48 protein-coding genes (2 of these 48 cut by a window edge) are annotated in these 57,671 nt (G+C 42.6%); 25 read left to right on the top strand and 23 right to left on the bottom strand.

Features of this window, described 5'->3' with window-relative positions; translation table 11 throughout:
• The 12 genes from NXR94_RS16350 to NXR94_RS16295 form a co-directional block, all read left to right on the top strand.
• Positions 1 to 3,313, top strand: the 3' portion of a protein-coding gene (locus NXR94_RS16350; RefSeq protein WP_258105753.1) for an Ig-like domain-containing protein. It extends 1,994 nt beyond the left edge of the window; the window shows 3,313 of its 5,307 coding nt (coding positions 1,995–5,307); its start codon lies beyond the left edge, outside the window; the stop codon is at positions 3,311 to 3,313.
• 98 nt (positions 3,314 to 3,411) lie between these two features.
• Positions 3,412 to 5,088, top strand: coding sequence for a T9SS type A sorting domain-containing protein (locus NXR94_RS16345; RefSeq protein WP_258105752.1), 1,677 nt, complete (start codon positions 3,412 to 3,414; stop codon positions 5,086 to 5,088).
• Positions 5,085 to 6,551, top strand: coding sequence for a pectinesterase family protein (locus tag NXR94_RS16340; RefSeq protein ID WP_258105751.1), 1,467 nt, complete (start codon positions 5,085 to 5,087; stop codon positions 6,549 to 6,551). Before NXR94_RS16345 ends, NXR94_RS16340 begins: the two co-directional genes overlap by 4 nt.
• Before the next feature lie 63 nt (positions 6,552 to 6,614).
• Entirely contained in the window at positions 6,615 to 8,306 is a 1,692-nt protein-coding gene (locus NXR94_RS16335; protein WP_258105750.1) for a polysaccharide lyase family 1 protein, read from the top strand.
• A gap of 21 nt (positions 8,307 to 8,327) precedes the next feature.
• The gene (locus NXR94_RS16330; protein WP_258105749.1) at positions 8,328 to 11,480 is read left to right on the top strand and encodes a DUF6298 domain-containing protein; all 3,153 of its coding nucleotides are present in this window, start codon (positions 8,328 to 8,330) and stop codon (positions 11,478 to 11,480) included.
• Between the two features lie 6 nt (positions 11,481 to 11,486).
• On the top strand, positions 11,487 to 12,632 hold the full coding sequence (locus NXR94_RS16325; protein WP_258105748.1) for an iron-containing alcohol dehydrogenase: 1,146 nt from the start codon (positions 11,487 to 11,489) through the stop codon (positions 12,630 to 12,632).
• A 2-nt stretch (positions 12,633 to 12,634) separates the two neighbouring features.
• Entirely contained in the window at positions 12,635 to 13,534 is a 900-nt protein-coding gene (locus NXR94_RS16320; RefSeq protein ID WP_258105747.1) for a dihydrodipicolinate synthase family protein, read from the top strand.
• A 10-nt stretch (positions 13,535 to 13,544) separates the two neighbouring features.
• Positions 13,545 to 14,573 carry a 4-hydroxythreonine-4-phosphate dehydrogenase PdxA gene (gene pdxA, locus NXR94_RS16315; protein ID WP_258105746.1) on the top strand — a complete coding sequence of 343 codons (1,029 nt, stop codon included), beginning with the start codon at positions 13,545 to 13,547 and terminating at the stop codon, positions 14,571 to 14,573.
• A complete protein-coding gene (locus NXR94_RS16310; protein ID WP_258105745.1) occupies positions 14,573 to 15,733 on the top strand; it encodes a four-carbon acid sugar kinase family protein in 1,161 nt (386 codons plus the stop codon). The genes pdxA and NXR94_RS16310 overlap by 1 nt, the downstream gene beginning before the upstream one ends.
• A 9-nt stretch (positions 15,734 to 15,742) precedes the next feature.
• Positions 15,743 to 17,287 carry a sodium:solute symporter gene (locus NXR94_RS16305; RefSeq protein WP_258105744.1) on the top strand — a complete coding sequence of 515 codons (1,545 nt, stop codon included), beginning with the start codon at positions 15,743 to 15,745 and terminating at the stop codon, positions 17,285 to 17,287.
• Positions 17,288 to 17,309: 22 nt separating this feature from the next.
• Entirely contained in the window at positions 17,310 to 18,737 is a 1,428-nt protein-coding gene (locus NXR94_RS16300; RefSeq protein ID WP_258105743.1) for a glycoside hydrolase family 140 protein, read from the top strand.
• Between the two features lies 1 nt (position 18,738).
• Complete coding sequence (locus tag NXR94_RS16295) at positions 18,739 to 19,659, top strand: glycoside hydrolase family 43 protein (protein WP_258105742.1); 921 nt, start codon at positions 18,739 to 18,741, stop codon at positions 19,657 to 19,659.
• Between the two features lie 233 nt (positions 19,660 to 19,892).
• Here the strand turns inward: NXR94_RS16295 and NXR94_RS16290 are convergent, their stop codons facing one another.
• Positions 19,893 to 20,204, bottom strand: a complete 312-nt coding sequence (locus NXR94_RS16290; protein WP_258105741.1) for a DUF7009 family protein — start codon at positions 20,202 to 20,204, stop codon at positions 19,893 to 19,895.
• Positions 20,205 to 20,284: 80 nt separating this feature from the next.
• Here NXR94_RS16290 and NXR94_RS16285 point away from each other — a divergent pair, with 80 nt between their 5' ends.
• Entirely contained in the window at positions 20,285 to 20,833 is a 549-nt protein-coding gene (locus tag NXR94_RS16285) for a molybdenum cofactor guanylyltransferase (RefSeq protein ID WP_258105740.1), read from the top strand.
• Between the two features lie 3 nt (positions 20,834 to 20,836).
• Here the strand turns inward: NXR94_RS16285 and NXR94_RS16280 are convergent, their stop codons facing one another.
• Genes NXR94_RS16280 through NXR94_RS16270 form a run of 3 tightly spaced genes read right to left on the bottom strand, consistent with a single transcriptional unit; the run spans position 20,837 to position 27,207 of the window.
• Positions 20,837 to 22,258, bottom strand: coding sequence for a rubredoxin (locus NXR94_RS16280; protein WP_258105739.1), 1,422 nt, complete (start codon positions 22,256 to 22,258; stop codon positions 20,837 to 20,839).
• 43 nt (positions 22,259 to 22,301) lie between these two features.
• Positions 22,302 to 25,808, bottom strand: coding sequence for a nitrate reductase (locus NXR94_RS16275; protein WP_258105738.1), 3,507 nt, complete (start codon positions 25,806 to 25,808; stop codon positions 22,302 to 22,304).
• Positions 25,809 to 25,851: 43 nt separating this feature from the next.
• Positions 25,852 to 27,207 carry a NarK family nitrate/nitrite MFS transporter gene (locus NXR94_RS16270; RefSeq protein ID WP_308706282.1) on the bottom strand — a complete coding sequence of 452 codons (1,356 nt, stop codon included), beginning with the start codon at positions 27,205 to 27,207 and terminating at the stop codon, positions 25,852 to 25,854.
• A 219-nt stretch (positions 27,208 to 27,426) separates the two neighbouring features.
• On the opposite strand from NXR94_RS16270, the gene NXR94_RS16265 reads away from it, so the two are divergent.
• Both NXR94_RS16265 and NXR94_RS16260 read left to right on the top strand, forming a co-directional pair.
• Positions 27,427 to 30,009, top strand: coding sequence for a PAS domain S-box protein (locus NXR94_RS16265; protein WP_258105736.1), 2,583 nt, complete (start codon positions 27,427 to 27,429; stop codon positions 30,007 to 30,009).
• A gap of 5 nt (positions 30,010 to 30,014) precedes the next feature.
• Entirely contained in the window at positions 30,015 to 30,401 is a 387-nt protein-coding gene (locus NXR94_RS16260; protein ID WP_258105735.1) for a response regulator, read from the top strand.
• Positions 30,402 to 30,436: 35 nt separating this feature from the next.
• Here NXR94_RS16260 and NXR94_RS16255 read toward each other — a convergent pair whose 3' ends face one another.
• Positions 30,437 to 30,853, bottom strand: coding sequence for a response regulator (locus tag NXR94_RS16255; RefSeq protein WP_258105734.1), 417 nt, complete (start codon positions 30,851 to 30,853; stop codon positions 30,437 to 30,439).
• Positions 30,854 to 31,022: 169 nt separating this feature from the next.
• Between NXR94_RS16255 and NXR94_RS16250 the strand changes: the two genes are divergently transcribed.
• Together NXR94_RS16250 and NXR94_RS16245 are read left to right on the top strand one after the other, a co-directional pair.
• Positions 31,023 to 31,325 carry a hypothetical protein gene (locus NXR94_RS16250; protein ID WP_258105733.1) on the top strand — a complete coding sequence of 101 codons (303 nt, stop codon included), beginning with the start codon at positions 31,023 to 31,025 and terminating at the stop codon, positions 31,323 to 31,325.
• A 1-nt stretch (position 31,326) separates the two neighbouring features.
• On the top strand, positions 31,327 to 31,683 hold the full coding sequence (locus NXR94_RS16245) for a LytTR family DNA-binding domain-containing protein (protein ID WP_258105732.1): 357 nt from the start codon (positions 31,327 to 31,329) through the stop codon (positions 31,681 to 31,683).
• A gap of 19 nt (positions 31,684 to 31,702) precedes the next feature.
• Here the strand turns inward: NXR94_RS16245 and NXR94_RS16240 are convergent, their stop codons facing one another.
• From NXR94_RS16240 to NXR94_RS16175, 14 genes are all read right to left on the bottom strand, one after another.
• Positions 31,703 to 33,703: an ATP-binding protein gene (locus tag NXR94_RS16240; protein WP_258105731.1), complete on the bottom strand. Its 2,001-nt coding sequence runs from the start codon at positions 33,701 to 33,703 to the stop codon at positions 31,703 to 31,705.
• A 160-nt stretch (positions 33,704 to 33,863) separates the two neighbouring features.
• Positions 33,864 to 34,586 (bottom strand): cytochrome c3 family protein, encoded by a 723-nt coding sequence (locus tag NXR94_RS16235; protein ID WP_258105730.1) that lies wholly within the window; start codon positions 34,584 to 34,586, stop codon positions 33,864 to 33,866.
• A 13-nt stretch (positions 34,587 to 34,599) separates the two neighbouring features.
• A complete protein-coding gene (gene ccsA, locus NXR94_RS16230) occupies positions 34,600 to 37,179 on the bottom strand; it encodes a cytochrome c biogenesis protein CcsA (protein WP_258105729.1) in 2,580 nt (859 codons plus the stop codon).
• A 5-nt stretch (positions 37,180 to 37,184) separates the two neighbouring features.
• On the bottom strand, positions 37,185 to 38,243 hold the full coding sequence (locus NXR94_RS16225) for a ferredoxin--NADP reductase (protein ID WP_258105728.1): 1,059 nt from the start codon (positions 38,241 to 38,243) through the stop codon (positions 37,185 to 37,187).
• Between the two features lie 4 nt (positions 38,244 to 38,247).
• Positions 38,248 to 38,724, bottom strand: coding sequence for a hypothetical protein (locus NXR94_RS16220; protein ID WP_258105727.1), 477 nt, complete (start codon positions 38,722 to 38,724; stop codon positions 38,248 to 38,250).
• A 94-nt stretch (positions 38,725 to 38,818) separates the two neighbouring features.
• On the bottom strand, positions 38,819 to 39,637 hold the full coding sequence (locus NXR94_RS16215; protein ID WP_258105726.1) for a DUF3365 domain-containing protein: 819 nt from the start codon (positions 39,635 to 39,637) through the stop codon (positions 38,819 to 38,821).
• Positions 39,638 to 39,662: 25 nt separating this feature from the next.
• A complete protein-coding gene (locus NXR94_RS16210; protein WP_258105725.1) occupies positions 39,663 to 40,118 on the bottom strand; it encodes a globin family protein in 456 nt (151 codons plus the stop codon).
• Entirely contained in the window at positions 40,115 to 41,395 is a 1,281-nt protein-coding gene (hemA, locus tag NXR94_RS16205) for a glutamyl-tRNA reductase (protein WP_258105724.1), read from the bottom strand. Before hemA ends, NXR94_RS16210 begins: the two co-directional genes overlap by 4 nt.
• A 15-nt stretch (positions 41,396 to 41,410) precedes the next feature.
• Complete coding sequence (locus tag NXR94_RS16200) at positions 41,411 to 42,229, bottom strand: ABC transporter ATP-binding protein (RefSeq protein WP_258105723.1); 819 nt, start codon at positions 42,227 to 42,229, stop codon at positions 41,411 to 41,413.
• A 19-nt stretch (positions 42,230 to 42,248) separates the two neighbouring features.
• Entirely contained in the window at positions 42,249 to 43,133 is an 885-nt protein-coding gene (locus NXR94_RS16195) for an ABC transporter ATP-binding protein (protein ID WP_258105722.1), read from the bottom strand.
• Between the two features lies 1 nt (position 43,134).
• A complete protein-coding gene (locus tag NXR94_RS16190) occupies positions 43,135 to 44,226 on the bottom strand; it encodes an ABC transporter permease (RefSeq protein ID WP_258105721.1) in 1,092 nt (363 codons plus the stop codon).
• Positions 44,227 to 44,350: 124 nt separating this feature from the next.
• Positions 44,351 to 45,736 carry a CmpA/NrtA family ABC transporter substrate-binding protein gene (locus NXR94_RS16185; protein ID WP_258105720.1) on the bottom strand — a complete coding sequence of 462 codons (1,386 nt, stop codon included), beginning with the start codon at positions 45,734 to 45,736 and terminating at the stop codon, positions 44,351 to 44,353.
• A gap of 34 nt (positions 45,737 to 45,770) precedes the next feature.
• Positions 45,771 to 47,036, bottom strand: coding sequence for an alginate export family protein (locus tag NXR94_RS16180; protein ID WP_258105719.1), 1,266 nt, complete (start codon positions 47,034 to 47,036; stop codon positions 45,771 to 45,773).
• 186 nt (positions 47,037 to 47,222) lie between these two features.
• On the bottom strand, positions 47,223 to 47,885 hold the full coding sequence (locus tag NXR94_RS16175) for a Crp/Fnr family transcriptional regulator (RefSeq protein ID WP_258105718.1): 663 nt from the start codon (positions 47,883 to 47,885) through the stop codon (positions 47,223 to 47,225).
• 151 nt (positions 47,886 to 48,036) lie between these two features.
• On the opposite strand from NXR94_RS16175, the gene NXR94_RS16170 reads away from it, so the two are divergent.
• Genes NXR94_RS16170 through NXR94_RS16135 form a run of 8 tightly spaced genes read left to right on the top strand, consistent with a single transcriptional unit; the run spans position 48,037 to position 54,517 of the window.
• The gene (locus NXR94_RS16170; protein WP_258105717.1) at positions 48,037 to 48,765 is read left to right on the top strand and encodes a sulfite exporter TauE/SafE family protein; all 729 of its coding nucleotides are present in this window, start codon (positions 48,037 to 48,039) and stop codon (positions 48,763 to 48,765) included.
• A 1-nt stretch (position 48,766) separates the two neighbouring features.
• Entirely contained in the window at positions 48,767 to 49,009 is a 243-nt protein-coding gene (locus NXR94_RS16165; RefSeq protein ID WP_258105716.1) for a MoaD/ThiS family protein, read from the top strand.
• Between the two features lie 2 nt (positions 49,010 to 49,011).
• Positions 49,012 to 50,034, top strand: a complete 1,023-nt coding sequence (gene moeB, locus NXR94_RS16160) for a HesA/MoeB/ThiF family protein (protein WP_258105715.1) — start codon at positions 49,012 to 49,014, stop codon at positions 50,032 to 50,034.
• Positions 50,034 to 50,477 (top strand): molybdenum cofactor biosynthesis protein MoaE, encoded by a 444-nt coding sequence (locus NXR94_RS16155; RefSeq protein WP_258105714.1) that lies wholly within the window; start codon positions 50,034 to 50,036, stop codon positions 50,475 to 50,477. Before moeB ends, NXR94_RS16155 begins: the two co-directional genes overlap by 1 nt.
• The gene (gene moaCB, locus NXR94_RS16150) at positions 50,474 to 51,373 is read left to right on the top strand and encodes a bifunctional molybdenum cofactor biosynthesis protein MoaC/MoaB (protein WP_258105713.1); all 900 of its coding nucleotides are present in this window, start codon (positions 50,474 to 50,476) and stop codon (positions 51,371 to 51,373) included. Before NXR94_RS16155 ends, moaCB begins: the two co-directional genes overlap by 4 nt.
• Entirely contained in the window at positions 51,370 to 52,353 is a 984-nt protein-coding gene (moaA, locus tag NXR94_RS16145; RefSeq protein WP_258105712.1) for a GTP 3',8-cyclase MoaA, read from the top strand. Before moaCB ends, moaA begins: the two co-directional genes overlap by 4 nt.
• On the top strand, positions 52,353 to 53,519 hold the full coding sequence (locus NXR94_RS16140) for a molybdopterin molybdotransferase MoeA (protein ID WP_258105711.1): 1,167 nt from the start codon (positions 52,353 to 52,355) through the stop codon (positions 53,517 to 53,519). Before moaA ends, NXR94_RS16140 begins: the two co-directional genes overlap by 1 nt.
• 59 nt (positions 53,520 to 53,578) lie before the next feature.
• Positions 53,579 to 54,517: a hypothetical protein gene (locus NXR94_RS16135; RefSeq protein WP_258105710.1), complete on the top strand. Its 939-nt coding sequence runs from the start codon at positions 53,579 to 53,581 to the stop codon at positions 54,515 to 54,517.
• A gap of 36 nt (positions 54,518 to 54,553) precedes the next feature.
• Here the strand turns inward: NXR94_RS16135 and NXR94_RS16130 are convergent, their stop codons facing one another.
• The 4 genes from NXR94_RS16130 to nirD form a co-directional block, all read right to left on the bottom strand.
• Positions 54,554 to 54,958: a hypothetical protein gene (locus NXR94_RS16130; protein ID WP_258105709.1), complete on the bottom strand. Its 405-nt coding sequence runs from the start codon at positions 54,956 to 54,958 to the stop codon at positions 54,554 to 54,556.
• Positions 54,959 to 55,025: 67 nt separating this feature from the next.
• A complete protein-coding gene (locus tag NXR94_RS16125; RefSeq protein WP_258105708.1) occupies positions 55,026 to 55,685 on the bottom strand; it encodes a response regulator transcription factor in 660 nt (219 codons plus the stop codon).
• Position 55,686: 1 nt separating this feature from the next.
• Complete coding sequence (locus NXR94_RS16120; RefSeq protein WP_258105707.1) at positions 55,687 to 57,471, bottom strand: type IV pili methyl-accepting chemotaxis transducer N-terminal domain-containing protein; 1,785 nt, start codon at positions 57,469 to 57,471, stop codon at positions 55,687 to 55,689.
• A 141-nt stretch (positions 57,472 to 57,612) separates the two neighbouring features.
• Positions 57,613 to 57,671 carry the final stretch of a nitrite reductase small subunit NirD gene (gene nirD, locus NXR94_RS16115; protein ID WP_258105706.1) on the bottom strand. Its footprint extends 316 nt past the window's final position, so 59 of the gene's 375 nt are visible here — the last part of the coding sequence; its start codon lies off the right edge, out of view; its stop codon occupies positions 57,613 to 57,615.

The following is a 57,671-nucleotide window of genomic DNA, read 5'->3' as shown; positions in this document are numbered from 1 at the left end:
TGCTGATGATGCAGGTGGACTATTGGGAGACCCAAGATGGGACAAAGGACTGGCACCTCAGGATTTGGATCTTGAAACATTTATTGAGACGCCAAGTCTATGGACTGCTGGTGTTCCGATCATCCTGAATGAGCCTGAGTACCATGTGTACGGAACGATAGATATCTTCCAGGAGATCGTAGTAGAAGGAGCAGATGCTAACAATCCTCCAATTATCTACATGTACGATGCTGGTTTCAGAGCCAAAGAAGACTCTATCGGTATCACGTTGAGAAACATGATCCTGGACGGAGAGCCACCAGCTGATACAGATGGTAAAAAAGGTACTTATGTGTTGAGATTTGACCAGGGAGGCTGGTTCAATGACTATGATATATTAATTGAGAACGTTGAGGCTTATGACTTCAACGGGGGTATTCAGTTGTACAAAAACCAGAGAAAACACTACAACAGTGTGGTTATGGATAATGTATACTTCCATGACATGTTAGGAGACTTCGTTTTGGACCCAAGACTTTGCTGGGTTGAGAACACCTCCATTACGAATTCAACATTTGCCAATGTGAAGGGCTTTATCAAGAACTTCTACAATGACAATGATAACAACAACAGCAATCCATGGGATAGTCTGACACAGACGGTATTCATCGATCACAACACGTTCTACAATGCTGCCAGTGATGTCTTCATTCAGCAGAATGATGGTAAAGATGGATCAATGGATTTTACATTCACTAACAACATTGTGAGTGGATTGTTGGATGATGTGAATAGCCGTCCATTCAGAATCAATGAAGAAGTAGGAACGGTAAGTATCCAATACAATGTCTTCCACAACTTTGAATCATCGAGAGTAGATGGTAGTGGCAACCTGGCTTATAACCTGGATTCAGCAGCAAGACTATCTAACGTAGATACGATGTTCATCAGCTTTGATGATCCAAGATACACAGATGCAGATGGCGGAGACTTCACTCCTAAAAACTTTGATGTTTACACTGCGGATGATGCAGCTGGACTTTTAGGAGATCAGGAATGGGACAAAGGATTGGAGCCTCAGGACTTAGATCTTGAAGCGTTCATTGAGACGCCAAGTCTATGGACTGCTGGTGTTCCGATCATCCTGAATGAGCCTGAGTACCATGTGTACGGAACGATAGATATCTTCCAGGAGATCGTAGTAGAAGGAGCAGATGCAAACAATCCTCCGATCATCTACATGTACGATGCTGGTTTCAGAGCCAAAGAGGACTCTATCGGCATTACATTGAGAAATATGATATTGGACGGAGAGCCACCAGCTGATACAGATGGTAAAAAAGGTACCTATGTATTGAGATTTGACCAGGGAGGCTGGTACAATGGCTATGATGTATTGTTGGAGAATGTTGAGGCTTATGACTTCAACGGAGGTGTTCAGCTATACAAAAATCAGAGAAAACAATACAACAGTGTGATTCTTGATCGGGTTTATTTCCACGATATGCTGGGTGACTTCGTATTGGATCCAAGGTTGAACCACGTTGATACCACTGCAATTGTTAATTCAACATTTGCCAATGTGAAGGGCTTCATCAAGAACTTCTACAATGACAATGATAACAACAACAGCAACCCATGGGATAGTACGAGACAAGCGGTTTATATCGATCATAACACCTTCTATAATGCTGCCAGTGATGTATTCATCCAGCAGAATGATGGTAAGGATGGATCAATAGCATTCAACTTTACCAACAACATTGCGAGTGGCCTGCTTGATCACGTAAACAGTCGTCCGTTCAGAATCAATGAAGAAGTAGGTACAGTGAATCTGTCCAACAACGTTTTCCATGACTTTGAGTCATCAAGAGTAGATGGTAGTGGTAATCTGGCATATAACCTTGATTCAGCCCAAAGGTTATCGAATGTGGTAACTGCCAACATCAGCATGGATGATCCGGAGTTCCTTGGACCTATCAACTATACACCATTGAATACTGCTGTTTTGACAGCGGATACAGAAGGTGGTCAACTTGGTGACCCAAGATGGACATTGCAGGATGGTATCCCGGCATTCATTTCTATCATTACTGCACCAACTGATGTAGTTGAAGATGATGTGATTGAGTTTGTGGCTGATGCGAATGTTGCAGTGACCTGGATGGTTCAAAATAACTTCAACGGTACTGGTGGTCAGGCGATCATCAATTCCAAAACCGGGACCTTCTCTGCGGTTTCTAAAGGAACAGTTCTCGTTATTGCTCATAATGAAGCTGAAGGAGTTTCTGACCAGATTGAAGTGGAGATTTCAGACAGGTATATTCCTGTTCAGTTTATTCAGTTGATTGCTGATGCTGCGTTAATCAATACGGCCGGAGTGAGCAATATTGTAGCTAACATTCTACCAATTGATGCTTCTGATCGTAGTTTGACATGGGGCGTAAGTAATCCTGCTGTGGCCTCATTTACTCAAAGCAGTAATGATGCGATTCAGGTGAACCCGATTACTTCAGGTAGTGTAGTAGTATTCGCGACAGCTGATGCGGATGGATTGAATGCAACATTAAACCTTCAAATAGATCAGGCGGTGACGGAAATTGTCATCTCTGGAGGTACATCTGTAGCTGCTGGAGCTACTCTACAACTAATGGCAGATGTGGGTCCCAACGATGCAGCTGATAGTACATTGACATGGTCTGTTGATAATGATGCGTTGGCATCTATTGATGCAAATGGTTTATTAACTGCGATTAGCGCAGGTTCAGTTATGGTAACTGCAGCCGCTACCGATGGCTCAGGAGTAACTGGAACCTATGCAGTGACAGTGACGGTCGCAGTGGCGAGTGTTACAGTTTCAGCACCTGATACAGAAGTTTCTGTTGGAGGAACTCTGCAATTATCTGCAATCACATCTCCTGGAGATGCAGCTGATGGATCAGTGGTGTGGTCATCTTCGGATGAGTCAAAAGCAACCGTTGATGCAAATGGTTTAGTTACAGGAGTAGCAGTTGGAGCGGTTGATATCATAGCGACAGCAGCCGATGGTGCTGGTGCTTCAGGTTCTGTTAGTCTGACTGTGGTTGAAGCCCTTGGGTTAACACCAGTTGCTGATTTGGCAACGCTTTACCCGAACCCTGCAGTTGATATTATTAACGTAACCATTGATGGTTCAGCACAAGTGAAACTGATCAACTTGTCAGGACAGTTATTATTGTCAGAAGCTGTTAAAGGTAGTACTGCGTTTGATATAAGTTCTTTTGAGCCAGGACTTTACGTATTGAAGGTAACTACTAACGACGAGATCCAAACGATCAAGTTTGTTAAGGAGTAGTTTGTAGTTTTTGGTTTCCATTGCGAAACCATAGGTTCATCATATATCGATACCGCCTTTATGGCGGTATCGATTTTTATACTTAAAAATGATCAGCGATGGTTAGACATATTTCTTTAGTGATTCTCCTATTTTTCTTATTGGATGTAAAGGGTCAACAACTGGCTTTTCCGGGGGCTGAGGGCTATGGAAAGTACACCACAGGAGGTAGAGGTGGTAAGGTGGTACAGGTGACCAATCTTTTAGATAAGGATCGAAGAGGGGCAACGGAGCCCGGCAGTTTGCGTGCCGCATTGGCTACTCCGGGAAGTGATCCTATTACAATAGTCTTCACAGTTTCGGGAATCATAGAGCTAAGTGGGGAGCTTAGAGCCAGTAGATCAAATATGACCATAGCAGGTCAGACTGCTCCAGGGGATGGTATTTGCATCAAGGGAAACACGATTAATTTAGGAGGGAGTAATAATGTAATTATCAGGTATTTGAGGTTTAGACCTGGCGATGAGAGCCAAACAGAAGTTTCGGCGCTGAGGTTTGAAAATTCTAAAAATATTATCGTTGATCACTGCTCAATGAGTTGGTCTGTCGAAGAAACCATGGGTAGTTACGACAATAAGTACACGACTGTACAATGGAGTATTTTGAGTGAAGGTCTATATAATTCCTTTGACCCAAAAGGTGCACGGGGGTATGCTTCACAATGGGGAGGGCAATTTGCTTCCTATCATCATAATTTCCTTGCTCATAATAACAGTAGATCTCCGCGAATAAATGGATGCAGGGCTCACGATACTTTAGCTATTCAGGATTTTCGAAATAATGTCATATTCAATTGGGGTGGAAGTGGTGCGATTTACGGCGGCGAGGAAGAAATAGAAGGTGGAAGGTGCGAAGTGAATTGGATCAATAATTATTATATACCAGGTCCCGCCAGTGACAATGGTTTTTTTGCCCGACCTTCCTATGAAAGTGCAGTCAGTGCTACAGGTTTTGCTTCATGGTACGTTGACGGAAACGTGATGGAAGGAGTTGTAGGAGGTATTAATGATGATAATTGGACAGGTATAAGATTAGATTATATTGAAAGTGCGGGAGGTAATGCCGACAGCATACGGTCGGATTCAAAGTTTGTGTATGAAAACTCCGAAATCCAGCTAGAAACAGCTTTGCAGGCCCGTTATTCAGTGCTGGCTGATGCAGGAGCAAGTCTCCCTGTCAGGGATTCAATTGATATGAGATTGGTTGAAGAAGCAAAGGGTGAAAGATCATTAACCGGAAACGGAATCATTGATAGCCAAACTGAGGTTGGCGGATGGCCAACATATGTAAACTGGTTTCCTCCAATCGACACCGATAATGATGGGATGCCTGATGAATTCGAAACAGCAGAAGGTCTCAACCCTGAAGACAGCACTGATGGAGCTATGATTGCCTCCGATGGATATTCTTATTTAGAGCATTACCTAAATGCTATTTCAGGTAAAGTAGGGAGCGCGAACGACCCTACACTTTTGGCCAATGAAAAACAAATAAATCCTCAACAGCTTCTTTCTGTCTATCCCAACCCTTCTTTTGATAAGGTTAAGATCAATTACCCTATTGGAATAGAGAAAGTAGAACTGGTAGATATTGGAGGCAGAGTTGTGAGAGAACTTGCTGTTTATGGCAGATCAACGGTCGCTCTAAGTCTTGGAGATTTAAGAAATGGTCTGTATGTGGTGCAAGTCACTTTGGTAGATGGATCCACTATCCAGAATAAACTTGTTAAAAAATGAGGGTTGTTTTAATACTCATTTTGTTGATTGGCATATGTCTACCCACTAGGGCACAGGTATTTGATGCTATCGTAGCTAAAGATGGAACAGGCAATTATACAAGTATTGTTCAGGCGTTAAAATCAAGATCAGTTACCCAGCGATTATTCATAAAAAATGGTGTTTATGAGGAAAAAGTATCCATTTCTGCAACGAAAGATGGGATTAGTTTAATCGGTGAGAGTGTTGATGGAGTGATCATTCAGTGGGATGACTATAGTGGAGATATAGATGGCCATACCACTGGAACGTCTTACACATTATCAGTTCAGGCGGATGATTATTACATGGAAAACATCACCATTAAGAATACCGCCGGCAATGTTGGTCAGGCAGTGGCGATACACACTGAAGGACAGCGAATAGCTGTCAAAAATTGTAAGTTCATCGGTTTTCAGGATACCTATTATGCCGATGGCGCCGGGTTAGTTTATAATCAAAATTGTTACATAGAAGGAGCTACTGACTTTATTTTTGGAGATGCCACAGCTGTATTCGATAGTTGTGAGATCAGATGTGTGAATGGAGGTCAATACATTACCGCTCCGGCAGATACTAAACTCACTTCCACAGATACTGATGTCAATACGGTTTATCACGGATTACTTTTCAATGGATGTAATATCACCTCGAATAATGATGTGTCAGCTGACTCTTATTATCTGGGTAGGCCCTGGCAGCCCAATGCATCCTCCGTCTATATTAATTGCACCTTAGGTGCTCATGTTAAAGCGGAGGGATGGTCCATCTGGAATGATAATAATCATTTGAGTGGCACTTATGCTGAGTATCAAAGTATCACCCCGGCTGGAGATTTGGTGGATACTACCAGTCGGGTGGACTGGAGTAAACAATTGACTACTGATTACGCGAACACCTATTATAACCTTACTTATTTTTTGACGAAAAATGCTCAACCCTGGGACTATGATGCTCCGGGTACAGCGCTATCATCACCAGGAGGTTTAAGCATGGATGGCTATGGAGCCGAAGATAAACCAGTTATTTCATGGAATTCCGTTACAGATGCCATTGGGTATGCTGTTTTGCGCGATGGAGTCGTGGAAGGTTTTACTGATTCAACTTCCTTTATGGGAGGGGTGGTGACTGGCTCGGTGGAGTATAGCGTTAAATCTGTTACAGAAAGTGGCGCTTTGAGTGGGGTATCCGATATTCTGGTAGTTGATGAAAAAGAAATTACACTAGACAATGAGAAGTCCATGGAACAATCCTGGGTGATACGAAAGGGTAGTGAGGTTGAATTACTGCGCAGGGCCGATGCTTTGGTATATTCTTTGAACGGAAGATTGGTACAACAAGAAAAAAATACGCAGAACTTCAAGTTGGCGTCAAATTTGCATGGTGTATTTGTGGTTAAATGTATTTTTGACACTAAAACAGAAATTTTCAAAATACTGCTTTAGATATTTAATGAAATTCATTTTACCATTCAAAAAATAACTGTTAATTAGAGAAAAGTAATTTTCATGAATTATTTCAAAAGACACGCTTTAGTACTATTCTTATTCATTTTTGCCCTGTTTACGCAAACGTATGCTCAGTATCCCTCGATGACGAAGGAAGAGAAGCAAAGGGGTGTAGACATTGTTAACGAAGCAAGGGCTGCATCGGACAAAGCCTGGGAAAAGGCCTGGCCGATTGTGCAGGAAGAGGCTAAAAATGGAAAACCGTATATCCCATGGGCCGGTCGCCCAACTGACCTTCCTCAGGCCGAGATACCTTCATTTCCAGGGGCTCAGGGAGGCGGTATGTACTCTTTTGGAGGAAGAGGTGGTAAGGTGCTTGTAGTTACTAGCCTGGCAGACAAGGGCCCTGGCACCCTTCGTGAGGCTTGTGAGATTGGTGGTGCACGGATTATCGTTTTCAACGTTGCCGGTATTATCAAGTTGGAAAGCCCCCTCATCATCAGAGCACCTTATGTAACAATTGTTGGAAACACTGCTCCGGGTGATGGTGTATGTATTGCCGGAGAAACCGTCTGGATCGATACGCACGATGTAGTGATCCGACATATGAGATTTAGAAGAGGAGACACTTTTGTAGGTCGAAGGGATGATGCGATTGGTGGAAATCCGGTTGGAAACATCATGATCGATCACGTTTCTGCAAGCTGGGGATTAGATGAAAACATGTCAATCTACCGTCACATGTGGTCTGACGGAACAGGTAAAAAGGACCTGAAACTTCCAACGGTTAACATTACCATTCAAAACAGCATCTTCTCTGAAGCGCTAGACACCTACAACCATTCATTTGGTAGTACATTGGGTGGCGAAAACTGTAGTTTTCACAGAAACCTTTGGGCCAACAATACCGGAAGGAACCCATCCATTGGCTGGAACGGAATCTTTAATTTCACCAATAACGTAGTATATAACTGGAAGCACAGATCAGTAGATGGGGGTGATTATACGGCCTTATTCAACATTATCAATAATTACTATAAGCCCGGTCCGGTGACTCAAATGGATGATCCGGTGGGGCAAAGAATTCTAAACCCTGAATCCGGTCGGAGTAATTTAGGTTACAAAGAGTTTGGTCGTGTATATGCCAATGGCAATATCATGGAGGGTAATGAAAAGGTAACCAATGATAACTGGGCTGGCGGTATTCAGATAGAAGATGATAATGACAAGGACCTGTGGGATGCAGGCAAATATACCGCTGCCATGAAATGGCCAAAGCCGTTTCCAATGGCTCCTGTTGATATTATACCAGCGGACGAGGCATTTGATTACGTACTTGACAATGCCGGAGCGACCTTGCCTGTAAGGGATCCTGTTGATGTTCGTGTTACGAAACAGGTTCGAACCGGGGAAATTGAGTATGAAGAAGGTCTTGACCCTGATGACTTCTACCAGTTTAAATACAGAAGATTGCCCCCGGATTCCTGGAAAATGGGCATCATAACAGATATCGCACAGGTAGGAGGATATCCTGAGTATAGTGGTAAGCCTTACAAGGATTCGGACATGGATGGCATGCCGGATGGCTATGAAAAGAAAGTTGGTCTTGACCCTAAAGATCCGTCGGATGCGACAGGAGATCTCAATGGAGATGGATATACCAACATAGAAATGTACATTTATAATATTGATCCAAACTCTAAAACAGACTGGACTGATCTTGCAAATAATAAGGACACATTAACCAAATAAGTTAATAAAGCAGGATTCGATATGAGTATATGGTCTGGCCGCCCGGCCAAAAGAAAATATTCACTTGATCAGATCGGGATGATTTTCATCCTGGTCTTTTCTTTTTTGAATGTAAATGCTCAGGAGAAAATTGCTCCGGTATCTCCATCAAAAGACGGTCTGTCATACCTCAAAGATGAATTGGGTAATCAGGTTCCTGACTATTCCTATGCAGGGTATAAAGCTTCTGACGAGGAAATTCCTACCGTAGAGATAGAGGTCTTTATCGACCATAAAGAAGGAGATCAAACCTCTCGCATTCAAAAAGCCATTGACTATGTGAGCAACCTTCCTATGGATGCAAATGGTTATCGAGGAGCCGTTTTGCTGGGTCCTGGGGATTATCGAATCGATGGTGGCCTGGAAATCAGGGCTTCAGGAGTGGTCATCAGAGGAAGTGGAAATGAAACAGGCAAAACCACTCTTCTCGGAACAGGTTTGGATAGGACAACATTAATCAGAGTCTTTGGGGCAAATGACGTACGTCTGGGCGCTCCAATCAACGTAAATGATGACTATGTTCCTGTAGGTGCCATGTCATTGTCTATTGAGGACGTCAAGGGGATAAAAGTAGGTGATGAAATCAGAATCCTTCGTCCGAGTACCAAAGAATGGATTGAAAAGCTCCAAATGCAGCATTTCGGTGGTGAGACTGGCTACATAGGATGGAAAGCTGGTGAAAGGGATATCTATTGGAACAGAAAGGTTGTTTCCATTACTGGTAATGAGATTACACTTGACGCACCTCTTACTACAGCTTTGGATAAGGAATATGGTGGAGGACTGGTCTCCAAAATGGAATGGCCGGGAAGAATTGAAAACGTGGGAATCGAAAACCTTAAGCTGGAATCCACTTTTGATACCTCCAATCCGAAGGATGAGCAGCATAGATGGATGGCCATTGTCATCGAGAACACGCGTGATGCATGGGTAAGACAGGTAAACTTCGAGCATTTTGCAGGTTCAGCGGTAGCTATATGGGAAACCGGTAGCCGGGTGACTGTTGAGGATTGTAAATCATTAAATCCAGTTTCTGAAATAGGCGGGCAGCGTCGATATACTTTTATTACGGAGGGTCAGCAATGTCTTTTTCAAAGGCTGTATGCTGAGTATGGCTATCATGACTTTGCAGTGGGCTTCCGGGCTACAGGTCCAAATGCGTTTGTCGAGTGTCGTTCCGTTCTACCACACAGTTTTAGCGGTACCATTGACAGCTGGGCCTCCGGAGTTCTATTTGATATAGTGAATATTGATGCTCAGGCTCTTCGGTTTAGCAATAGAGGTATGGAGGTGCAGGGAGCAGGCTATACTGCAGCCAATAGCATGTTTTGGCAATGTTCCGCGTCACTGATCGAATGCCCCGCTCCTCCGACTGCTATGAACTGGGCTTGTGGGGCATGGTCACAATTCGCCGGGAACGGATACTGGTATGAAGCTAATAGTTTTGTTAAACCAAGAAGCCTGTTTTATGGCCAACTTGCAGATAGGCTTGGAAAGGAGGCATATGAAAGAGGGCAATTGCTGCCCCTTGAAATGGAAGCTACCAGTAGCCCAACGGTTGAGCAAGCCGAGGAATATATTGCTCAGGCTTATGAGCCTCAAATCCAGTTGATCGACTGGATCAGTGAAGCAGCAGAACGTAACCCAATAAGCATTTCTAAAGGAGATGCTTTGGATGTGGATAACATCAAGTGCAAAACCCCAAAAACCGAAGAAAAGGCATTGGTGCTTTCAAAGAATGATTTCGGCCGATTGGTCCTGAATGATCAACTGGCCTATGGGGCGACACAGCCAATTCAGTGGTGGCGAGGCAATGTGCGATATTATGATGCGATGAAGACGCGCCCTCATGTATCGCGCTACGTCCCGGGTAAAACTGGTACAGGATACACCGATGATCTCGATGAGGCCACAACCTTATTGACCAGTCAGGGAGTGACAGTTTTGGAGCACAATTATGGTCTTTGGTACGATCGAAGGAGAGACGATCACGAGCGTGTACGTAGGATGAATGGTGAGGTGTGGGCCCCTTTCTATGAATTGCCATTTGCCAGGTCAGGTCAGGGCATATCCTATGATGGCATGAGCAAGTATGATCTTACCCAATACAATTATTGGTACTGGAATAGGCTTTCCAAATTTGTGGAATATGGTGAGGAGAAAGGGTTGATCTTTTATCATCAAAACTACTTCCAGCACAATATTCTCGAGGCTGGTGGACACTATGCAGATTTTCCATGGAGAACCGCTAACAATGTCAATGAAACACCTTTCCCTGAGCCTGTCAACTATGCGGGAGATAAACGAATATTCATTGCCGAACAATTTTATGATGTGAGCAACCCTGAGTACCGATCACTTCACGAAGCTTACATTAGAAAATGTCTCGATAACTTCTCGGAACAGTCCAATGTTATCCAGTTCACGAGTGCGGAATATACCGGTCCGCTATCGTTCATAGAGTTCTGGCTGGATGTTATAGCCAGGTGGCAAGATGAAACCGGGAAGGAAGTAATGGTTGCCTTGAGTGCCACGAAGGACGTTCAGGATGCCATTCTGCAGGATCCTGTAAGAAGTAAAATAGTCGATGTGATTGATGTTCAGTATTGGTGGTATGGAGAGAATAAGGCAGGTGAGAGTGAGCTATATGCGCCGGAGGGAGGCAAAAACCTGGCACCCCGTCAGCATGCCCGTTTGGTAAAAACACCGAAGGAAACGTTTGAGAGCACTTACAAGTCCGTTTTTGAATACAAGTCCAATTATCCCGATAAAGCGGTAATTCACAACACGCATAGATCTCAGGCTTTTGGCTGGGCCATATTTATAGGAGGAGGTTCGTTGATGAATATCCCAAAAGTATCGGATACTGAATTTTCAAGGGATGTAGCTTTAATGAGTCCTTACAAGATTGCGGGGACAAAAGCGCTTAAAGGCGTTAATGGCGAGCAGATTTTATATATCGAGGGACAAAGCTCAGTAGACATTGACCTTACCGGTCATAAAGGAAAGTTTGAGGTTTGTTGGGTAAACGAATCAACCGGAGAAGTTCTTCGTTCGGGTAAAATTTTGGAAGGTCAAAAGAAGCATCAACTGACCGATGTTAAATCCTCAATTGTGTGGCTGGATAAAAAATAGAACTAGATGCAAGATATTGTAATTAACCAACCGAAAAAGCTTGTTATTTCAGAAACAGCCTTGAATTTGCTTCTGGAGCAAATCGATCAATCCAATGCTCAAAATGTATTTGTTCTGACCGATCCCCATGTAGCGGATAAAATCAAACCGGTATTTAATGGATTGACATCCAAAAGCATTCGAGTATTCTATCATTTAAGTACCGGAGCGGAGCCTTCCTTTTCAGATTTTGATCAAATTATTTTGGCCGCTAGAGCGGCAAAGACTGATTTTGTTGTTGGTGTAGGGGGAGGAAGTGTATTGGATATTGCGAAGTTGGTTGCGGCATTGACTAATGCAACGGAACCTATATCCAATTATGTAGGGAATGGACTGATCAAGAGTAGAAACATTTCTTTAGTCTGCGTTCCAACCACCTCTGGAGCGGGAAGCGAGTCCTCTCCCAATGCTATTTTGATTGATGATTCGGATAACAGCAAAAAGGGAATCATTGACGCTGTGTTGATGCCTGATGGTGTTTACATAGATCCAACATTGATTGCCAGTCTTCCTCCAAGCATTACGGCATATACAGGACTTGATGCGCTCACCCACTGTATCGAAGCCTTTGCAAATAAGTTTGCTCATCCTGTGGTAGACGTGTATGCTCTGGAAGGAATAAAACTGATCAGTCAAAATTTAGGAAAAGCCATTGCTAATGGCAATGACCTCGAAGCACGTAAGAAAGTAGCGCTAGGTGCCTATTACGGAGGGATGTGTCTGGGGCCGGTCAATACTGCCGCAGTGCACGCATTAGCCTATCCACTGGGTACGAAATTCAAAATTGCTCATGGTCTGAGTAACGCTCTGCTGCTTCCTTTTGTATTAGAATATAATCTGGAAGCTGCGGAATCAAGGTACGCTCAAATATCACTTGCGATGGGGGGTGAAGCCTTGGATTCAGATCGGGAGACAGCTCTTCAGGGAATAGCGCTGATCCGTAAGCTCATCAGGGAATGCGGAATGCCTTCAAGACTTTCTGAATTAGAAATCCAATTGAAAGATGTTGATCAAATGGCTGCTGATGCCATGTTGATTCAGCGGTTATTAAAAAACAATGTTAGAGAAGTGCAGCATGGTGACGCTGTGACTATTTATCAAAATGCCTATTAGAAATGAAAATATTTGAAGGGGTCATCATACCCATGGTAACACCAATCAATGCGAATTATTCCATCGATGCGGCCTCAGTAGGGAAGATCGTGGAATCTTTTATTGCACAGGAATGTGCGCCCTTCGTACTAGGTACCACTGGCGAGTCAACTTCCTTTTCATCGACACAGAAAACGGAACTGGTTAAGCAAACCGTAAAAGCTGTTAATGGCAGGGTGAAAACTTTTGCCGGGATATCAAGTACCAGCCTGGTCGAATCCATTGAGATGGCGAAAACCTATCGGGACCTGGGAATAGATGTCATGGTGACCACACTACCATACTATTTTCCAATTTCGGAATCTGAGATGACCCGGTTCTTCACTCAGCTGGCAGATGCGATTGACTGTCCTGTGGTGCTCTACAACATGCCAGCTATGGTAGGTGAGAGAATTCCACTTGATGTAGCCGACCACCTTAGTCAACACCCAAATATTGTAGGTATGAAGGACTCTGAAAGGGACCCTGAACGTATCGATACCTCCATTGGCATGTGGAAGGATCGGGAAGAATTTGCGTTCTATCTGGGGTGGGCCGCACAATCGGCACATTCGGTGCTGCTAGGAGCTGACGGGATCGTTCCGAGTACCGGGAATTTTGTGCCGGAACTATTCAAGCAGTTGTATGATGCCGCAAAAGCCGGAAACCATGAGGAAGCCCATCGTTTGCAAGAATTGACCGATCAGATTTCATTGATCTACCAAAAGGATCGAAAGCTCAATACTTCATTGCCTGCCCTAAAAGTACTGATGTCAGAATTGGGACTTTGCAAACCTCATGCGATGCCACCCATGTATGATATTGCTCCGGATGAACAGGAAGCATTGAAATCACAATTAAGAACTCAATTAGCAAATATTTAATCACTGACTGATGACGACAAGAAAGAAACCTGTATTAGCCGTGACGATGGGGGATCCTGCCGGGATTGGACCGGAAATCGCGGTTAAACTATTTGCAAGCGGAAAGGCTTATGAGACCAGTTATCCAATCGTGGTGGGTCATCCGGAAGTGATGCTGAAGGCCATTGATCTTGTGGGAGGTGCCATTATTCTTAATACCATTACTGATGTCAAGGATGCGAAGTTTGAGATGGGGATAATGAATGTTTACGATATCGGAGGTGAAGATGTGGATACGATCAGGTACGGTGAGGTTTCAGCGTTGGCTGGAGACCTGGCCTTCAGGTCTGTAACTACTGCAATTGACCTGGCTCTGAAAAAAGAGGTGGACGGTACGGTAACCGGTCCAATCCATAAGGAATCAATTAACAAGGCCGGGCACAAGTTCGCAGGTCATACGGAGATCTATGCTCACTATACCGGAACAAAAAAATATGCCATGCTACTCGTTGAGGAGAGTTTCAAGGTGATTCATGTGTCTACTCATGTTTCGTTGCGTCAGGCCTGTGACCTCGTGAAAAAGGACCGTGTATTGGAAGTAATCCATTTGATTAACAATGGATTGAAAAGCCTTAAAATAGAAAACCCAAGAATAGGTGTGGCGGGACTTAATCCTCATGCCAGTGATGGAGGCCTTTTTGGAACGGAGGATGCTGAGGAGATTCTTCCGGCGATAGAGCAGGCTAGAAAGGAAGGCGTTATAGTAGATGGACCAGTTCCTCCTGATACCCTGTTTGCGATGGCTTATGGGGGGAAATATGATGGCTGTGTGGCTATGTATCATGACCAGGGGCATATTCCATTCAAGGTCATTGGCTTCAATTGGGACCAAAAAACAAAGAAGATGAAGAGTGTTAAAGGTGTGAATATCACCATGGGGCTTCCGATCATACGTACATCGGTGGATCACGGAACTGCCTTTGAAATAGCCGGAAAAGGAATTGCCAGTCCGGATGCACTTTTCCACGCGATTGAATACGCAGAAAAACTAACTATCTAATGATTGCAGTAATTGCAGATGATTTCACCGGAGCTGCTGAAATAGGCGGTGTGGCCTTGAGGCATGGCTTGGATGTTCGCATTCAAACCAAACCCAGTGCAGTATCTGCAGATGTGCTCATTGTGGCTACGGATGTGAGATCACTTGATGCTCCTCAGTCGGTAGCCGAAATAGAAAGAGTGACAAGAGAGCTTTTAAGCCTTAATCCACAGCTGATTTTCAAAAAAACTGATTCAGTACTTCGTGGTCATGTGTATGTGGAGTTGGAAACACAAATGAGAGTGGTGGGTACTACCAAAGCTATACTGGCAGCAGGCAACCCGTCTATGGGTAGAGTCATTAAAAATGGAGCTTATTTTATTGATGATGTTCCATTGAATGAATCAGGGTTTTCTGCTGATCCACATTTCCCCATGCATACCAATGAGGTGCTTTCAATAGTTCGAAAGAGAGGAATGGTTGATGTTTTCAGTGGTAACCCTGTTAAATACGGTGGAGAAGATGGGATTGTTATTGGTGATGTGGAGACAATGGATGACTATCAGTTATGGGTTGGGGCCGCTGATGAACAAACAACTTTGGCGGGTAGCGCTGGCTTCTTCGACGCACTGCTTTATAGCTTGAAAATGGAACCACGTAAATCAGATGCCATTCCCGAGATCGGGGACAAGAGACTGATTGTACAGGGCAGCAAATTCCCTAAAGGAGATGTCTATATCAACCTGATGAATAGTCTTGGTTATGAGACCTTTAATATGCCCATAGAGGTGTACGAAGATTCGGATCCGAGAGGAGAGTATCTGGTGAAATGGGAGCATGAGGTGGTTGAGGCGATGAAGGATCATAACGCGCTCATTAGAATTAATCATTTTGGACCAAGAGCAGATTTCATAGCCAATAGGCTGAGCAGCGAAATGGCTAAGCTAGTCAGTGGTGTTTTAAAGCGAATACCTGTCAATGAGCTACTTATTGAAGGAGGTAGTACCATGGCGGCGATCCTTCATGAAGTAGGGATAACGAGCTTAAAACCAGTTAAAGAATTTGCTCCGGGTGTGATCCGCATGCAGCCTGATGGCGAATTTAAATTTTGCATCACCTCCAAACCGGGCAGTTATCGCTGGTCGGATGAAATATTAGAGTTACCCCAACCCAAAAACTAAACCCACAAGATGACTTTACACCCCATTGACTATATCATTATTGCTATTTCCCTGATCATTCCGATCTACATCAGTATCAGGTTGGCTAAGAAGCAGACCGATACGGGGAATTACTTTAAAGGTGGGGGTAATATACCAGCCTGGGCAGTGGGGATGTCAATTCTTGCCACGTTGATAAGCAGTGTAACATTTTTAGCCTATCCTGGGAGTGGATATTCATCTAACTGGATATTGTTGGTTCAGGGGTTGATGGTACCGATCACGTTGATCTTCTTTATCAAGTTTGTCGTTCCTCTCTATCGTAAAGTGATTGGTCTGAGTGCCTATGAGTACTTTGAAAAACGATTTGGGTTTGGTGCAAGGTTATATACTTCGCTTGCTTTCTTTTTAGCCCACTTTTCTAAAATGGGGACGGTGTTCTACCTGATTGCGCTGGCATTTTCAGAAATGACAGGAATGGGCACGGTAAATATGATCTGGTTACTTGGAGCAATGATCATATTGATTACCCTCCTGGGAGGAATGGAAGCCGTGATCTGGATGGATGTTATACAAGGCTTCATCCTGATCGGAGGAGGATTGATCACTTTAGGGATCATTATTTTTTCGACTACCGGAGGTCTACCTGCCATTTATGATGTTGCCAACGACGCAGGGCATGTAGGTTTTGGGCCATATGATTTTGACCTGACCTCTCTGACCTTCTTTGTGATGGCCATTAATGGGGTTTTCTATGCGATTCAAAAGTACGGGACCGATCAGACCATCGTACAGCGCTACTTGACAGCAAAAAGTGATAAAGATGCCGTCAAGGCTTCTTTAATAGGAGTTTTAATGAGTGTTCCTGTCTGGGCCCTTTTCATGTTCATCGGTACAGCACTCTTTGGGTATTACCAGATCAGTGGTGCACCTATTCTCGATGGAACCAAAGCGGATGCAGTTTTCCCGTTTTTTATCATGACCGAACTGCCGATAGGAGTGGTCGGGTTGGTACTTGCTGGACTTCTGGCGGCGGCCATATCGAGTCTGGATTCAGATCTCAATTGTCTTTCAGCCATTTTCATGGAGGACTACTATCTCCGATTCAGACCTAATACCGACGCTAAGAAGCAGTTGTTCCTGAGCAAGCTTATTGTTGTCATTGCGGGGATCGCTTCCATCCTGGTGGCGCTTTATTATGTGGATCAGGGAGGAAAGGGTGTGCTTAAGACCGTCTTCAAACTATATGCGATATTTTCAGGGGGTATTGCCGGATTGTTTTTATTAGGAATTGTGAGCAATCGCGCCAATCGAATGGGGACCTATATGGGTATCATTGCCAGCGTGTTATTTACGGCGTATGCCGTCATCACTTCTACTCCCTTAACTATTGGCGGGGAAGATCGATTGTTGATAGACCTGGGAGATTGGAATTTCACCCATCATAAATACATGCTTGGTGTTTATAGTCATTTGATCCTTTTCGTGGTTGGGTATGTGGCGAGTTATTTTTTTAAAGAGCCGGCCAAGGTGGAGGGACTGACTTATAAAAGCTGGAAGCAATTACAGAACTAACATGAATTTTAATATTAAGAACATGCCTAAAATTGATCATTTATTGAACAGCGGCCTGATTGTTTTGATGCTGTCAGCGGGAATTTTTAGCTGTCAAAAACCAGAGAAAAAGGAAGCCGAGATTACAGGCTCATTCAGACCTATTAAGATCTCTGAAAATCAGCGGTTTTTCCAGTATGATGACGGAGAGCCGTTTTTTTGGTTGGGGGATACGGGTTGGTTGATCTTCAAAAAGCTTGATCGAGGAGAGATTATTAAGTATCTGGATGATCGAAAAGATAAAGGGTACAATGTGATTCAGGTGATGTTGCTACATAATGTTGATGTAGAAAGCTTTCAAGGTGATAAGGCCTTAGTTGACAATAATGTGGCTACACCCAATGTGACTGAAGGTGATGATCCGAATGATCCGGAACAGTACGACTATTGGGATCATGTGGCTTTTGCAGTCGAAATGGCTCAGGAAAGAGACATGTTTATGGCATGTGTTCCGGTTTGGGGCACTCCTGTTAGCAATGACAACGTGACTGTGGATGAGGCGAAGGATTACGCGAGCTTTTTGGCCAACCGATTTAAAGATTATCCAAATATCATATGGCTTAATGGTGGAGATATCAGAGGAGATGATCATCAGGAGGTATGGTTGCAGATTGGTGCCACGCTGGACAGTCTGGATGATCAACACCTAATTACTTTCCACCCAAGAGGACGCACCATGTCGTCTGAGTGGTTTCATGATGAGAGCTGGTTGGACTTTAATATGTTTCAGTCCGGACATAGGAACTATGACCAGGATACCGCTTATGACTCCCACCGATTTGGTCCGGATAACTGGAAATATATAAGTGTTGAATACAATAAGCAGCCTACTAAACCGACGCTTGACGGAGAGCCTTCATATGAAGGGATACCGCATGGGCTACATGATACTACGGAGGTTTACTGGAATGCCGATGACATTAGAAGATATGCTTATTGGTCAGTTTTTGCTGGAGGTGCCGGGTTTACTTATGGACATAATGCGGTAATGCAATTTTACCGGGCAGAAGATAATGGGAACCGTGCCTTTGGTGCAAGAGAGTTCTGGATAGAGGGGTTAAATCATCCAGGTGCAGGTCAGATGGAACATTTGAAGACCTTGATGTTGTCAAAGCCTTATTTTGAGCGAATCCCGGATCAGGGATTAATTGTCAACCAGGGTGAACGTTACGATTACATTGTTGGAACCAAAGGCGAACAATACGCCATGATCTATACTTATACCGGAAGGGATATGGAAGTGAATATGGGGCGTATAAAAGGAAATGAAATTAAAGCAAGTTGGTTTGATCCCAGATCAGGTACAATAACGGAAGCGGGAGTTTTTCAAAATAGAGATACAGCCACATTTGATCCTCCCGGGGAACCGAAGGAAGGGAATGATTGGGTGTTGATCCTGGAAAAAATATAAGATGAGGATATTAATTGTTTCAATTTTCACGCTTGTTTGGTTGGTCTCATGTGGGCCGGAAAAGGAATACTATATGTTCACTTCCTTTAAAGAGCCAGCGGATGAGGGACTTTACTATTTGTACAGTGAAGACGGACTCAACTGGACACGCATAGAGAAGGTGTTTTTGAAACCGGAGATAGGCAAGCAAAAGGTAATGCGGGACGCATCAATGGTTCACGGACCGGAAGGCACCTATCACATGGTATGGACAACCAGCTGGAGAGGTGATCTGGGTTTTGGTTATGCTCATACCAAAGATTTGATCCATTGGTCGGAACAACAATTGATCCCGGTAATGGAGTTTGATACTAGCACCGTCAACGTCTGGGCTCCCGAACTGTTTTATGATGATGTTGATGATCGTTTTATTATCATTTGGGCCTCTACTATCCCATTCAAGTTTGAAAAGGGTGAAGAGGAAGAAAAGAACAATCACCGAATGTACTTTACAACTACCAGGGACTTTAAAACTTTCACAGAAACAAAGCTGTTTCTTGATCCGGGGTTTAGTGTAATAGATGCAGTAATTGTAAAGAGAAGTGATGAGGACTACGTCCTTGTCTTGAAAGATAATACCCGTCCTAATAGAAATATGAAGGTAGCTTTTTCAGATAATCCACTTGGGCCGTGGGAAGACGTTTCGGAGCCCTTTACGGGCTTTTTGACAGAAGGACCTACGGTGGTGCGGTTAGGAGAGGAATATGTGATCTATTATGATGAGTACCGAACGAAAACTTACGGGGCTCAAAAGACAACCGATTTTAAAAGTTTCCAGGATATCACCTCGGAGATATCAGTACCGGAAGGTCACAAGCATGGGACCATTTTTAAAGCAAAAGAAAGTCTGGTGAAAGGGTTATCAAATGAATTGAATAAGTGAGCTCATAGCCATTTTAAAAAAAAAATGTACTTTAAACACTTTTTTAGGAATAATTGGTCCAATTCAGGATGGTGCAGGATACAGGTGGTGCACGTATTGGCTAATTTCAAGTTTGAAGAGATTTCTCTTTAAGTGTGAATTATAGAACTAAGGCAGATTGATTTTCAAGGAAAATTGATCATTAAGCGACCACATTGTGGTCGCTTTTTTTATGATCAATTGGTGGTTAAGTCTTAATATGCCTTTTCAATAATAACGCCTAGTGTTTCTCTGGCTTCTGTTCGAATATTGAATTCAAGGCTGTTGGATTCTGTATCTGCCCATGCGGACACCAGAGCCATGGGTGCTTTAATTGAAATGGTGCCTTTAGAAAAGTCTACGGAATATAGACCATCGTCGTAGCATGCTTTTAACTCACAACTGAATGGGGCGAGTGCCAACCCAAACGATACGTTGACGGAAAGAGGGAAGCCTTCCTTAAGGTCTTCGATCTCATCCCTTTTGAGTTGTAAATTGAGTTGTTGGTCAGTGATTTGTAGTTTCAATGCAGATTGGGGTTAGGGGTTAATTGATTGTTTTGATTAGATTCTCTATCTTAAAAAGAGTTTATTCATAATTTCGATACATGAAAGGTCTCATATTAATCGGTGGTAAGAGTCAAAGAATGGGCTCAGATAAATATTTGATGGATATTCACGGACTTCCACAGTATCTACATCTTTATGAGTTGTTGTCATCTTTTCAAATCGATGTTTATGTTTCCTGCAGTCAATCTCAGCAGGCTGAAATTGATGATGAAACCCCCAAAATTGTTGACACCTATAATGCCATAGGTCCCATGGGCGGTGTCATATCTGCTATGGGCAATGACCCGAAATCCTCCTGGCTGGTCGTGGCCTGTGATCTTATGAACCTGACTAAAGAAAGCGTTCAAAACCTTATGGGGCAGCAGGATAAAGCTTATGATGTGATTGCTTATCAAAAACCGGATAATTCCTTTTTTGAGACTACGATCACCATTTATAACCCTTCTGCTCACTCCGTCATTCTTAAGCAGGTTCATGCAGGGGATTATAGTCTTCAAAGTGCCTTGCAAAAGCTGACCGTCAAAGAGGTCGTTCCGGAAGATTTTGAGGCGCTGAAAAATTTTAATCATCCCAAGGACCTGAGTTAGGGGTTACATTTTATAATATTCTTCTTTGCCTTTACCACAAGTAGGACAGGTGTATTCTTTCGGTAAATTTTGAAAAGCCGTTCCGGGAGCTATGCCACCCATACTATCCCCATATTCCGAGTCATAAACAGTTTGGCAAGAGTTACACTGGTATAAATCCTTACTTAGGTTATCTACAATTGACTTGACCTTTGCAGAAGTAACAGGCTCTTCGTTCAGACTTTCATAATACACGAGACTCAATTCAAGTATTAATGCCGGTAAGACGCTCTTGTCTACCTCACTGGCATAAACGAAATATTCGTTGAGGTTCGGATTGAAATTCTTACTGTAGAGTAGGTTGTAGGTCTCGTTCCCTGATTCGCCGATAGGATTTTTTTCAATCACCACGGAAGTAAACAAGGTAATATCACTCGTCGTCTTAATGGTAAACGTAAGTCCATAGGTACTGACGTCCTGCTGGTCTAACTCCCTTACCAGGAAGATTTTCAAATCCAGCGCTTCATTATCCAAAGCAGGTAAATGCCAGTTCATCTCGAGAGAAGAATGTCGTAGATTCATACCAAATTTACCCATCAGCTTTTCCCATCCAATCCGATCTTTTTCAGATATCCCTTTGATAATGAACGACTTCCATGGGGTGAGGCTCACCTTCCCAACCTCGGTGTAGATGCATCTCTCCATCATCGCTTTCAGCGTGGAGATCTTGAAATTGTTATTCCTCCAGTACAGACCCAGCCAGTATTTGCCATCTGGTAGACGGTTGATCCCTTCATAATAAGGGAAATGAGGCTCTGGCAAGAGCATATCCTCCGTCACGGGTTGTGTATTCATTTTCACATTATCCGTGAGGTAGGTGAAAAGATCCTGATAGCTCCAGTCGGAATCGATGAAGTTAATATCCTCGATACTTTGAGCCACCTTGCTCAGGTCTTCGCTGTATACCAGCAAAGGCATTTGATAAGGGGTCCTCTGTATACGCTTAAATCGTAGGTATACGTACCAGTAATTCTCCTGGCTTGAGGCAATGAAGTTTATTTGACCTGTAAAAAGGGGTACAAGACTTTGAGATGAATCAACAATATTGATTCGCAATGCAGGCTTATAGGTAAAGCTATCCAGTACATAATGGTAGACATGAGAAGCAAGCCACTTTTTACCCGGCATGATGTCCTGAGCCACATAGCTACTGCTAATGTTTTGGTGGCTGAAAGTATTTATCTCATAATCTGTGCTAATGGAGTTGAAGGTCGAGTCCAGGATTTCCTTGCTCTTTTCTTTAGCCGAAAAAAGGATGTCTTGTCTTGATCCAAAATGAAGATGGTCGGCTCCTAATTTTTCAGCTACAAGAATGATTTTGAGAAAGTCTCCCGGAGATATGATTCCCCCCTTAACAAATACCCTTACCAGATCTTTAAGTTGCATAGTTCAATAGTCTGTAATGCGTTAAAATTACCTCAAGAAGAACTTATGCCGGTTCTAAAGAGGCATCTATTATTCTTTTAACTTCCGATTTGCAACTACCACAGCCCAATCCGGCCCCGGTAGCCTGGCATAAGTCATTTAACGAACTGCAACCGGAGGCAATAGCTTCTTTCAAATTACCATCACCAACGTTGTTGCACGAACATACCAACTTTCCTTTGACCGGCTCAGGAGCCTTTCCTGAGCGCAACAGCTGAACTCTTTTTTCTGAAAGCTCAGTTTCACTTTCAATGAGTTCCTTATACTCAGCAAACTCCGCCTTATCACCCATAAGTATGGTTCCTACCAGCTTATCATTGTGGATGATACATTTCTTATAATACAGTTCCTCTCTGTCGAGGAAGGTAATTTCGTTATAGTTTTTCCCGTTAACAGGAATTTCAGCAAGGCCAACGGAACATAGATCCAAACTTGGAAACTTAAGAATGTTCATCGGGGTAGTGCCTTTGTAATAACTACTTGGGTCACCCGCAATAAATCTTGCGCAGACATCAGCCTGTTGTTCTGCAGCGGCGGTAATTCCATTGAGTTTTTGATTATGCTCAGCAATTTCACCCAGTGCGAAAATGTTCGGATCGCTTGACTGGAGATAGTCATTGACCTTCACACCACGACCTGTTTCAAGTCCAGATTCAACAGCTAACTCAGTATTTGGTCGGGTACCGATAGCAAAAACTGCAGCATTGGTATGGAAACTATGGCCACTTTTCAGCTTCACAAAAAGATCATCCTCGTTTACCTCATCAATGCTTACGACCTGGTCATTCGTAAATACCCTAACTCCCAGACCTTCTACATATTCCCTAAGCATCGAACTGGCAACCGGGTCAAGCTGACGTTCCATTAGCCTCGAGCCCAATTGAATGATGGTTGTTTCGATATGTATTTCTGAAAGTGCAGCTGCTAACTCCAGGCCTAATAAACCACCTCCAATAACGAGAACATGACTATCTGGTTTCAGACGATCCTTAAGGTCATCTGCATTTTGCCTGTCACGCATAGTGAATACTCGTGGCAGGTGAATAGGCGCATTTGGCGGAATGAAGGCCCGGCTACCTGTAGCCATGATCAGGACATCATAAGAATGACTTTCACCTTTGCTGTCAATGACCAGTTTGTTTTCCCGGTCAACCTTTTGAATTGGGTTGGAAGGGTACAGATCAAGGTTCAGTTTCTTTAATTCATCCTGAGTGAATTTTAATAAATCTTCCCACTCTTTGGTCTCATTGATGTATTCAGGAAGGAGTACCCGATTATAAAAAGGCCATTCTTCCTTAGAAAAAACTGAAATCTGATCAGTTTGATTGAAATCGCGATAGGTATTTACAAACCTAAAGGCGGCAGCACCAGCCCCAACAACAACAATCTTTTTGGGTTGTGTCTGATATCGAGTCACCTCGACAGCTGAGAATTTGAATCCGGGTTGTTTGGATTTGGGGTCATATGTTTCATTAGTCAGGTTGTTAGCCCTGGACATATCTGAAGTTAGTTTTTTACCCCAGTGCATGGGAAGGAAAACCACTCCTTTTTTGATCCTGTCAGAAATTCTTGCACCAACGCGTACTTCACCTCTTGGGTTTGCAATCACAACTGGGTCGCCCTCTTTGATGCCTCTTTTTTCCGCATCGAAAGGGTGAATTTCTAAAAACGCACGATCAATATGCTTATTAAGTTTGGATACCTTACCGGTTTTGGTCATGGTATGCCATTGATCTCTGATTCTTCCGGTAGTGAGTACCAGAGGGTATTCATCTGTAACCGGTTCAGCCTCATTTTGGGGTCCGTTCGGTTTTATATGGGCTTTTCCGTCTTCAGTTAAGAATTTATAATCACTGAAAAGCCTGGTCGTACCTGTTGATTCTTCGGATGGTACAGGCCATTGAATGGATCCCATGCTTTTCAGCTTAGGGTAGGAGAGCCCAGAGATATCAATAGGAGTACCCTTGGTCATACGGGTGTATTCCTCATATATCTCACTTGCGTCTTTAAAATCAAAGCCATGATACCCCATAGCCTTGGCGAATCGCATAATGATTTCCGAATCAGGTAAAGCTTCTCCCGGAGCATCAAGGACCTTCGGTAAATAGGAGATTCTCCTTTCTGAGTTGGTCATCGTTCCTTCCTTTTCAAGCCATCCTGCTGCAGGTAGCAACAAGTCGGCATATTTGGAAGTATCACTACGGTGAGAAATATCCTGAACGATTACGAAACGTGCCTTTTTCAACGCCTCATCCACCAATCGGGCATTTGGCATACTGACGGAAGGGTTCGTACAAATGATCCATACGGCTTTCATACGATCATCTCTAAGCGCTTCGAACATTTCCGTTGCGGTCATCCCCGGTTTTTCCTGGATTTTTTCTACTCCCCAAAAATCAGCCACCTCTTGACGGTGTACCGGGTTTGCCAGGTTTTTGTGAGCAGCAAGCAAGTTTGCTAATCCACCAACTTCACGGCCTCCCATGGCATTAGGTTGACCGGTAAGGGAGAATGGGCCGGCACCCGGTTTTCCGATTTGTCCGGTAATGAGGTTAAGATTAAGTAATGCAAGGTTTTGATTAACTCCGGCAGTACTTTGGTTCAGACCCATCGCCCACATGGTGATGAATCCTTTTGACTGCCCTATGAATCTGGCTGCCTTGATAATAGCATCTGCAGGCACATCGCAAATAGCAGCGGATTCTTTAAGCGTCTTTGATTTTAGTTCTTTTGTTAATTCTTCAAATCCCGACGTATGCTCTCTGATGAAAGCCTCGTCGATCAATCCATGATCAATCAGGTAACGTGCTATGGCATGGAATAGAACCGTGTCAGTACCTGGCTTGACCTGCAAATGCAGGTCAGCCAAAGCACATGAATCCGTAACCCTAGGATCTACTACAATGATCTTTAAATCGGGATTTTCAGCCTTATACTTTTCTATTCTACGGAATAGGATAGGGTGGCACCAGGCCGGGTTCGCTCCTGCAATAAGAATACAGTCTGATTGCTCTATATCCTCATATGCGATCGGAACCGCATCGTCTCCGAGTGTTTCTTTATAACCAACCACGGCAGAACTCATGCACAGTCGTGAGTTGGTGTCAATGTTATTGGTTCCAAAAAAGCCTTTAACAAGCTTATTTGCCAGGTAATACTCTTCTGTAAGGCATTGGCCTGATACATACAGTCCAACGCTATCAGGGCCATGCTGATCGATAAAGGTTTTAAATACGGCAGCAGCACGCTTAATGGCTGCATCCCAGGATACCTGTTCCATAGGATGGTTTTTGCTCCATCTCATCTGAGGATGCAACAACCTGTCCGTTTGGTCCATCACAGTATAGTGAAGGTTCATACCCTTTGAACAAAGCATTCCTTTGTTTACCGGGTATTCCTCATCTCCCTTCAGTGACAGACGACCCTTATCACTCTTTTTGACCTCAATACCACAGCCAACTCCGCAATAGGAGCAAATAGTCTTATGAGTCTCTCCCCATTTTTGTGGCATAGTGTATTTTTTAGTGTCCTTTTTCTATTCCGTAAATGATCAGTTAAGCCAGTTCCAATTCAGCCTCTTCAGGCTCAACCTCTTTAGAAACAGACTCTTGTTTTTCTTTAGTTTCTTCCATCGGCTCTTCTTCCTCTGCTGATTTAGGGAATTTGATCAGGAATGTTACTAATGAAACGCCAGCGACAATAAATCCAAGGTATAGAAATGATTCAGTCCATTCTAGTCCGGTAAGCTGCTTTTTGAAAAGAAGCATTCCTGCCACAGCACCGGCGTTACCGCCCGCTCCAACAATTCCGGAAACAGCTCCTAAAGCCTTTTTGTTGATGAATGGCACCACGCTATAAGTAGCTCCTTCACTCATTTGAACAAATAGACTGAATATCATAATCGACCCAATAATCAATGGGATGGTATCCATTCTGGAGAATAGGATAAGTGCCGCACCTTCACAAAGTAAGGCTACGAACAACCATCTTACACGCCCTACAAGCCCCATAAATTTTCCGAAACGGTCACCCATGAAACCTCCGAGAGATCTTGCGAACAGGTTCATCATTCCAAAAAGACCAGCTATTAATCCGGCTGTTTTGAGGTCCATGTCAAAATAGTCAGTGAAATAAAGTGCTGCTTTTGAGTTCACGATAAGTTCTACTCCAAAACATGCACCGTAGATTAAGAATAAGATCCAAACACGGTAATCTTTAACAGCCTCAAGGAATGAACCATTAGCAGATTTCTTGCGGTTGGTTCCGTCAGTTAAATCTTTATAGTTTCCTTCAGGTGTATCTTTTGTGAAGTTGTAATACAGGATACCCATTATAAATAGGAGGATACCCGGGCCAATCATAGCGTATCTCCAGGCAAGGTGTTCACTACCAAACCATGCAAGTGTAGCTGCAAATATGAATGGCATAACCTGCTGAGTTACTCCACCACCTAAATTTCCCCATCCTGCTGTTGTTGCATTGGCTGTCCCAACAATTTTTGGGGCAAACATTACCGAGGTGTGAAATTGTGTGATTACAAAGGCAGCTCCAATAGCTCCGATGAACATTCTGGCAATCAAAAACTGTTCGTAGCTATTTGAAAGCCCGATGAGCATAACCGGAATAGAACCAAGTATCAATAACCAGGTGTAAGTAATTCTCGGACCGATACGGTCGCACAACCAACCAATGACCAATCTCATCACTACTGTTGATGCGACAGCAATCATGTTGGTGTTTACAATTTGATCTGTTGTGATACCCAAATCCTCTCTTACGATAGAGAGCATAGGGGCAATTCCGAACCATCCAAAGAAGCATAAGAAGAAGGATAACCATGTCAAATGGAATACCCTCATATTGATGGTACTTAGGTTGAATAATTGAATTTTTTCAGCTTTCGCACTCATTTTCATTTGTCTTTACGTAATCGTGGATCAAAACTACGTATAATTTCTTACAAATACGTATTAATACGTAGAATTAATTTAAAAGAAACTAAACCAATTACTTAATGAGTACTTGTATTCTGATAAGGGGTTTTGAGGTTAATTCAAGGCGAAATTTCTGTGGCAGCAAATTTATACCTAACTTAATATCAGCTATGTTAATTACTCTTTAATCTGATCATGGGTGTACTACTCGTGGATGGAAAAGGTTGTTTGTTATCTGATATTTCAGGTATTCTATTGAACCATAACCCTTCCATCTCCTACATCATTACGGATTTATCTGACTCATTATTAGGTCAATTGGCTGAATTTGTCACCAATGAGACACCGTACTCGCTGGTTTGGGTATCGGAAGATCAACTGATTGAAGAAGGGAAAGTCTATGCCCTTTCGGAATTATATAGCTATTCATTTGACGGTAATACAATCGTCATTTACAACAAGGAGGCGCAAAGTGGCCAGAATAGGCCAAAGAGCGATTTTGTTTGTCTTCTTGATGAGTTGATGAGGATTGTTCATGTCGCAGGAAGTGAAATTGATAAAGACGGTCTGATAGGTCGACCTTTTTCTGATCTTGTTGGTGTCCATTTAGCCCAGAGTATAAAGAGGTTGATACGAGATAGTTCTTGCGACGAAATGAGGTCTATTCAGGAGCAAAGCCATGATGGAAATATCATGGAATACCGTTTTAACTCCTTTCAAAATTCCCAATCCAAAATGACCTGCCATGTGATCCAGGGAATTGATCTCACCGAAAAATTTAAAATGGAAAAGGCTTATTACGAGATTGAAGCCAAGTACGAGTACATGACTATGACAAGTCGTGAATTTGTAGCTATTCATGATGTAGATGGGATTTTCAAGGAGGTTTCACCAAACTCAGGAGCGATACTGGGTTATGCTTCTTCGGAATTGGTCGGTAAGAACCCGATCGAATACATACATCCTGATGATATAGATCGCATCAGATTGGCAGCCAGAAGGCTGATATTTGAAGGACGTGAAGCCAAAAATGTTCACTATCGGTTAAGGCATAAAGATGGACATTATGTTTGGATGGAGGCTTTTACAGATTGTGTCAGAGGAGAAGATGGGAAGATTCTGCTCTTGTTGTCGAGCTCCAGAGATATTACGGAGCTAAAAAGGATCGAGTTGGCGCTACGTGAAAGTCATGCTCGTTTTCGCGGAATTGCAGATAACATGCCTGGTGTGATTTATCTGTGTCGTAATGATAAGACCTACAGCATGCTTTATTTGAATCAGGAAATTGAAAACCTCACCGGTTATAGACGGGAAGAGTTTTTCAAGGACTCGATAAATATGACAGACCTTTATCATCCTGATGATAAAGCTTACATTTTCGAAACGTTTGCTGAGGCCATCAAGCGAAAGGAACCATTTCACCTGACATATCGGATAAAACCAGCTCATAAGAAATCCTGGGTATGGGTAGACGAGCATGGTCAGGGTATTTTTGAAGATGACAAGCTAACCCTGATTGAAGGGGTAATTATTGATATTACCGGTCGCAAGGAAGCTGAGAGTATCATTCAGGAGCGAGAAGCCAACCTGAAGGCTATTATGGCTAGCACCGACAGTATGATTGGGCTTTTTGATGTGAATAAAAAACTGGTGGAGGCAAATGCAGCTTTTAGGGAATACGTGAGATCCAGTTATGGATTTGATCTTGAGAATGATAAGGATATATGGGGTAAAAACATAAGTCCAAGAGAGGCGATGTTATCCAAAATGCTTGATCAGGCCCTGGAAGGAAATCCAATAAGGGATACCCTAAAAGTCAAAGGAGGAGCCCAAAATTATTATTTTCAATTCAGTTTAAATCCAGTGATAAATGATGATAAAATCATTGGTGTTTCTTTTTTTCTGGATGACATTACGGAGTTGAAGAATGCTCAGTCCCAGCTTCAAAAACAGAATGAGAATCTGGAGAGAATTGTTACTGAACGTACAAAGGAACTGCTACTAAAGAATGAAAGTCTTCAACGAACCAATGCAGAACTTGAACAAACGCTGGTTGATTTGAAAAAGACACAAACTCAACTCATCCAATCTGAAAAAATGGCCTCGTTGGGAGTCCTTGCTGCCGGGGTCGGGCACGAAATTAATAATCCTCTGAACTTTATTCAGAATGGTACTTATGGGTTGATGGAAGAGTTGAAAAGAAAAGAGCGCTATGATGAGCAGCGATTTCAGCCACTTCTTGATATTATTAATGATGGTGTCCAACGAGCAAGCCGCATTGTGAAAAGCCTGAGTCATTTTAGTAGACAGGTAAAAGCGGACAATGAAAAATGTGATATTCATGACATCATTGAAAACTGTCTGATCATACTTAAGTCTAAAATGAAAGGCAGGGTTGAAATAATTAGAAATTATAGCCCAAACAACCCGGTTATCATCGGAAATGAGGGAAGGATGCACCAGGCCTTTCTAAATATTCTGTCAAATGCAGAGCAGGCCATAGATGCAGGTAAGGAAGGCAGGATTACCATAACGACCAGAGAGGAACCTAACGGTGTGATTGTTAGTTTTAAAGATAATGGTTCAGGAATTCCAAATGAATATCTCGGTCGGATTGCGGATCCTTTCTTCACAACCAAAAATCCTGGAGAAGGAACAGGGTTGGGGCTTTTTATTACCTTTTCCATAATTCAGGAGCTGAATGGTGAGATTGATGTGCAATCTATAGTGGGTGAAGGAACTGATTTCTCGATTAAATTTTCAAGTGTAAAAGAATAGGAGTTATGAATCAGCGAAACAGAATTACCATTTTATATGTGGATGACGAAAAAGATAATTTAGTAGTCTTCAAAGCCAATTTTGATAGAAAATTCCATGTCATTACTTCCATTTCGCCGATTTCGGCCTTTAATGAACTCGACAGGCATCATAATGAAATCATTGTGGTCTTAAGTGATATGAGAATGCCGGTAATGAATGGGGTTGAATTTGTAAGAAAGGCTCAAGCCAAGTACAACGATATTTATTATTGTATTCTTACAGGTTATGGGTATGATGATCAAGTACAGCGTGCAATGGAGGATAATATTATTTACGCATTCTTTCAAAAACCATTTAATCCAAAGGAAATAGAATCAACAATACTTAAAGTAGCTGAAAAACGTATATAGAAAAAGGGGATTGTGTACCTCTTTTATCCTCATTTTTATAGCCACTCCTTAAAATGTGTTTGCAGAATTTCGTTGAGCATATCTACTGTTAAGGGCTTACTTTTATAGTCTCTGATGGCTAAAATTTCCTGTGCTTTGTCCTTATCCTCAGGGTTAAGCGATGTAGTGAGCATAACCACCACAATTCTACCCTTTTGAGTGAGTTCCAGCTTTTCGTATTCCTCAAGAAAGCCCCACCCATTCATTAAAGGCATGTTAATATCCACAAAAATGAGATCAGGTTTTGGGTATCTGCCGTTGACCTTGTTGGTTAAATAATCCAGTGCTTCAACACCATTCTCAGCTTTGATAATTTTGTTCGTTATTTCACATTCCGAGATGAGTAATTCATGAAGAAAATTAGTTGCTTCATCATCATCTATTAGCAGGACACAATTAAGCTTCTGTTTCATTTTGGGAATATTGTTTTAGCATTTAATAAAACCGTTACAGGCTTTACAGAATTTAAATATATTCTTTCAATACTGTCTTATTTTTTGAAATACTTCATTAATTTATATGAAGTTATTCTGAGTTAACTATTTCAATAAAATAATGGAGGTAAATCAGATTAGCCAGATAGTGATTGCACAGGCAAGAGGAAATGATGAGTTCAAGGTAACGTTTAGTACTTTGTGCTTAAAGAACTATCGCGAGTTTGTTAATAATGCGGAAGCTGCATTTTTGAGGAGTGATGAGGCTTTATTTAAAAGGTCAGTTCACAAAATTCAGGCCTTGAATAAACTTTTTCACTGTAAAGAGTTTCAAATTTTTTTATCCGATCTTTCTGCAAATACCAACAAATTCTTTGGCCATCTTGAAAAGCTTAAGCAAATCAAAAGTTATAGTGAACTTATCATGGTTGAACTAGGCAATATCAAATAATATGAAGTACACTTATGTAATTGTAGATGATGATGAGGCTTTTGTGACTTTGCTTAAACACCAATTGAGTTTTTTTGATGATCTGGAATTTCTTGAGTCCTACGGAAGGACAATTTCAGCAGCTACCGGAATAGAAAGGCTTAAGCCTGATATTATCTTTTTAGATATGGAGGTTGATATTCTTACCGGCCTTGATATACTGAAAGTAGTTCACCCTAAATCAAAAATCATAGTCATATCCAATAGCATGGCTTATCAGGAGGAAGCTGATGCACTTGGAGTTCACGATTACATTCAAAAACCAATAGAATCGCTAGACAGGCTGCGCGAGTCAGTTGATCGTATTGCAACTTCCTAGGCGTGGCTGACAGACTTAATCAATGTAGCGGGCTTGTTTTAAAAGGAATGGTGAAATAAAAAGTACTTCCTTCACCCACTTTGGAAGAAACCCATATTGAGCCACCATGTAAATCGACAATCTTCCTGCAATGTGAAAGGCCAATGCCTGTACCATCGAATTCACTTTTGCTGTGTAGCCTTTGGAATATCACAAATATTTTTTCCTGATGCTCATCATCAATTCCAATTCCATTGTCTTTTACCGAAAACTCCCACATTCTTCTCTTTTTGATTACCGATAAATGTATCTCAGGAGTGACTCCGGCTTTTTGGAATTTGATTGCGTTGGCAATCAGATTTTGAAATAAAAGCCTTAGAGGGGTTTCATAGCCGTTCAGGGTAGGTAAGGGGTCATTTGATATTTGTGCTTTGGAATCTGAAATCCGTTTGGCTAAATCATTTTTCACATCCTCTAACAGCTTATTGCAATCAATCGTAGATATTTCCTGGTATTTGTCTAATCGACTATAGTCAAGCAGGCTCTTTATCAGAGCGCTCATTCGGTGGGTAGCTTCCTGAATATATCCCATGCTTTTTTGTCCCAATTCATCAAGGTCACTCTTATACTTTTTAGCCAGTATATCAGTAAAGCTTGTGATTGTGCGTAATGGCTCTTGTAAGTCGTGACTTGCTACATATGCAAACTGCTCTAATTCCTTGTTCTTATACTGTAGCTTCTGTACAAATTCGGATTTCAGTAATTCCTCCGCTTCCTTTCTTTGAGTAATATCCTGTCTGATGGCCAGGTATTCGACTATACGGCCCTTTTCGTCTGTGAAAGGCACAATTGCGGTATAAACCCAGTAGTATGATCCGTCCTTGGCTTTGTTTTTAATCTCGTCTGACCAGATGGTCCCTGAAGCGATGGTTCGCCACATATTGGCGAAAAACTCTTTGCTGTGATAGCCTGCATTGATGAGCGCATGAGTATTGCCAATCAGTTCCTCTTCAGTGTATTGAGATATTTCACAAAATTGTTGATTGACATAAGTGATTACTCCGCGGGCATCTGTGATGGCGACAATTGCTACCTGATCTAACCCGTTTTTGAATTGTTCGAGATCCTGATTTCTTGTTTTTAAATCATGCTGCAGTATCTCCTTTTCGATATCTGCCTTGTTCAGGTCATTGGCGATGTATGCGATGTAGATAATGCTGGTAGGAATGAAAAGCACTGCAAAAGAGATGACGCCAAAATCTATGCTGACAATATTTTCGTTGATGACCATAATCAGCAGATAACTCATGACAATTGGGAAAATAATGACAACAGGTAATAGTTTTCTAATAATTCGATTCCCGGCGTGTTGTCCCATCACCATTTTACTTAAATCAGATTCGGGGTTTTTTAGGAGCACCAAAATGGCAAATAGCATATATAGCACAGAGGTATGAATGGCCATTGTTTGAAAAAACGAAGTCTTATTTTCCGACGGAATAAGCAGGATAAAGGCTATAGCAGCGATCAGCGAGATCGACCCAACTAGTTTCAGAGAGTACCTGCCAATGAAGTTGCCCCATCTGCTTTTGGCATGAAAGAAGATGAACCCTAAGCCAAGTAATACCCCGCATATCGCAGTTGCAGGAGACATTCTGCCAGGATTGGAATCGGAAAGCGTGTCAACCACAAATAGATTGTCAATAGAAAAGGGAATCCACTGAATATATTCCAATATGGTGATAAGGCCAATCAGGATGATGGTTACGACAGAAATGACCCGTGCTATTACGTAGATAGGTTCATTCTTATTAATGAACCTGAGGTGAAGCCCTGAAATAAAAAATATCAGGGCGGTATTGAATTTCATCGTTGGGCTCCCTGGGACGATACTGAGAACAGGCTCTATGTTCAGGAACCAGCCGCACATCACTACAATAGAAAGAATGATGCAGGTTATTTCAAAGGTATTTTCAACGATGAGCTGGTTAGCTACATGACGCGGTTTATGTTCATTGAGGTCGGAAAACCTGGAATTCATCGGTCATTTAGTTTGGGTCAAACCAAAAATATCAGACGGCATTTAACTCATAAATACCGTTTGGTCAATGAATTTACTAAACAGTCTTTCCTTATTCTATTAAAATAAAGTAAAGTATTTAAGCGGGTGGTAAAGGCCTCGACTGGTAAGAGGTAGAAAGTTATTTTTTGGCTCCCCTCATTCCACTATTCCAGTCTTCTTCGGTCAGAGGATAGTATTTCTTAATTTCTGAATAAGGTGTCTCACCGCCTTCAAAATATTCCCTGACAATAGCTACGGGTATAGTGTCATTCATAGATTCCGCCGCATGGAAGATATGGTTTCCATGAAAGTCATGACATTGGAGACAGGTTTCCCACATGCCCCTGTCAATTAACTCTTCGTGGCTGATCTCCAGGGGATCATTGTTGAGCACTGTTTCCTCGTGACAGTTTTGGCAGTAGCCAATGTTTGTTTGTGTTACGCGGACCCCATTGTGCTCCTTGTGGCAGGATTCGCATTCCACCTGACCTTCATGTCCCAGGTCTTTACGTGCAGCTGAAAATCGTGGTTCTTTGAATCTGTGAAGCGGATGTCGATCATTATCTCTGTCATGACACTCCAGACACTTTTCGGTATCCACGTTTTCAGTTCCAAAATCAGCTTCCTTGCTGCGCAGTCCAATAGAGAAGAGAAGATTTGCCTGAGCCTGTTGGAAAACATTTCCTTTAGCCGGAGTGTGGCAGGATTCACACGTTAAATCCTCGTGACCTGTGTTCATTGGTCCCAGAGATAACATGTCATCGTTGCTAGGTAGACTTAGAATGGTATATGTTGCTGTAGTTACAAACAGACCCACTCCAAATCCAATCCACTGTCTTTTTCTTTTTCTGCTGATTTTCATTTGCTCTAATTTATTATAGGTTGACGGTCGCGCCGGGGTTGATGATGGTCAAAAGCTCCTCGATATCTGCCTCATCATTTTGGGCTACGGGTTGACTTTTTGCTTCCTGATAGCGGAAATAAAAAGCCACACCTATGCCCATCGAAAGTATAATGGTTCCAAGCCATACCAGGCTGATAAAAGGCATTTCGATGCATTTAATGGTGATCCAGTCTCTTTGAGAGGTGATCACCGTAAGATCATAAAGCTGGTTTTGAGGGTCAATTTTGGTCAACATAACCTTGACACCAAGTGCATCGATTTCATCAGGGAATACCCGAACATGATTTTTTTGGTCAATGTGATAAATAGGGTGAGCAAGGTATGATCTGTCCTGATCGAGGATTCGTATAGAGGCTTCCAATGGGATGTCATTGGCCTGATTAGGAATGCCCACTGGATTAGGGTTGATATCTATCTTTTCAAGTACAAAACGTAATCCTTTCAATTCGACGATTTGTCCCATTTGTACTTTTGTTTTTGCCGGCTCATCCCATTTCACTTTCTCCGGGTCCGGAAAGTTGGTGACATGAGTATAAATATCTCTGCTAAAGGAGCTTAGAATAAATGGAGAGGCGACATACCCCATGGAAGGGTTGTTTTGCATGCGAGGCTCTACAGTAAAACTTTTTCCATCTTCGGTCTTTATGCCAATTCGATAGAAGGTATTTTCCGTATCAACCAAAAGCGTATCTCCTTCATCCAGCCATTCTCCATCACCAAGTTTGGCAGTGGATTTGATCAGTTTTTGAGAGGCCTCAAAACCATCCATAAATAAAGTTGAGGGGATCCTTTCGCCGGTTTCAATGCTTTCATTCAATGAACCCAGAAAGGTGAAGGTGAGGCCTTCGTTGCTCTTGGGCAGTTGTGCGTTCAATAAGAGGTTCTCCTGTACCGTATGTGCCGGGAGGTTACTTTGCGGGGAATTGATCGTCAGGTTTTGGCTTAAGATTTTCTGATGCCCGGCACTATATACGAATCCGATCAGCATCAGAGCCATTCCTAAATGTGCCAGTAATCCTCCAATGGATGTTCTTTTGATGCTTTTGATCAGGTTGAATAATAGTCGGCCGCTCACAATGAAAAGGTAGATTGCCGCCGTGATCAGACACATGTAACTAATTTTCGAGGTGCCACCGAAATAAATGATGCCCGAGGCAAGAATGAGCGCGATGGTCAGAGGAATAAGGACCTCATTTTCCAGGGTGCTCATTTTTTGTATTTTCTTCCAGTAGAAAAGCTGTCCCAGGCTGGCCAGAAGAGCAAATCCTACTGCAAACCAAATCTGGAATTTGCTATAGAAGGCAATTTGATCTGCCGGCGGAGCAAAACTTTTATCGATTCCGATGTTCGAAAGTATGGTGTTAAGAACCGGAATCGAGGTTGGCAGCAAAACCTGAAATGCTGCGAGACAAAATATGCAGATACCGACTAACATCCAGAATTCCAGAGAAAGTACCTGGGGGTTAGACTCCGATTCACCAATGGTGTTTCTACGGTATACCACCAGTGCTATGGAGATAGCAATGAAAAAGAGCAGGAATAACAACAGTTGACCGGATAAACCCAGGTCGGTAAAGGAGTGGACTGAAGCATTTCCCAGAATACCACTTCTGGTAAGAAAGGTGGAATAAAGCACCAGAATGAAACCTGAGATGATCAGGCACATGGTAAGGGCCATTCCTTTTTGTTTTCTTCTATAAAGCACCAGTCCATGGCAGGCTGCCATGAGAATGAGCCATGGAATGAAAATTGCATTTTCTACCGGATCCCAGTTCCAGTAGCCTCCAAAATTCAACGTTTCATAAGCCCAGTAGGCACCCATCATAATGCCAATTCCCATGATACCTACACATGCCAGTACCCAATGAGAAACATCCCTGGTGTAATTGGACAAATTACCACTCCAGAGGTTTCCCAAAGAAATCGCAAATGGAACACCAGCCATTGCAAAACTCAAAAACACCACAGGAGGGTGAATAGCCATCCAGATGTTTTGTAGGAGGGGATTCAGTCCTGAGCCGTCCAATGGGACAAAGTTCGGGTTGACCTTAAAAATATCTGCCTGAATGGCATCTCTGAGTAATATGAATGGAGAGCTACCAATTCGAATCTCATCGAAATAGGAGCCCAGAATCATCGAAACCAAAAAGAGCTGTACACATGAAAAAACAGCCATGGTAGGTGCATTTCGACCGCTCTTGCTTTTGATTAATATCGTCCCAATGATTGCATTCCAGAATATCCATAAAAGAAAACTGCCTTCCTGACCTTCCCAAAAGCATGATACAATAAAATGAAGTGGGAGATCATTTGAAGAATGCTTCCAGGCGTATTGATATTCGTAATGGTGATTGTATATGATCAGGAAAAGCGTCGCCACTGTTGAAAGTACAGCTAGTCCGTGGACCATGAAATTTGCATGAGCAAATCGTATCCATTCCTTCCTGTTGGAAGGCGAAGACTGGTTTCCCGCGAAGGCATAGGAAACGGTTGATAGCAGGATTGCTACAAAAGCCAGTACAACCGAAAAATGCCCCCAGTCCCCAATCATAGATATTAATGAAATTCTACTACAACATTATTGCTCACAGGCTTGCAAATGCATGGTAAGATCACTTTTTCTTCTACCTCCTTATCTGTCAGTATATGACCTTTTCTCATGAATACTTCACCTGAAGTACATGTAGCTCTACATGTTCCGCAGATACCATCCATACATACATAGGGCACTTTTATTTTCTCGTCAAGGGCGGCATCTAATATGGTAGTGCCTGCCTTAACCGGAATTTCGTGAGTCTTTCCTTTAAGCTTGAGGGTCACCTCACGGTTTTGGAGCATTGGACCAGCAGCTTTTGTTTCTTCAGCACTTGGAGGAGGAGCCGAGAATTTCTCAATATTGATTTTGTCTGCAGGAGCTCCACTCAGTTTTAGTCCTTCTTCCGCCTCGATCATCATCCCTGAAGGACCGCATATATAGTATTCGGTATCGCTATCAGGAAGATTAGGTAGTTGCCTTAATAGGCCCGGCACCTGAGTTCTTTCCACACGACCTTTATAGCAATCCTCAAAATCACCCGGGTTTTCCAGGATGTGTAGTAAGTTGACTCTGTTAGGATACTTCTCTTTGTACTCGTTGAGTTCATCATTAAAAATGATGGATTCAACATCTCTGTTTCCATAGATCAGGGAAACGATACTTGAAGGTTCCTTATTGATAATTGATTTTAGGATGGAGATCAATGGGGTGATGCCACTTCCTGCTCCGAAAAGAACAATATGACGTCTCTTATTTTTATCAGGGATGATCGTGAAATTTCCCATCGGAAGGAGCACTTTCATTTTATCTCCTTCTTTAATGTTGTTGAACAGGTGATTAGAGACTCTACCGTCTTTAATCCTTTTTACTGTAACACTTACGTAGTCGTCTACATCGGGGGCACTATTCAGGGAGTAGCATCTTCGCACTACTTCCTTGTCAATATTGACCAGCAGGGTGAGGAACTGCCCCGGAGTATATTTAATTTTTTTGAAGAAGGGTTGCTTAAAGTGAATGCTGACCGCATCATCTGTAACCTTAATAACCTTCTTAATTTTTAGTGATACAGCTTTTCCCATTTTTCTATTCGTAGTAGAATACCACGTAGATGTGGTATATAGTTAAAAATGTAATGAAGAACGAACATGCCACATGAAGGATCATCCAACCCTGAAATACGAGCTGTGACTTGTTTTTGATAACATCCAGGTTGAACATTCCCATGAGGAAGTTTCCAAAAAACGTGATGCTCAAAACAAAGAGATAGGCGAACCCGAGCTCCATGCTATGGATGTAAAAGAGTAGGGGAGTAAAGGCACCCACCCAGTTGTGGATATTATAGAATGTAAGACTTAGGTCTTCCCATTTTGGCCTTGTTCTGACCAGGCTTAATGTCCACTGGAATAAGATAATAAGGGATAATCCAAGACCCGACCAACGACGATACATTTGGTCATCTTGTAAGGTGTGAAGGGCTTCCCAATGCCAGTCGAGAGCATCTTGAAGAATAAATAATGTGAATAAGATGCCACCAGTTATGATAAAGGCTATCCTTCCCATAGGTTGGTTGTAGTTAGAGGTTTTGAAAGAGATTGAGCACGCTCCGCTCGAGAGCTAAGAGCGTGCGTCAATCAACTTAGACAAATGAAAAACTTTAGATCTTTAGGATTCCCTTAAGTGTTTTCTCAGAAGCCAATTCATTTACGCTATCAAGAAACACATCAGGGGTAGGTAGCGAATATCCACCAACAGGCCATGTTGCGCCCACTGCAGGAACATCGCTTTCTTTGAAACCTGCAGCTTTGTCCAGATAAGTCTGGAAGGTAGCTGCGGCTCCGTCTCTGTAAGCCATGATGATACCTTGTAGTTCATCGAAAGAAACAGAGTCACTAGGATAAGTCCAGGTGGTAGCACCCATGATATCACCCAAAGCCCAATCTGTTTTGGTAGTTTCAGGGTGTTCATTGTGGCAGTTCACACAAGGTGCAGCTGCTGCAAAATCAGGGAACATAGCAGTGTAAAGCTGATTTTCTTCATCATAGAAGTATTTCGGCTTACCGTCTTCTCTGATAGCAGCAAACAATTCTGCCTGCTTACCAACAAATTTGTTGGACTTTCTTACCGGGAAGTCGGATCCAAGGAAAAGGCCTAGAGGCACTTCACCTTTTTTTCGGATATCTCCGGCAATTCCTCTTAAAAACAATGCAGGAAGTGGCCCAGCTTCAACTTCGTCTTTTTCCCAGTCTTCGTGGAACTTAAGTCCTTGTTTCTTTCCGGCTCCTACAATTGCTTTAGTGTATAGAGTACGTGCAACGTCATTCTCCGCTGCAACAATTTCGAATGCTTCTTCGATTGAATACATCTTGTCTGAAGCTTCACTCGCTGTTTCCTCTGGAAGAGGTGTACAGCTCATGGCAGCCAATAGCAGGCCACCGAAATAAGTAAGTTTAGTCCTTTTACTTAGAGTTTTCATGGTTAGTATAGGTTTAGATGGTACATTATGCTGCTTTGGCAGCGTCTTTCATTGTTGTTGCAAGTACGGTGTACACTGCTACCCAGGCATCTTTTACCTCATCATTCCAGTTGTCTCCAAGTCCCGTCTCCAGGGTATACAATAGAGCTGCCGCAACAGTGTCATAGTGCTCGTCGGTAACGCCGTATCCTACGTGTCTTTTACCAAGGTCCTGCACTACTGGTACAAGGCTTCCTAAGTCATCCAGGCCCTTAACAGCTGCTGCTAGCATAGTCATGAGTTTTTTACCTTGATCCTTGATGTCGCCTTTAAAAAGTGGCTTTAAAGCCGGGTCCAATTCGAAAAGTTTATTGTAAAAGATGTCTGCTGCAGTCTCAGCGATAGGTGCTACCTGCGCAAAAGTACTTTGTACAAGTTCCTTTTGTTTTGAAGAAATTGGACCTTCCTCTTTCTTCTTAAAGAGTGATTTGAAAATGCTCATAGTTGATTTGATTTAGATTTAGATTTAGATTTTTTTGGATATTCGAGATTAAATAGTTCGTTGAGTATAGAACCCAGCTCCTCTGCACGATCTCTCTGGCAAGCCGTTTTGATCTGAACAGCAGGGATTTTGACAATTTTATTGATCAGTGACTCTGCAACTTGCTCAATCAGGCCATGATGGGCCTCATCGGTCTTCTTCATGTATTCAGCCAGACATTGCTGACGGATTTCGTCGAGCGTCTTTTTGAATTTTTTGATCTCTCTTGTTTGACCATATTCTTCCACCCATTCCTTCCATTCCCTAATGGTCGCCTCAATGATTTGCTCCACTTTCGGAACTTCAAGACTCCTTGTCATGATCGTTTCCTCCTGTAAGCTCCCGATACGATCAATGTTGTAATATTGAGCGCCATGATGCATGATAAACAGATCAGAAAAGCTGTTAGGTGCGCAGAGATCCAGAATAAAGAATCTTGTATTTGATTTATCACCTGTTAGTTTTTCTTTGAAGATCGGCTCATCACTACCGGCCGCACCAATGATGACAGAATAATCTGTCAATTGATGGTAAAGGGTCTTGTAGGGCGTTGTTTTTAAGTTAAGCTCCTTCGCCAGGCTATCAGCTCGTTGCTGGGTTCGGTTAGTCACGGTGACATTTGAGAATCCTAAATCTGTAAGATTCTTACACACATCACTTCCGATTTTCCCTGCACCAACTACCAATACGGAGGCTCCGGAGGCAATGTCATTCTCCTTTAGGATTTTGACTGCATTGTAGGAGGTAGAAGCTGCTCCGGTTTTAAAGGCTGTCTCCTGACAAACCTGTTTATGCGTGTAAAACAAGGTATGGAGCGCTCGATGCAGTGTGGCTTCTGCCATGTCTGCATCAGCGGCTTCCTGGTACGCCTGTTTAACCTGACCAAATATTTGAATGTCTCCCAGTACCTGTGACTCCAGGCCAATAGCCATTCGGAACAGGTGGGTGATAGCTTCCGTACCATCTGTATTGAGGTGGAAGTAGGGTAGGTAGTCTGAAGCGACTAAACCCTTAATGGAAACAAGAAGAGCGACAATCTGCTCTCCAATATCCTTTTTATGAACATAATAAACCTCAGTTCTGTTGCAGGTGGAAAGGATCAATGCCTCCTGCAATCCGAAGTATTCTTTAAGCTGAATGTACATATTGGCTCTTTCTGCTGGATTTAGTGCGAATAATCCACGCACGTTCACATCCGCTTTCTTGTAGTCAATTCCTATGTACTTCAGCTCACTCATAGTTACTTGTTGAGGTTAGTGGTTTAAGAAATTCATTAGATATCCTCTGTAATCGTAGTATTCCGGATGCTCCAATACAGCCTTTCTGTTTCTTGGACGCTCAAATGGAATAACCAGTTCGTCTCCGATTTTAGCGTATGGTCCGCTGGTCATCATGATCACGCGGTCAGCAAGGAAGATTGACTCATCCACATCATGCGTGATGGCCACAGCAGTGATTTGTTCTTTCTGCCATACATCCAAAAGCACATCTTGTAGTTCACCTCTCGTAAGGGAATCCAACATTCCGAATGGCTCATCCAGCAGGAGGATTTTTGGTTTCAGAGCAAATGCTCTGGCGATACCCACTCTTTGCTGCATTCCTTGTGACAGAGAAGTAGCTTTCTTGTGAAAATCATTACCCAAACCAACTTTGTCCAGGTAGTACTTACAGATTTCTTCCTTTTCAGCTTTAGAGGCATGAGGGAATACCTGCTTTACGCCAATCATTACGTTCTGCAAGGCAGTTAGCCATGGAAGTAAGCTCGGAGACTGGAATACTACCGCTCTATCCGGACCAGCTCCACGTATAGGTGATCCATCCACAATAACATTACCACCGCTGATCTCATTGAGTCCGGCGATCATGGTAAGTAGAGTGGACTTTCCACATCCTGAGTGTCCAATGATAGAGACAAATTCTCCTTGTTTGATACTGAGTTGAAGGTCATCCAATACCACATAGTCTCCTTTAGGAGTCGGGTAGACCTTTCTGATATCTTTGCATACCAACATTTCGGGTTTCCCGTCAAGGTGTGGTATGACTTGTATTTGCTTTTCTAATAATGCATTCATCGTCTAAGTCTTTTTTGCTTTAGAAATACTTCACTTTTTCTTTCTTCTTCCTTTTACCGAACACTACCCGGCCCGGCATCACCGGCTTTAAATCAGGAAGAATATATTTCTGATCGCTTACTTGTCTTCTGGTTGCACCAACCTCAATCAGATATTCGAGGACATTATTTCTTAGTTTTTTGTAATTCGGATCTTTGTTGATCTCCGTTACATCTCTCGGACGGTCGAAATTCACCTGAAACTCTGGCCCAAGCGTTGCTTTAGGTCCCGGAGTAAGAGGAATGATTCGGTCTGCCATGATGATTCCTTCATCCACATCATTGGTGATTAGGATGGCTGTTTTCTTATCCTGGCTCCAGATCTTAACGATCTCTTCCTGAAGTGTTCCTCTTGTTAAGGCATCCAATGCACTTAATGGCTCATCCATTAGCAATACTTCGGGGTTCATAGCCAAAGCTCTGGCTACAGATACCCTTTGACGCATACCACCTGACAGTTCAGAAGGCATTTTGTCTATTGCGTGGCTAAGGTTTACCATCTCCACATACTTGCGGATATGAGCGTCCTTTTCCTTGCTGGAGAGCTTAGGGAAAACCTCATCAACTGAGAGTTTTACATTTTTATATACAGACAACCACGGGAGCAATGAGTAATTCTGAAATATCACCCCTCTGTCTGGTCCCGGTCCGGTGATTGGCTTACCATGAAGTAGCACTTCACCAGAATCCGGAAAATCCAACCCGTTGATCATATTGATCAAAGTTGTTTTACCGCTACCGGAGAAACCCACGATAGCAAGGAACTCGCCTTCTTCTACGGATAGGTTGATGTTATCCAACACCTCCACTTTCGAGGAGCCTACTCCGTAAGATTTTGATACGTTTCTTAATTCGAGTAGAGCCATCTTATGCTTTGTTGAAGGTCATGAAATTCTGAACTGAAAGCATGATTCTGTCAAGCAAGAATCCGATGATTCCGATCACGAACATGGCTACGATAATTTTAGCATTCGAGTCGTTCGCACCATTCTGGAATTCTTCCCATACGAAAGATCCGAGGCCTGGACTCTGAGCTAATAGCTCGATAGCAATCAATACCATCCATGCAACTGAAACTGTGATTCTCAATCCAGTGAAGATCAACGGGAAAGAAGCAGGAAGTACGATTTTGAATATGTTTTGACCAATGCTTAGTTTCAATACTTTTGAAACATTGATGAAGTCTTTGTCTACAGTTGATACACCTACACTGGTGTTGATCAGGGTAGCCCACATCGCACACAATCCAACGCTGATGGCAGAGATGATAAATGATTTATCCAAATCCGGATCTGTGATGAGTGTCTTTACGATCATGAACACCAATAGCAACCATACTACTGGAGATACAGGTTTTAAGATTTGTATCAACCAGTTCATAGAGTTTCTCAGCACATCACTCAATCCAATGATGATTCCAATTGGAATAGCAATAAAGATGGCTAGCAATACTCCGGCTGCAATAGTTTTTAAGCTTGTTCCGATCTGATCCAAAAAGGATGGACGACCGGTATATTCAATAGGAGACAGTCCTTTTTCAGCTCTTTTAGCATTGGTTTTAGCTGTCTTCTGTGCGAATTTGTCTTTCTTGTCAGAGATTTCAATGTGGTCATTCCAAAGTGTTTTGTATGCTGCATAAACCTGTGCAGGTGATGGCAGTGTGTTTGGCTGACAACTGATATCTCCGCTTTTAATACATTCTTCCATGGCGATAGCGGCTTCTTCACCTTGCTCTACTCTCGCTTTTTCGATCCGCTCGTTGGCTTCCTTATTGTAAAGTGCAGTAGCACCTGAATGCCAGATTATCAGGAAGAGTCCCATAGAGGCTATGGGAAATAATGTCTTTTTGATGAAAACCGAGGCGTTTTTCTTCGGCTCTTCACCGCTGAACATTCTGATCAAAGGCTCCAGGAATCCCAGGCCTAAGAATTTGAGTGTTTTAATTGATTTCGTTTTCATTTCTTTATCATTTGTCTTTTACTACCATCGAAATGGTGGGGTGGATTGTATTATTTTTCATTTGTATTCAATGTGGTAAGAGGGCCGAACCAAATTGTCCGAAACCCTCAAACCAACCTTCTAACTAGTCCTTGTTACCAACAGGGAAGCTGTTGATATATCCGATTGGATCTTTTCCATCATAAGTAATACCATCAATGAAGTCAGAAGTAGGTGCTTTGTAACCATCTGTCTGAGGAATGTCAGACGCTTCCAGGTTACCTTCTTCTACAAGAAGTTCAGCAGCCTTCGTCCAGATATCAGGTCTGTAGATATCCTTGATAGTTTCACCATACCATTCTGCAGGCTTAGTTTCAGGAATTTGACCCCATCTTCTCATTTGAGTTAGGAACCAGATTCCATCAGAGTAGAATGGATAAGTTGCATTGTATCTGAAGAATACGTTGAAGTCAGGCATTGATCTCTTATCACCTTTTTCGAATTCGAAAGTTCCGGTCATAGAGTTTGCAATTACAACAGAGTCAGCACCAACATACTCAGGCATAGAAAGGATACCTACCGCTTTCGGTCTGTTACCAGGAGTATCCAACCACTTACCAGCTCTGATAAGCGCTTTTGTTACAGCTACAGCTGTGTTAGGATACTGCTCTACGAATTTTTTAGTCATTACAAACACCTTCTCTGGGTTGTTTTTCCAAACATCGTAGTTAGTCGTAACCGGTACACCGATACCTTTAAATACCGCTTGTTGGTTCCATGGCTCACCCACACAATATCCGTAGATAGTACCTGCTTCCAAAGTAGCTGGCATTTGTGGTGGAGGAGTTACTGAAAGCAATACCTCAGCATCAATTTGTCCCTGGATATTGTCAGCAGAGTAGTAACCAGGATTTACGCCGGCAGCTGCCAACCAGTATCTGATCTCATAGTTGTGAGTAGAAACCGGGAATACCATACCCATTTTGAAAGGCTTACCTGCGTCTTTGTACTCCTTAATTACTGGAACAAGCGCATCAGCTTTGATTGGGTGAACTGGCTTACCTTCACCATCAGCAGGAACATTTGGCTTCATTTTAGACCATACTTCGTTAGAAACAGTGATTCCGTTTCCGTTTAGGTCCATAGAAAAAGGAGTTACCAATTCAGCCTGACGACCGAAACCTGCTCCGGCAGCGATAGGCTGACCAGCAAGCATGTGTGATCCGTCCAACTGTCCGTCAATTACACGGTCAAGGACGTTTTTCCAGTTTGACTGAGCTTCTATTGTTACAAACAAACCTTCATCCTCAAAGAAGCCTAGTTCTTTGGCGATTGCCAAAGGAGCCATATCTGTCAGCTTGATGAAACCGAAAGTCAACTGAGGTTTTTCGATCTCCAACTGAATGGTAGAAGACTCTTCTACTGCTTCAGTCTCGGCTGTCGATTTTGAGCTCCCACCACCGCAGCTGAATAATACAGCTGCCGTGGCGAAGAGGCTAATGTGGGTGGTAAGTTTTTTGATTGAAATCATGTTTATTTGATTTAAATGTTTATTTGAGTTTGAATTACTTGATCAATCCAGGAGTCAAAGTAAGCTGAACCCATCCCCACTGGTTTCCAGCGCTAGCGTCACCAGGCTTGTATGACTCGAAGTTGTCATCAGCAAATAGCTTAGAGTATCCAACTTTGATGTTGAAACCTGCTGCTACATTGTAGTTGTAAACAAGGTCGATTTCTGTACCAAGGTTACCGCTGATTTCTTCAGAAGCTCCATTAGTGAATGACTGGTTAGTCATGAACTGGTGTACAAAAGCGATAAGCTTAGTTTTCTCGCCTGTTTTGATTACCGACTTGATGTAGAAGTCGTTCAATCCCATTTTAGGAGTTTCTCCAACGTAGAAGAAGTCCATGAAACCATAGAATTTGTGGTTAGTACCGAAAGGCTGTTGCCATGTTTCGCTATCAGCAGTTCCTTCGTCGTCACCAGATACGATGTCAGCTCCTAAAGTGATAGGCAGACCTAATCCTTTGTAAGTGATATCGGCAGCTAACAGGTAAGAAGAAAGGTTTTCACCAGTCTGATAGTATGCAGAAGCATTGATCGCTACATCTCCTGTGCTGTATGAAGGAAGGAGACCTACAGTAGTCGTTTGCTTGTATTTTACGGCTGAGCTAGAAAGGCTTTTAAGGCCTGTAACGTTCGTTACCATCGCGTTGATTTTCAAATCTCCAGCAGGAAGTGTTAACCATGCATATTGTAAGCTTTTGTAGCCAGCTCTGATGTTAGAAATAGCAGCAGAATCTAGTGCGTTTACGTGCTTAGTTTGGTTTAAAGCAGCTCCAACGTCTAGTTTAGCTGATCCAAGAGAGAATTTTCCAACGAAAGCATCGTGAGATCTTCCAGAAGCAGCCCAGCCAAGAGCACCGAACCATCTTTGATCGCCGTAGCTGATAGCCTGACGTCCAAATTGTAGTGTAAATGCATCGCTGAATTTGTAAGCACCGTATGCTTCAAATACAGAGAAGTTTCCTTCAGGGCTTCCAGGAGCACCATCACCTAATAAGTCATAAGCTTGTGGCATTTGTCCCCAGAAGTGGATCAATTGAGGAGAGAAAACGAATTTCAATCCTTCATCTTCGTATACAAAGTTCAGTCTTGTTCTTTGTTGAGTAGCAACTCCCCATCTCTGGTCTTTAGTAGCTAGAGTAGAGTTGTTTCCATTGTAGACCTCAGTTCTAGGTCTGATCTCGCCAGTTAGTTTAAACTGTGCGTTTGATTGGAAGGTCACCAGACCGGCCAATAGTGCAAAAAGGTAGATAAATCTTTTCATCTTGAGTGCAATTAGTAGTTAGTTTAGATCTTTTAATTAAGTAGTAATACGTAATTACGGAGCAAACATACGTACGTAGATGTGCTCTCTGCAAGGAATCAAACTAGAAACTGCACCTCTTTTTACACCATAAAAAAACCTGCGCTATGGCAGGTTTATTGTTTGTAACTATCTGATAATGAGTTATTAACTGTCAATGAAATAATTGTGATCTGCTATTTCTTTGCTCAGTAGTTCTACTCTTTCAATACCGATTTTCTTGCCTTCGGTATTAAGTAGTTTTTCTTTTTTAAGACTTGACAGTACCCTGATGACCTGCTCCTCTGTAGTCCCGGCAAAGTCAGCAATTTCCTTTCTGGTTAACTGAAGGTTGAGCAGGCCTTTCGATTGGCCGAATTTTCTATTGATATATAATAAGGCATCAATGACCTTTTCCCTGACGGTCATCTGGGCGAATTTTTTAACCTTCGTTTCGCTTCTGTTCAATTCTTCAGAATAAAAGGTTAACAGATCGTAAGTAAGTGAAGGTACAGTTAATAAGGCTTTGGTGATTACTTCAGTGGAAAAACTACATAAAACCGTTCTCTCAAGCGCTTTTGCTGATATTTGATATTCCTGGCTATAGCCAAATCCTCTATGCCCAACGATCTCACCAGGTTTGGCAAACCGGATAATCTGCTCTTTACCCATAAGCCCGGTTTTGGCAATCTTTGCCTTGCCCTGATAGACAAAGTATAAACCAACTACTGGCGTTCCCTCCAGAATGAAGTCCTGGTCCTTTTTACAAACCAATACGGTCTTTTTATTTAGATATGGTTGCAGTTCCTCATTCGAGCTATTTTTGTGCATGATGCAGCTCTTATTGGAACATTTGAGACAATTTGGCTTTGATGGGAGCATTTTTAAGTATTTATACGTAAAAATACGTATTTTCATTTAATGTCCTGAGCGAAGGCTGTATATTCGCTTAACAGTACAAAGTAGAGGATTGATTCCCAATATGGAGGTAGGTTTCGAATTTTTTCTCATTCTATTTTTTGTTGCTGGGCTTTATGCTGCAGTAGGGCATGGAGGCGCAAGTGGGTATTTGGCGCTAATGGCTATCTATGGTTTTGCGCCTGAAGTAATGAAACCATCTGCCCTGGTATTGAACTTATTCGTTGCCGGAGTCTCGTTTGTACAATATTACCGAAATGGTCATTTCAATTTCAGGCTGCTGTTAGTATTTATTATTACTTCTGTGCCCATGGCCTTTGTGGGCGGTATGATGATTGTTGACCCAATATGGTATAAGCGTATCCTCGGGATACTGCTAATTTTTGCAGTGTTGAGATTATCGGGAATTTTCGGGAACAAGGAGGAGAAAAGAGAAGTGCAGTGGTTACCGGCATTATTATTAGGCGCCGGAATTGGTTTTTTCTCCGGGCTTATTGGAATTGGTGGAGGGATCATCCTAAGCCCCATCATTATGCTACTGGGTTGGGGGAATGTCAAAGAAACAGCTGCCGTTTCCGCAGCGTTTATATGGATCAACTCGTTCTCAGGACTTTTAGGGCTGGGTATATCCGGAAATTTTGAAACAGTGAACCTGGTGCCATATGTCTCAGTGGCATTGATTGGAGGCTTTTTAGGGGCTTATTTTGGTAGTTTTAAATGGGATTTGAAACTGCTTAAATGGTGCCTTTCTTTTGTTCTCATGATGGCAAGTGTTAAATTAATATTAATCTGATATGGGTTTTGTGAGTGTGAAATATTTTGGAATGATAGCCGAGAAGACGGGCAAGGAGATAGAACAAATCAGTTTTGAGGAAGTGGGTAATCACCTGACTGACTTAAAGACATATTGTGAAAAAAGCTATCCGGGTATGGGAGATATAAAATATCAGATAGCTATTAATAAGTGTCTCGGATCGAAGGAAGTTTTACAAGAAGGAGACGAAGTAGCTTTTTTACCACCTTTCGCAGGAGGCTAATAATGTTTTCCCCGGAAGAAATAAAGCGCTATCAAAGGCAAACCACGCTAGATCAGGTGGGAGCATCCGGTCAGGAGCTTCTGAGCGAGGCTCATATCCTGATGGTTGGTATTGGAGGATTAGGGTGCCCGGCTTCACAGTACCTGGTTGCTGCCGGTATTGGGAAGCTGACTCTTGTTGATCACGATGAGGTTTCGGAATCAAACCTGCACAGACAGATATTATTCAATCTTCAGGATATTGGACAATCAAAGGTGAGTGTAGCAGCTCAAAAGTTGAGAGCTCTCAATCCTCATGTTCAAATTCAAACCATCAACAGGCCTTTTACCAAGGAGAATGCACTTGAATTAGTCAGAGAGGCAGATCTTGTCATAGATGGGACTGATAATCTACCTACAAAGTACCTGATCAATGATGCCTGCATTCTTGAAGATAAGCCGATGGTATTTGCGTCCGTATACAAATTTCAGGGACAATTGTCGGTATTCAATTATCAAGGTGGCCCTAGTTACAGATGTTTGTTCCCTGATGAAGATGACACCCCCGATACTTGTGAAGAGGTGGGGGTGTTGGGAGTCGTTCCGGGACTACTAGGGGTACAACAGGCCATTGAGGCCATGAAGATTATCTTAAAGCTGGGTGATGTACTCTCAGGAAAGCTAAAGCTAATAGACACATTAACCGGTGAGGACCAAATCATTGAGTTTGAGCGGAACGAAGAGGTAATTGAGAACGTGAAATTGGCTGGACTGAAAGAAAATCTTTCCTATTGCAAAATAGATCGTGATGATATCTATCTCGATGTTAGGGAGACTTTTGAACAACCTCGGATAGATTCAGGACAAGTGATTGAGATCCCATTAAGAGAATTAATCAACAGACATGCAGAAGTACCCAGGCAAGGAAAGGTGGTCGTTTGCTGTCAATCAGGGATAAGAAGTAGACAAGCGATAGCCTTTCTATCTAATGAATATGGTTACACTAACCTGGTGGATTTGCCGGGAGGTGTTAAAGAATTGATGTAATGAGTGATAAAAAAAGGAAGAAGACTTTTGTGCAGGGGCCTATATCCCCTGAAAAGATTGCAAACTCCATTGCGAATCATCAGTCGAAAACGAATATTGGCGCACATGATATTTTTCTTGGGCAGGTTCGCGCTGATCAGGTTGACGGTAAAATAGTTGGTGCCATTGAGTACACGGCCTATGAAGAAATGGCAGAAGAAGCTTTTCATGAAATACGGGAAAGCGCCTTTGAAAAGTTTAATCTCACATGCGCCCACATATATCATAGTCTGGGTACTGTAAAGGCTGGTGAATTATGCTTATTTGTGTTTACTTCTTCTCCGCATAGGAATGATGCGTTTGAGGCGTGTAGATACCTGGTGGAGGAGGTCAAAAGCAAAGTGCCTGTTTTTGGAAAGGAAATATTTGAGGACGAAACCCACCAGTGGAAGGTCAATAAATGATAGACATAACACATAAATCTACCACCTTAAGGACTGCAACGGCTCAGGCCGTGGTCAAAGTGAGCAAGCAGGAGACTATTGACCTGATCAAAGCCAATCAAATTCCGAAAGGGAATGTATTTGAAATGGCGAAGGCTGCAGGGTTTTTGGGTGTCAAAAAGACACCGGACCTGCTTCCGGACTGTCATCCTTTACCGATAGAATTTACCGGTATCGAATATAAGATAGATGGATTGGAAATTCAGATTTTGATGACGGTCAAGACTATCTATAAAACCGGAGTAGAGGTGGAAGCGATGCACGGTGCGAGCGTGGTGGCGTTGACCATGTATGATATGCTCAAGCCAGTTGATAAAGGAGTTGAGATTCATTATATCAAATTACTTGAGAAGAAAGGAGGGAAGTCCTCCAATCGCCCGAGAACTAAAGGATTAACAGCTAAGATTGTGGTTTGCTCGGATACGATATCAAAGGGTGAAAAAGAAGATCGGGCAGGTAAGGCTATCAAAGCCAGGCTGGAAGGGTTTGGCATGGAGCAAATCGATTATACTATCATTCCCGATGAACCCGATCAAATTGAAAAGCTTGTACTTCAAAATGAGGCATCTCTTTTGATCTTTTCCGGAGGTACCGGAGTTGGGCCAAGAGATAAAACACCTGATACTGTTGAGTCCCTTCTTGAAACCAGATTGCTGGGAGTGGAAGAAACCATGCGTCGCTATGGACAGGACCGCATGCCGTTCGCAATGTTATCAAGGTCTGTGGCTGGTGTAAGGGAAGGCAATATTGTTTTGGCAGTTCCAGGCTCTACGGCCGGCGCGTCAGAGGCTATGGACGCCATTTTGCCGGGATTGTTCCATGTATTTCATGTATTAAAAGGAGGGAGGCACGATTGAGTGAGTCACAAATCATAGATCAGTTTGGAAGAAAGCACACTTACCTGAGGATTTCACTAACAGACAGGTGCAATCTGCGGTGTTTTTATTGTATGCCGGAAGAAGGCAGTGAGATGGCTGACAAACCTCATGTGATGAAACTGGAGGAGATTGTAGCTTTATCCAAGATCTTCGTTTCAATGGGTGTGGATACCATCCGTTTGACTGGAGGTGAACCATTGATTAGAAAGAATTTTGGTTTTTTGGTGGAAAACCTGGCGGAACTGGGCGTGAAGTTGAAATTGACCACGAATGGGATATTGCTTGATCAATACTATGACCTTTTTGAGAAGGTAGGGTTGAAGTCGATCAATGTGAGTCTGGATAGCCTGGATAAGACACGGATGGCTTTTATTACCAAACGTGATTATTATGACCGAATTATGGCCAACGTGCGGGAAGGCCTAAAGCGGGGATTTGAGATCAAGCTGAATGTAGTGTTGATCAAAGGAGTGAATGATAAAGAAATCATTGATTTCATTGAACTCACCCGGGATAGTAAGGTGCAGATCAAATTCATAGAATTTATGCCGTTCAAAGGAAATAAATGGGATTGGAGTAAAGGAGTGAGTGAGGAGGAAATACTGTCTGTAGCCAAAACACATTTTGGAGGGTTGGATGTACTTGAAAACCCTGCTCACAGTACATCAAGCAATTATGCCATACCCGGATTTAAAGGGAGTTTTGGTTTGGTCAGTACCATCACCAATCCTTTTTGTGATGATTGCAACAGAATTCGTTTGACTGCAGATGGTAAAATGAAGAATTGTTTGTTTGCCACCAAGGAAACGGACTTGCTGACTCCTTTCCGTGAGGGAGCGCAGATTGAAGGTTTGATCATTCAGTCAATAAAAGAGAAAAAATATAGTCGAGACGGAATGGACAAAATGGTATCAAGCCATTTTGAGAAAAACCGATCGATGGTTTCAATTGGAGGATAATGATTTCAATTACTGAAGCTCAGAATATTGTCAAAACTCAGGATGTTCGCACTAAGAATTCCGTACGTCCTGTTGCTGAAGCCCTGGGGTATTGTTTGTCTCAACCCATCGTGTCATCGATGAATCTGCCTGCATTTGATAATTCTGCCATGGATGGGTATGCTGTATGTGGCTATGAGGAAACCTATGAAGTGATCGGTGAGGTCGCGGCTGGTGACATTTCTGCTGTTAGTTTGAAAGAAGGAGAAGCTGTGAGGATTTTTACCGGAGGGAAGGTCCCTGAAAATACTACCGCAGTAATTATGCAGGAGAAGGTAGCCATAAAAGGACATCTTTTGAATGTGAAGGATGATGTGGTCAGAGGGAAAAATATTAGAGTTAAGGGCTCTGAAATAAAAAGGGATGAGGAGGTATTTGGTTCCGGTCAGAAAATTAGTCCGGCAACGGTAGCTACACTGAGTTCCATAGGATTGTCAGAGGTCAACGTGTTTGAGAAGCCGGTCATTAGAATGATCACAACTGGTAATGAGTTGGTTTCTCCCGGGGAGCCTTTGGATGATGGTCAGATTTATGAATCCAATGGCGCTACACTGATTGCCGCAGCTCAACAGCTTGGGTTTATCTGTGATGAACAGATAAGAGTCAAAGATGATTTTGATAAGATAAAATGGACCATTGGAGAGCAACTTGGTCAATGTGATGTGTTGCTCCTATCCGGTGGGATCTCTGTAGGAGATTACGACTATGTGAAGCGCTCGCTTGAGGAAAATGGAGTATCAGAGCTTTTTTATAAAGTGGCACAAAAGCCTGGTAAGCCCTTGTATTTTGGCAGAAGAGATCAGGCGTTTGTTTTCGCTTTACCGGGTAATCCGGCCTCAGCTCTGACCTGCTTTTACATCTATGTGTTACCGCTTCTTCAGAAGCTGGCAGGTGGGGTGCCAACTGGTTTGACCCAGGTAAATCTGCCGTTGGCTGAAGAATACACCATGAAATCAGATCGTCCGACCTATTTTAAGGCCGCACTCAATGATGGGAAAATCCATCTGTTGGGAGGGCAGAGTTCGGCCATGCTGCATTCATTGGCATTGGGAAATGCCATGGTGCTACTGGACAAACAAAAATTATACGAGGAGAATGAGATGGTCACAACTTATATCTTGCCGTGACCTTTTAATAACTTTTTATTTCGAGCAGAATGCTCATTTAACTATCAACCCAACTGCCTATGAAATCTTTAATTAATTTTATTATTCTTCTTCTTATCCTGTCCTGCTCAGTTGCTCAGGCTCAGGATTTGATTGTCTTGAAGGAGGGTACCACGATTCGGTCCAGGGTTATGGAGATTACTCCAGATCTGATCAAGTACAAGAAATTTGACAACCTCGAAACGAGTCCGCTCTACAGTATTGAGAAAGACAAAGTAGAAGTGGTCAAATATGAGGATGGTTCTGAAGATCGATTTTCACCGGAAGTGGTAAAGGAAGAAATTATTTCTTCGGATAGCAGGTCTTCTAAAATTTGTTTGGGAGGAGGGTTTAGTCTCTTCAATAGATACAATATTGGTAATGCTCTCGACTTCTGGAGACGTGTAAATGGTAGTAACTCAGAGGAAATTGATCAGGCGACGGGCATGTTTTACTTTGGATTCTCGGTTTTGAATCAGATTGATGAAAGGAACTGGTTGGGGGTGAGTGACAATATAGTCATTGCGGCCGATCATGCCCTTTGGGGAACGAACCTGTATTTTGGTGGAAGGAATGAAATGTACTTTCGTGCATTTATGATGAATATTAGCATGTTTTATGGTCGCGCCTTTCAGGATAATGGTCCGTTGTTATTGATAATTGAACCAGGTTTGGATATCGGGATGATGAATGGTGGAATCACTCTGAATAACAATGCCTATACCGTTTCTCCTTCCTTTGGATTGGGAGGGCATGGAGCAATAGGGTTTGACTATATGATCGGTGAGAACTTTATTCTGCATTCTCGTTTAGGTTATCGCTTCATAAAAATGGATGAGGCCCACGAGGATAGCTCCAGTGCAACCGGCTATAGCTCCTTTTATGTGAATGGTACAGATGGTGAAACTGTAAAGGTGGATTGGAGCGGAGCGTTTTTCACTATTGGGGCTTCTATAGCCTTCAATAAAGAAATTAAATAAACAAAAGGGCCGAAGTTTTACCTCGGCCCTTTTGTTTTACATGTCAGCAAGTAAGGATTCTGTCCATTTCATCAGGGTCATTACTTCCTCATCTGTCAATTTGATATTCGGATATTTTTTGATTGCTTTTTCTGGTGGCATTTCTCCATCTTCTAATACCTCTTGCATCGCATAGAGCTTTTTGGCCAGATGCATTTGTTTCATCGTTGGGAGTTCAGCCCATATTAATTCTTCTTTGGCATCCTCGTTTTTAGAGTCAGGTTTATGGCATCCGATACATTTGTTGTCGACGATAGCCATGACATCCGCTGTTAGGAAATTAGCTAAGGCAACGCTATCCACTGTTTCACCTTCTGCTTCTCCTTTGCTGGAGCTGGAACATGCTATTCCTATCACTACAAGAGTCATAAGCATGGCTGAGTTTTTGACGAATTGTTTCATAAGAGCTATTTTGAATTGTTTCTAATAAGTCCGCTTCATGGGGTGAGGGACATCATCTTCATGAGATTTAAGCTAAAATACCTTCTCGATCAACCTTTCGCAATAGTTCAGTGATGTTATTCACGTCTAGCTTCTTCATAATATTGAAGCGGTGAGTTTCAATGGTTCGAACACTCTTGCCCAATTTTTCAGCGATTTCCTTATTGGAAATACCTTCATAGATCAAACGAAGAATCTCTTTTTCTCTCTTGGTGAGCTGATAGTCATTTTCTCCATTGATAACCGGTGCGGCAGGAGGATTTAGCCCCGTATTGAGATAGGAGTTAACAATGGTACTGGAAATGTCCCCGCTAAAGTATTTTTGGTTGTCGTATACCATTTTGATGGCTTTGACAAACTCCTGTTTTCCGGTATCCTTCAAAAGATATCCATCAGCACCAACCTTCAGAGATTTGAGAATATATTCAGAATCGTCATGCATGGTTAAAACCAGGATTCTTGTGGGATGACCCTCTTGTTTCAGCTTTTCGGTGACCTCAAGGCCATTGAACATCGGCATTCTTATATCAACGATCAGTACATCAGGATTTAATTCATGTACCACATCAATGGTTTCCTGACCATCGGATGCTTCTCCGATTACCTCAATTTCGGTCTCGCTTTCCAGCAGGAGTTTGATGCCATTTCTTACGATTTCATGGTCATCTGCCAGGATTACTTTTATCATATCATTCCAGTGTTAAGGTAAGGGTGATTTTTGTTCCTTTACCTGGTTCAGTTTCTAAATTAAAAATTGCGCCAATAAATGCCGCCCGCTCACGCATGTTAAATATTCCGTGACCAGCTTTATCAAAATGACCACTTCCGTGAACACGGTCATAATCGAACCCTTTCCCATCGTCAAAGACCTCAATATTAAGTTTATTAACCGTATGATAAAATTTTACGGTAATATTTGAGGCCTTAGCATATTTAAGGGCGTTATTAACTGCCTCCTGCACGATCCTGTACAGGTTCGTTTCCGTATGGCTCTCCATTCGGTTAATGAACTTGGTCTCATTAACAAAATGGATTCCCGGCTTCGCTACAAGGTCAATTTCATTGCAAAATTTATTTACTGCCGGTACCAGCCCGAAGTCGTCAAGGCTACTGGGAGTCAGGTTAAAGGAGACTCTTCTGACCTCCTGAATAATACTTTTCATCAAACCTTTAGCGTCATCCATACGCATTTGCATCGGTTTAGATGATGGGGTGATGGACTCTAAGAGTAGCTTCATAGCCGAAAGCATCTGACCCACACCGTCATGCAATTCCCTTGAAAGACGCTTTCTTTCCTCTTCCTGTCCCTCCAAAATCAATACGGAACGGTAGTTCTGTTCTTTTACAGATCTTTCAATACGCTCACGGTTGATCTCCCGTGATCTGATTTTTGCTTCCTTCAATTCGGTCACATCACGAGCAATCATTTTGATCTCACTTTTACTCTTGACCGGAATAATAAATGTTTCAATCCAGATGAAATCCCCGTTTTCTGTAATCAGCTTAATCTCACCAGACCATTGTTTTCCCTGAGCGAGCAGGTTCATCAGGTCGGAGTAAAACTCATTATCGTAACCGCTAAAGACCAACAGGTCTCTTAAGGTCTCGTGAGGCTCCAGTTCGTCATATTCCATGAGGTTTTTTAACTTCTTGGAGAAGTAATCAAAACGCCCTCCCATGTCCATAGATGCAAAAATAGCAGGGGAGGCGGGGTGAATATTGACAGCTTCAAGGTCCTGATAGGACCTCCCGAGTTCCTCATATAATTTACTTAATTCGGACGCGAGTTTTTTAGAGTCCATTTCCGAATCCATCAAATTCTGAACGGTCGCACTAATGTTGTTGGCCAGGGGCCTGAATACAAAAATGAGCTCAAGAGTAATTACCAGTAGGGAAAGGACAAATAACCACAATTCCGTTTCCCTAAGCGTCTGTACCTTGGTTCTGGCCTCGTCATCATAGGCAAATACGATCCTGTCCATTCCAAGGAGGAAGTCCTTTTCGTGGGAGATGATGCTGTCAACATGGGTTTGTATTACTCCAGTGTTTATCGAGTCAGACTGCTGGGTTTCATTTAGAATGGCATCGGCATTTTCTACAATGGCGTTGAAATGGGGTTCAATTTCTTTGAACATCTCCCGGATCCGTGAAGAATTCTTGCCATGCAGGTTCAGGTCCTCATCTCCAAAAAGTAAACCATAATGTGATTTTTTCCAGAGTTCTATAGCTTGCTTGAGCTCACTGTACTTTTCGTCAAGGTTTTTGCCCGGTTCGTTCGCTATTTGGAGGGAAACTTTACTTATTTTCTGACTGAGCATTCGTTGACGACCGGCCACGTTGATCACGCGGGAGTCATCGCTCTGACGGCTGATGAAAGTCTGGATGAGGAACTGGCTTATAATAACGCTCAGGGCGATAGCGCCAAGTGCTAGTAAGTAAAACTGGCCTAGTCTCTTGAATTTACTATTTGCCATGCAATTTCCGTCACAGGTTAGCTAAGTAAAAAGTGAGTCTTGCTTACGTTGTTTTACGCATAAACAAGACTCAATAATGCCGCAAATTTATGTTTTGATGGCAAATAACATTCCTTGTTTCGGAAATTACTTAGGAATTTCCTAGGAGTCGAAACCTATGTATACTTTGCCTTCTTCCACTTTTACGGGATAAGTAGCAA

Source organism: Marinoscillum sp. MHG1-6, from assembly GCF_024714475.1.
Classification (GTDB): Bacteria; Bacteroidota; Bacteroidia; order Cytophagales; family Cyclobacteriaceae; genus JAMZMI01.
The sequence above is the reverse complement of the archived record's forward strand: the minus strand, read 5'-3'. Positions and strand labels throughout refer to the sequence as shown.

Excerpts from the sequence above, each read along its gene's own strand:
- NXR94_RS16345 (WP_258105752.1), top strand. The coding sequence starts at position 3,412 with ATGGTTAGACATATTTCTTTAGTGATTCTCCTATTTTTCTTATTGGAT.
- NXR94_RS16340 (WP_258105751.1), top strand. The coding sequence starts at position 5,085 with ATGAGGGTTGTTTTAATACTCATTTTGTTGATTGGCATATGTCTACCC.
- NXR94_RS16335 (WP_258105750.1), top strand. The coding sequence starts at position 6,615 with ATGAATTATTTCAAAAGACACGCTTTAGTACTATTCTTATTCATTTTT.
- NXR94_RS16330 (WP_258105749.1), top strand. The coding sequence starts at position 8,328 with ATGAGTATATGGTCTGGCCGCCCGGCCAAAAGAAAATATTCACTTGAT.
- NXR94_RS16325 (WP_258105748.1), top strand. The coding sequence starts at position 11,487 with ATGCAAGATATTGTAATTAACCAACCGAAAAAGCTTGTTATTTCAGAA.
- NXR94_RS16320 (WP_258105747.1), top strand. The coding sequence starts at position 12,635 with ATGAAAATATTTGAAGGGGTCATCATACCCATGGTAACACCAATCAAT.
- pdxA (WP_258105746.1), top strand. The coding sequence starts at position 13,545 with ATGACGACAAGAAAGAAACCTGTATTAGCCGTGACGATGGGGGATCCT.
- NXR94_RS16310 (WP_258105745.1), top strand. The coding sequence starts at position 14,573 with ATGATTGCAGTAATTGCAGATGATTTCACCGGAGCTGCTGAAATAGGC.
- NXR94_RS16305 (WP_258105744.1), top strand. The coding sequence starts at position 15,743 with ATGACTTTACACCCCATTGACTATATCATTATTGCTATTTCCCTGATC.
- NXR94_RS16300 (WP_258105743.1), top strand. The coding sequence starts at position 17,310 with ATGCCTAAAATTGATCATTTATTGAACAGCGGCCTGATTGTTTTGATG.
- NXR94_RS16295 (WP_258105742.1), top strand. The coding sequence starts at position 18,739 with ATGAGGATATTAATTGTTTCAATTTTCACGCTTGTTTGGTTGGTCTCA.
- NXR94_RS16285 (WP_258105740.1), top strand. The coding sequence starts at position 20,285 with ATGAAAGGTCTCATATTAATCGGTGGTAAGAGTCAAAGAATGGGCTCA.
- NXR94_RS16280 (WP_258105739.1), bottom strand. The coding sequence starts at position 22,258 with ATGCAACTTAAAGATCTGGTAAGGGTATTTGTTAAGGGGGGAATCATA.
- NXR94_RS16275 (WP_258105738.1), bottom strand. The coding sequence starts at position 25,808 with ATGCCACAAAAATGGGGAGAGACTCATAAGACTATTTGCTCCTATTGC.
- NXR94_RS16270 (WP_308706282.1), bottom strand. The coding sequence starts at position 27,207 with ATGAGTGCGAAAGCTGAAAAAATTCAATTATTCAACCTAAGTACCATC.
- NXR94_RS16265 (WP_258105736.1), top strand. The coding sequence starts at position 27,427 with ATGGGTGTACTACTCGTGGATGGAAAAGGTTGTTTGTTATCTGATATT.
- NXR94_RS16260 (WP_258105735.1), top strand. The coding sequence starts at position 30,015 with ATGAATCAGCGAAACAGAATTACCATTTTATATGTGGATGACGAAAAA.
- NXR94_RS16255 (WP_258105734.1), bottom strand. The coding sequence starts at position 30,853 with ATGAAACAGAAGCTTAATTGTGTCCTGCTAATAGATGATGATGAAGCA.
- NXR94_RS16245 (WP_258105732.1), top strand. The coding sequence starts at position 31,327 with ATGAAGTACACTTATGTAATTGTAGATGATGATGAGGCTTTTGTGACT.
- NXR94_RS16240 (WP_258105731.1), bottom strand. The coding sequence starts at position 33,703 with ATGAATTCCAGGTTTTCCGACCTCAATGAACATAAACCGCGTCATGTA.
- NXR94_RS16235 (WP_258105730.1), bottom strand. The coding sequence starts at position 34,586 with ATGAAAATCAGCAGAAAAAGAAAAAGACAGTGGATTGGATTTGGAGTG.
- ccsA (WP_258105729.1), bottom strand. The coding sequence starts at position 37,179 with ATGATTGGGGACTGGGGGCATTTTTCGGTTGTACTGGCTTTTGTAGCA.
- NXR94_RS16225 (WP_258105728.1), bottom strand. The coding sequence starts at position 38,243 with ATGGGAAAAGCTGTATCACTAAAAATTAAGAAGGTTATTAAGGTTACA.
- NXR94_RS16220 (WP_258105727.1), bottom strand. The coding sequence starts at position 38,724 with ATGGGAAGGATAGCCTTTATCATAACTGGTGGCATCTTATTCACATTA.
- NXR94_RS16215 (WP_258105726.1), bottom strand. The coding sequence starts at position 39,637 with ATGAAAACTCTAAGTAAAAGGACTAAACTTACTTATTTCGGTGGCCTG.
- NXR94_RS16210 (WP_258105725.1), bottom strand. The coding sequence starts at position 40,118 with ATGAGCATTTTCAAATCACTCTTTAAGAAGAAAGAGGAAGGTCCAATT.
- hemA (WP_258105724.1), bottom strand. The coding sequence starts at position 41,395 with ATGAGTGAGCTGAAGTACATAGGAATTGACTACAAGAAAGCGGATGTG.
- NXR94_RS16200 (WP_258105723.1), bottom strand. The coding sequence starts at position 42,229 with ATGAATGCATTATTAGAAAAGCAAATACAAGTCATACCACACCTTGAC.
- NXR94_RS16195 (WP_258105722.1), bottom strand. The coding sequence starts at position 43,133 with ATGGCTCTACTCGAATTAAGAAACGTATCAAAATCTTACGGAGTAGGC.
- NXR94_RS16190 (WP_258105721.1), bottom strand. The coding sequence starts at position 44,226 with ATGAAAACGAAATCAATTAAAACACTCAAATTCTTAGGCCTGGGATTC.
- NXR94_RS16185 (WP_258105720.1), bottom strand. The coding sequence starts at position 45,736 with ATGATTTCAATCAAAAAACTTACCACCCACATTAGCCTCTTCGCCACG.
- NXR94_RS16180 (WP_258105719.1), bottom strand. The coding sequence starts at position 47,036 with ATGAAAAGATTTATCTACCTTTTTGCACTATTGGCCGGTCTGGTGACC.
- NXR94_RS16175 (WP_258105718.1), bottom strand. The coding sequence starts at position 47,885 with ATGCACAAAAATAGCTCGAATGAGGAACTGCAACCATATCTAAATAAA.
- NXR94_RS16170 (WP_258105717.1), top strand. The coding sequence starts at position 48,037 with ATGGAGGTAGGTTTCGAATTTTTTCTCATTCTATTTTTTGTTGCTGGG.
- NXR94_RS16165 (WP_258105716.1), top strand. The coding sequence starts at position 48,767 with ATGGGTTTTGTGAGTGTGAAATATTTTGGAATGATAGCCGAGAAGACG.
- moeB (WP_258105715.1), top strand. The coding sequence starts at position 49,012 with ATGTTTTCCCCGGAAGAAATAAAGCGCTATCAAAGGCAAACCACGCTA.
- NXR94_RS16155 (WP_258105714.1), top strand. The coding sequence starts at position 50,034 with ATGAGTGATAAAAAAAGGAAGAAGACTTTTGTGCAGGGGCCTATATCC.
- moaCB (WP_258105713.1), top strand. The coding sequence starts at position 50,474 with ATGATAGACATAACACATAAATCTACCACCTTAAGGACTGCAACGGCT.
- NXR94_RS16140 (WP_258105711.1), top strand. The coding sequence starts at position 52,353 with ATGATTTCAATTACTGAAGCTCAGAATATTGTCAAAACTCAGGATGTT.
- NXR94_RS16135 (WP_258105710.1), top strand. The coding sequence starts at position 53,579 with ATGAAATCTTTAATTAATTTTATTATTCTTCTTCTTATCCTGTCCTGC.
- NXR94_RS16130 (WP_258105709.1), bottom strand. The coding sequence starts at position 54,958 with ATGAAACAATTCGTCAAAAACTCAGCCATGCTTATGACTCTTGTAGTG.
- NXR94_RS16125 (WP_258105708.1), bottom strand. The coding sequence starts at position 55,685 with ATGATAAAAGTAATCCTGGCAGATGACCATGAAATCGTAAGAAATGGC.
- NXR94_RS16120 (WP_258105707.1), bottom strand. The coding sequence starts at position 57,471 with ATGGCAAATAGTAAATTCAAGAGACTAGGCCAGTTTTACTTACTAGCA.